Annotated in this window: 60 protein-coding genes and 1 tRNA gene (1 of these 61 only partly in view); 16 read left to right on the top strand and 45 right to left on the bottom strand. The window is 68.1% G+C overall.

The features are described from left to right. Window positions 1-33: 33 nt before the first annotated feature. The 22 genes from ACWEVR_RS06925 to ACWEVR_RS07030 all read right to left on the bottom strand — a co-directional run bounded on the left by ACWEVR_RS06925 (window position 34) and on the right by ACWEVR_RS07030 (window position 20,566). The gene (locus ACWEVR_RS06925; protein WP_452466172.1) at window positions 34-462 is read right to left on the bottom strand and encodes a hypothetical protein; all 429 of its coding nucleotides are present in this window, start codon (window positions 460-462) and stop codon (window positions 34-36) included. After that, window positions 431-1,456, bottom strand: a complete 1,026-nt coding sequence (locus ACWEVR_RS06930) for a hypothetical protein (protein ID WP_280306165.1) — start codon at window positions 1,454-1,456, stop codon at window positions 431-433. The genes ACWEVR_RS06925 and ACWEVR_RS06930 overlap by 32 nt, the downstream gene beginning before the upstream one ends. After that, the gene (locus tag ACWEVR_RS06935; protein WP_452466173.1) at window positions 1,456-1,779 is read right to left on the bottom strand and encodes a hypothetical protein; all 324 of its coding nucleotides are present in this window, start codon (window positions 1,777-1,779) and stop codon (window positions 1,456-1,458) included. The genes ACWEVR_RS06930 and ACWEVR_RS06935 overlap by 1 nt, the downstream gene beginning before the upstream one ends. A 203-nt stretch (window positions 1,780-1,982) precedes the next feature. Continuing rightward, window positions 1,983-2,633, bottom strand: coding sequence for a hypothetical protein (locus tag ACWEVR_RS06940; RefSeq protein ID WP_280306167.1), 651 nt, complete (start codon window positions 2,631-2,633; stop codon window positions 1,983-1,985). Between the two features lie 23 nt (window positions 2,634-2,656). Next, entirely contained in the window at window positions 2,657-3,568 is a 912-nt protein-coding gene (locus tag ACWEVR_RS06945) for a hypothetical protein (protein ID WP_280306168.1), read from the bottom strand. Then, on the bottom strand, window positions 3,561-4,124 hold the full coding sequence (locus ACWEVR_RS06950; RefSeq protein ID WP_280306169.1) for a hypothetical protein: 564 nt from the start codon (window positions 4,122-4,124) through the stop codon (window positions 3,561-3,563). The genes ACWEVR_RS06945 and ACWEVR_RS06950 overlap by 8 nt, the downstream gene beginning before the upstream one ends. Before the next feature lie 7 nt (window positions 4,125-4,131). Then, entirely contained in the window at window positions 4,132-5,778 is a 1,647-nt protein-coding gene (locus ACWEVR_RS06955; RefSeq protein ID WP_280306171.1) for a peptidoglycan DD-metalloendopeptidase family protein, read from the bottom strand. 253 nt (window positions 5,779-6,031) lie between these two features. Then, window positions 6,032-6,616 carry a hypothetical protein gene (locus ACWEVR_RS06960; RefSeq protein WP_280306173.1) on the bottom strand — a complete coding sequence of 195 codons (585 nt, stop codon included), beginning with the start codon at window positions 6,614-6,616 and terminating at the stop codon, window positions 6,032-6,034. Between the two features lie 204 nt (window positions 6,617-6,820). Then, entirely contained in the window at window positions 6,821-8,536 is a 1,716-nt protein-coding gene (locus tag ACWEVR_RS06965; RefSeq protein WP_387702916.1) for a hypothetical protein, read from the bottom strand. Beyond that, on the bottom strand, window positions 8,533-10,005 hold the full coding sequence (locus tag ACWEVR_RS06970) for an SCO6880 family protein (RefSeq protein ID WP_280306175.1): 1,473 nt from the start codon (window positions 10,003-10,005) through the stop codon (window positions 8,533-8,535). Before ACWEVR_RS06970 ends, ACWEVR_RS06965 begins: the two co-directional genes overlap by 4 nt. After that, window positions 10,002-11,435 (bottom strand): hypothetical protein, encoded by a 1,434-nt coding sequence (locus ACWEVR_RS06975; protein WP_280306176.1) that lies wholly within the window; start codon window positions 11,433-11,435, stop codon window positions 10,002-10,004. Before ACWEVR_RS06975 ends, ACWEVR_RS06970 begins: the two co-directional genes overlap by 4 nt. Beyond that, window positions 11,432-12,040, bottom strand: coding sequence for a hypothetical protein (locus ACWEVR_RS06980; protein WP_452466174.1), 609 nt, complete (start codon window positions 12,038-12,040; stop codon window positions 11,432-11,434). Before ACWEVR_RS06980 ends, ACWEVR_RS06975 begins: the two co-directional genes overlap by 4 nt. A 199-nt stretch (window positions 12,041-12,239) precedes the next feature. Continuing rightward, window positions 12,240-12,851: a hypothetical protein gene (locus ACWEVR_RS06985; protein ID WP_387702917.1), complete on the bottom strand. Its 612-nt coding sequence runs from the start codon at window positions 12,849-12,851 to the stop codon at window positions 12,240-12,242. Between the two features lie 49 nt (window positions 12,852-12,900). Next, on the bottom strand, window positions 12,901-13,131 hold the full coding sequence (locus ACWEVR_RS06990) for a hypothetical protein (RefSeq protein ID WP_280306179.1): 231 nt from the start codon (window positions 13,129-13,131) through the stop codon (window positions 12,901-12,903). Continuing rightward, on the bottom strand, window positions 13,128-13,991 hold the full coding sequence (locus ACWEVR_RS06995; protein ID WP_452466175.1) for an alpha/beta fold hydrolase: 864 nt from the start codon (window positions 13,989-13,991) through the stop codon (window positions 13,128-13,130). Before ACWEVR_RS06995 ends, ACWEVR_RS06990 begins: the two co-directional genes overlap by 4 nt. Before the next feature lies 1 nt (window position 13,992). Further along, on the bottom strand, window positions 13,993-14,289 hold the full coding sequence (locus ACWEVR_RS07000) for a hypothetical protein (protein ID WP_067641759.1): 297 nt from the start codon (window positions 14,287-14,289) through the stop codon (window positions 13,993-13,995). A 2-nt stretch (window positions 14,290-14,291) separates the two neighbouring features. Then, window positions 14,292-14,942, bottom strand: coding sequence for a hypothetical protein (locus ACWEVR_RS07005; protein ID WP_387702918.1), 651 nt, complete (start codon window positions 14,940-14,942; stop codon window positions 14,292-14,294). After that, window positions 14,942-15,595 (bottom strand): hypothetical protein, encoded by a 654-nt coding sequence (locus ACWEVR_RS07010; RefSeq protein ID WP_280306182.1) that lies wholly within the window; start codon window positions 15,593-15,595, stop codon window positions 14,942-14,944. Before ACWEVR_RS07010 ends, ACWEVR_RS07005 begins: the two co-directional genes overlap by 1 nt. A 121-nt stretch (window positions 15,596-15,716) precedes the next feature. Continuing rightward, the gene (locus ACWEVR_RS07015; RefSeq protein ID WP_316574263.1) at window positions 15,717-17,225 is read right to left on the bottom strand and encodes a cutinase family protein; all 1,509 of its coding nucleotides are present in this window, start codon (window positions 17,223-17,225) and stop codon (window positions 15,717-15,719) included. Window positions 17,226-17,304: 79 nt separating this feature from the next. After that, window positions 17,305-18,444, bottom strand: coding sequence for a lipase family protein (locus tag ACWEVR_RS07020; RefSeq protein WP_280306185.1), 1,140 nt, complete (start codon window positions 18,442-18,444; stop codon window positions 17,305-17,307). Beyond that, on the bottom strand, window positions 18,441-19,670 hold the full coding sequence (locus tag ACWEVR_RS07025; protein WP_280306187.1) for a cutinase family protein: 1,230 nt from the start codon (window positions 19,668-19,670) through the stop codon (window positions 18,441-18,443). Before ACWEVR_RS07025 ends, ACWEVR_RS07020 begins: the two co-directional genes overlap by 4 nt. Next, window positions 19,667-20,566: a hypothetical protein gene (locus ACWEVR_RS07030; protein WP_280306189.1), complete on the bottom strand. Its 900-nt coding sequence runs from the start codon at window positions 20,564-20,566 to the stop codon at window positions 19,667-19,669. The genes ACWEVR_RS07025 and ACWEVR_RS07030 overlap by 4 nt, the downstream gene beginning before the upstream one ends. Before the next feature lie 609 nt (window positions 20,567-21,175). On the opposite strand from ACWEVR_RS07030, the gene ACWEVR_RS07035 reads away from it, so the two are divergent. Beyond that, window positions 21,176-22,033, top strand: coding sequence for an MmyB family transcriptional regulator (locus ACWEVR_RS07035; protein ID WP_452466176.1), 858 nt, complete (start codon window positions 21,176-21,178; stop codon window positions 22,031-22,033). A gap of 798 nt (window positions 22,034-22,831) precedes the next feature. Beyond that, a complete protein-coding gene (locus ACWEVR_RS07040) occupies window positions 22,832-24,124 on the top strand; it encodes a tyrosine-type recombinase/integrase (RefSeq protein WP_280305906.1) in 1,293 nt (430 codons plus the stop codon). Window position 24,125: 1 nt separating this feature from the next. On the opposite strand, the gene ACWEVR_RS07045 is transcribed toward ACWEVR_RS07040, so the two are convergent. From ACWEVR_RS07045 to ACWEVR_RS07075, 7 genes are all read right to left on the bottom strand, one after another. Next, the gene (locus tag ACWEVR_RS07045) at window positions 24,126-24,854 is read right to left on the bottom strand and encodes an AAA family ATPase (protein ID WP_452466177.1); all 729 of its coding nucleotides are present in this window, start codon (window positions 24,852-24,854) and stop codon (window positions 24,126-24,128) included. A gap of 239 nt (window positions 24,855-25,093) precedes the next feature. Next, a complete protein-coding gene (locus ACWEVR_RS07050) occupies window positions 25,094-26,014 on the bottom strand; it encodes an Abi family protein (protein WP_452466178.1) in 921 nt (306 codons plus the stop codon). A 373-nt stretch (window positions 26,015-26,387) separates the two neighbouring features. Continuing rightward, window positions 26,388-26,460, bottom strand: a tRNA-Ala gene (locus ACWEVR_RS07055). Between the two features lie 87 nt (window positions 26,461-26,547). Further along, the gene (gene sepX / locus ACWEVR_RS07060; RefSeq protein ID WP_452466179.1) at window positions 26,548-27,543 is read right to left on the bottom strand and encodes a divisome protein SepX/GlpR; all 996 of its coding nucleotides are present in this window, start codon (window positions 27,541-27,543) and stop codon (window positions 26,548-26,550) included. A 136-nt stretch (window positions 27,544-27,679) separates the two neighbouring features. Continuing rightward, the gene (locus tag ACWEVR_RS07065; RefSeq protein WP_067485934.1) at window positions 27,680-28,330 is read right to left on the bottom strand and encodes a GNAT family N-acetyltransferase; all 651 of its coding nucleotides are present in this window, start codon (window positions 28,328-28,330) and stop codon (window positions 27,680-27,682) included. 12 nt (window positions 28,331-28,342) lie between these two features. Further along, a complete protein-coding gene (gene glp / locus ACWEVR_RS07070) occupies window positions 28,343-29,602 on the bottom strand; it encodes a molybdotransferase-like divisome protein Glp (RefSeq protein ID WP_067485931.1) in 1,260 nt (419 codons plus the stop codon). 46 nt (window positions 29,603-29,648) lie between these two features. Next, window positions 29,649-30,575: a UTP--glucose-1-phosphate uridylyltransferase gene (locus ACWEVR_RS07075; protein WP_067485930.1), complete on the bottom strand. Its 927-nt coding sequence runs from the start codon at window positions 30,573-30,575 to the stop codon at window positions 29,649-29,651. An 87-nt stretch (window positions 30,576-30,662) separates the two neighbouring features. Between ACWEVR_RS07075 and ACWEVR_RS07080 the strand changes: the two genes are divergently transcribed. The 3 genes from ACWEVR_RS07080 (at window position 30,663) to ACWEVR_RS07090 (ending at window position 32,374) form a co-directional block, all read left to right on the top strand. Further along, complete coding sequence (locus ACWEVR_RS07080) at window positions 30,663-31,250, top strand: 5-formyltetrahydrofolate cyclo-ligase (protein WP_452466521.1); 588 nt, start codon at window positions 30,663-30,665, stop codon at window positions 31,248-31,250. A gap of 81 nt (window positions 31,251-31,331) precedes the next feature. After that, window positions 31,332-31,628, top strand: coding sequence for an FmdB family zinc ribbon protein (locus ACWEVR_RS07085; RefSeq protein WP_067641772.1), 297 nt, complete (start codon window positions 31,332-31,334; stop codon window positions 31,626-31,628). Window positions 31,629-31,714: 86 nt separating this feature from the next. Further along, complete coding sequence (locus ACWEVR_RS07090; protein WP_452466180.1) at window positions 31,715-32,374, top strand: SAF domain-containing protein; 660 nt, start codon at window positions 31,715-31,717, stop codon at window positions 32,372-32,374. A 102-nt stretch (window positions 32,375-32,476) separates the two neighbouring features. Here ACWEVR_RS07090 and ACWEVR_RS07095 read toward each other — a convergent pair whose 3' ends face one another. The 9 genes from ACWEVR_RS07095 to ACWEVR_RS07135 form a co-directional block, all read right to left on the bottom strand. Then, entirely contained in the window at window positions 32,477-33,145 is a 669-nt protein-coding gene (locus tag ACWEVR_RS07095) for an MspA family porin (protein WP_225278649.1), read from the bottom strand. Window positions 33,146-33,207: 62 nt separating this feature from the next. Further along, window positions 33,208-33,876 carry an MspA family porin gene (locus tag ACWEVR_RS07100; RefSeq protein WP_452466181.1) on the bottom strand — a complete coding sequence of 223 codons (669 nt, stop codon included), beginning with the start codon at window positions 33,874-33,876 and terminating at the stop codon, window positions 33,208-33,210. 406 nt (window positions 33,877-34,282) lie between these two features. After that, window positions 34,283-34,942: an MspA family porin gene (locus ACWEVR_RS07105; protein ID WP_452466182.1), complete on the bottom strand. Its 660-nt coding sequence runs from the start codon at window positions 34,940-34,942 to the stop codon at window positions 34,283-34,285. Window positions 34,943-35,008: 66 nt separating this feature from the next. Continuing rightward, complete coding sequence (locus ACWEVR_RS07110; RefSeq protein ID WP_067980018.1) at window positions 35,009-35,686, bottom strand: MspA family porin; 678 nt, start codon at window positions 35,684-35,686, stop codon at window positions 35,009-35,011. Between the two features lie 524 nt (window positions 35,687-36,210). Beyond that, window positions 36,211-36,402: a hypothetical protein gene (locus ACWEVR_RS07115; RefSeq protein WP_452466183.1), complete on the bottom strand. Its 192-nt coding sequence runs from the start codon at window positions 36,400-36,402 to the stop codon at window positions 36,211-36,213. Between the two features lie 4 nt (window positions 36,403-36,406). Continuing rightward, complete coding sequence (locus ACWEVR_RS07120; protein ID WP_181696798.1) at window positions 36,407-36,949, bottom strand: MogA/MoaB family molybdenum cofactor biosynthesis protein; 543 nt, start codon at window positions 36,947-36,949, stop codon at window positions 36,407-36,409. Beyond that, a complete protein-coding gene (locus tag ACWEVR_RS07125; RefSeq protein ID WP_452466184.1) occupies window positions 36,949-38,223 on the bottom strand; it encodes a S1C family serine protease in 1,275 nt (424 codons plus the stop codon). The genes ACWEVR_RS07120 and ACWEVR_RS07125 overlap by 1 nt, the downstream gene beginning before the upstream one ends. 88 nt (window positions 38,224-38,311) lie before the next feature. After that, window positions 38,312-39,769, bottom strand: coding sequence for an ATP-binding protein (locus tag ACWEVR_RS07130; protein WP_452466185.1), 1,458 nt, complete (start codon window positions 39,767-39,769; stop codon window positions 38,312-38,314). A gap of 9 nt (window positions 39,770-39,778) precedes the next feature. Then, window positions 39,779-40,465: a response regulator transcription factor gene (locus tag ACWEVR_RS07135; RefSeq protein WP_067485428.1), complete on the bottom strand. Its 687-nt coding sequence runs from the start codon at window positions 40,463-40,465 to the stop codon at window positions 39,779-39,781. A 235-nt stretch (window positions 40,466-40,700) separates the two neighbouring features. Here ACWEVR_RS07135 and ACWEVR_RS07140 point away from each other — a divergent pair, with 235 nt between their 5' ends. From ACWEVR_RS07140 to ACWEVR_RS07165, 6 genes are all read left to right on the top strand, one after another. Then, window positions 40,701-43,904: an ATP-binding protein gene (locus ACWEVR_RS07140; RefSeq protein ID WP_452466186.1), complete on the top strand. Its 3,204-nt coding sequence runs from the start codon at window positions 40,701-40,703 to the stop codon at window positions 43,902-43,904. Beyond that, window positions 43,901-44,305: a roadblock/LC7 domain-containing protein gene (locus tag ACWEVR_RS07145; RefSeq protein WP_067485424.1), complete on the top strand. Its 405-nt coding sequence runs from the start codon at window positions 43,901-43,903 to the stop codon at window positions 44,303-44,305. The genes ACWEVR_RS07140 and ACWEVR_RS07145 overlap by 4 nt, the downstream gene beginning before the upstream one ends. 6 nt (window positions 44,306-44,311) lie before the next feature. Further along, window positions 44,312-44,683 (top strand): DUF742 domain-containing protein, encoded by a 372-nt coding sequence (locus ACWEVR_RS07150; protein WP_067485423.1) that lies wholly within the window; start codon window positions 44,312-44,314, stop codon window positions 44,681-44,683. Continuing rightward, window positions 44,664-45,290 (top strand): GTP-binding protein, encoded by a 627-nt coding sequence (locus ACWEVR_RS07155; RefSeq protein WP_225278646.1) that lies wholly within the window; start codon window positions 44,664-44,666, stop codon window positions 45,288-45,290. The genes ACWEVR_RS07150 and ACWEVR_RS07155 overlap by 20 nt, the downstream gene beginning before the upstream one ends. After that, window positions 45,283-46,062, top strand: coding sequence for an MHYT domain-containing protein (locus ACWEVR_RS07160; RefSeq protein ID WP_452466187.1), 780 nt, complete (start codon window positions 45,283-45,285; stop codon window positions 46,060-46,062). Before ACWEVR_RS07155 ends, ACWEVR_RS07160 begins: the two co-directional genes overlap by 8 nt. Window positions 46,063-46,558: 496 nt before the next feature. Further along, on the top strand, window positions 46,559-46,783 hold the full coding sequence (locus ACWEVR_RS07165; RefSeq protein WP_067485421.1) for a hypothetical protein: 225 nt from the start codon (window positions 46,559-46,561) through the stop codon (window positions 46,781-46,783). A gap of 240 nt (window positions 46,784-47,023) precedes the next feature. Here ACWEVR_RS07165 and rpmF read toward each other — a convergent pair whose 3' ends face one another. From rpmF to mrf, 3 genes are read right to left on the bottom strand one after another with little or no spacing between them, the layout of a single operon-like run. Continuing rightward, window positions 47,024-47,200: a 50S ribosomal protein L32 gene (rpmF, locus tag ACWEVR_RS07170; protein ID WP_067485420.1), complete on the bottom strand. Its 177-nt coding sequence runs from the start codon at window positions 47,198-47,200 to the stop codon at window positions 47,024-47,026. 3 nt (window positions 47,201-47,203) lie between these two features. Continuing rightward, entirely contained in the window at window positions 47,204-47,470 is a 267-nt protein-coding gene (locus ACWEVR_RS07175; protein ID WP_225278644.1) for a type B 50S ribosomal protein L31, read from the bottom strand. Continuing rightward, window positions 47,467-48,771: a ribosome hibernation factor-recruiting GTPase MRF gene (gene mrf / locus ACWEVR_RS07180; RefSeq protein ID WP_452466188.1), complete on the bottom strand. Its 1,305-nt coding sequence runs from the start codon at window positions 48,769-48,771 to the stop codon at window positions 47,467-47,469. The genes ACWEVR_RS07175 and mrf overlap by 4 nt, the downstream gene beginning before the upstream one ends. A gap of 104 nt (window positions 48,772-48,875) precedes the next feature. On the opposite strand from mrf, the gene rpmB reads away from it, so the two are divergent. The 5 genes from rpmB to ACWEVR_RS07205 all read left to right on the top strand — a co-directional run bounded on the left by rpmB (window position 48,876) and on the right by ACWEVR_RS07205 (window position 50,388). Beyond that, the gene (rpmB, locus tag ACWEVR_RS07185) at window positions 48,876-49,112 is read left to right on the top strand and encodes a 50S ribosomal protein L28 (protein ID WP_067485415.1); all 237 of its coding nucleotides are present in this window, start codon (window positions 48,876-48,878) and stop codon (window positions 49,110-49,112) included. A gap of 8 nt (window positions 49,113-49,120) precedes the next feature. After that, the gene (gene rpmG, locus ACWEVR_RS07190) at window positions 49,121-49,291 is read left to right on the top strand and encodes a 50S ribosomal protein L33 (protein WP_011211511.1); all 171 of its coding nucleotides are present in this window, start codon (window positions 49,121-49,123) and stop codon (window positions 49,289-49,291) included. Then, a complete protein-coding gene (gene rpsN / locus ACWEVR_RS07195) occupies window positions 49,291-49,596 on the top strand; it encodes a 30S ribosomal protein S14 (protein WP_357397390.1) in 306 nt (101 codons plus the stop codon). The genes rpmG and rpsN overlap by 1 nt, the downstream gene beginning before the upstream one ends. A gap of 34 nt (window positions 49,597-49,630) precedes the next feature. After that, window positions 49,631-49,888 (top strand): 30S ribosomal protein S18, encoded by a 258-nt coding sequence (gene rpsR / locus ACWEVR_RS07200; RefSeq protein WP_357397389.1) that lies wholly within the window; start codon window positions 49,631-49,633, stop codon window positions 49,886-49,888. A 68-nt stretch (window positions 49,889-49,956) separates the two neighbouring features. Then, window positions 49,957-50,388, top strand: a complete 432-nt coding sequence (locus tag ACWEVR_RS07205; protein WP_245655437.1) for a hypothetical protein — start codon at window positions 49,957-49,959, stop codon at window positions 50,386-50,388. Between the two features lie 56 nt (window positions 50,389-50,444). Here ACWEVR_RS07205 and purH read toward each other — a convergent pair whose 3' ends face one another. The 4 genes from purH to ACWEVR_RS07225 form a co-directional block, all read right to left on the bottom strand. Further along, complete coding sequence (gene purH, locus ACWEVR_RS07210) at window positions 50,445-52,010, bottom strand: bifunctional phosphoribosylaminoimidazolecarboxamide formyltransferase/IMP cyclohydrolase (protein ID WP_067641783.1); 1,566 nt, start codon at window positions 52,008-52,010, stop codon at window positions 50,445-50,447. Next, entirely contained in the window at window positions 52,007-52,663 is a 657-nt protein-coding gene (purN, locus tag ACWEVR_RS07215) for a phosphoribosylglycinamide formyltransferase (protein ID WP_452466522.1), read from the bottom strand. The genes purH and purN overlap by 4 nt, the downstream gene beginning before the upstream one ends. A gap of 56 nt (window positions 52,664-52,719) precedes the next feature. Continuing rightward, window positions 52,720-54,177, bottom strand: a complete 1,458-nt coding sequence (locus ACWEVR_RS07220) for a cell division protein PerM (RefSeq protein WP_452466189.1) — start codon at window positions 54,175-54,177, stop codon at window positions 52,720-52,722. A 77-nt stretch (window positions 54,178-54,254) separates the two neighbouring features. Further along, window positions 54,255-55,224: the 3' portion of an RNA-guided endonuclease InsQ/TnpB family protein gene (locus ACWEVR_RS07225; RefSeq protein WP_452466190.1), read on the bottom strand. It continues 137 nt past the right edge of the window; 970 of the gene's 1,107 nt are visible here — the last part of the coding sequence; its start codon lies beyond the right edge, outside the window; its stop codon occupies window positions 54,255-54,257.

Raw genomic sequence — 55,224 nt, forward strand, 5'->3', positions numbered from 1 at the left:
TCGCCCCCCCCCGCCCTGGCCGGGGTGTCTGGGTCACCCCCCGCCCCCCCCGCCCCCCCCCCCCCCCGCGGCAGCGGCCCCGACGCCGGCCATCGTCTGTAATTCCGCGACTGCTCGCCGGTGCCCGCGCAGGAGGGTGTCGCGGTCGATGGCTTCGGTGCTCAACAATGGTTGGCCGGGTGCCCAGCGGTGTCCGCGTTCCCCGCAGGCGCGGGTGTAGTCGATCACCGACTTCGGCACCCCGACCGCGGTGGCAATCGCTTCCAGGTTTTCCCGAGTGCGGCGCCCGATATCCAGATGCGCCAGCGCCATCGACGACAGGCCCTCGTTGTCGCCAGTGCGGGATCGGTCGATCAGGTGCTGGTTGTCGCTGGCCAGGTTCTGCACGGCCTTGAGCAGCTTGGCCTGCACCGGATTCGGCTCGAACATCTCACCGGCCCCGTCCCACATCGAGATCGCCACGCCACGCTTCGAGCTCGGTGCCGGTGGCGCGGGCAGGTGTGGGTTCTGCTCCGCCACTGGTCAAGCCAGGATCAGCAGCGGTGGAATCGACGTCGTGAACCGCAGTCGCCGAAACCGCGGCCTCGATCCATTCACCGTCCTCGACGATCTCCGCGTCGATAATCGCCTCAGCGGCCGGGGCGGTGGTCGGAGCGAGATAGCCCGCGAGGTAACCGAACTCGTGGTGCAAGTGCGCGTCCATGGCGAGATCGGCCGCTAGCCCGCCCACGTCGTCGACGCCGCGCGGTCTGCGTCCGGGCTGATTCGCGGCGTTGTCGGTGAAGAAGTCTTCGGGGTCCAGGCCGGTGTCATCGGTGAACCGCTCTTCATAGGCCCGGCGCGCGGCTTCGGCATCCGGAGACAGGTCGCGGGCGGCGTCTGCGGCGGCGAACTGGGCCGCTGCGGCCTTGGCGGCGCCGGTGCGTTCATCGGAGTGGTGCAGGGTGTCGGTGAATCCGGCCGCGCGGCGACGGATCTCGATCATCAGCTCCTTGAGCTCGACATCGAGCTCGTGCAACGTCACCTCGCGGGCTTCGCGGTTGGTGTAGCCGGCGATACGTGCGGCATGGACCTCGCTGCTCTGCTGCCGGGACAGCTCACCGTCGAGGTCACGGCGCGCCAAATCTGCTTCAGCCCTGACGATCTGGCCTTCTTTGTGGCGGAGGTCGACCTCGGTGATCTTGGCGGCGTTGTCGATGCGGGCACGGACTTCAGCGATCTTGACCATTGCCAGTTGTTGCTCGGTCCCGAGATTGCCGAGGCGGGCCTGGTGCTCGATCCACGACCGTTGGTTCTTGGCCGCTTCGTTCGCGAGTCTCTGCTCGGACTCCGCACGTGAGCGCGATTCCCCGCCCCTGCTGCGGAACAACGCGTTGGTGGTGTGCGCGGTCTGCAACGCCTGCAGAAACCCCTGCCGGACCGCTTGCCCGCCTTCTTCGACCGGATCCCCGTTCATCACAACACCCGCATTTCGGTGACCAACCATGCACGTTCGGCCCCCGCGCGAGTCGCCCGCGCGGACACCGAAAACTCGATCGGTGTCCTGGCGGCCGGGGTGAGGGCGACAGTGAAGACCCGGCTCGACGAGGTCGCAGTATCAGGCGCCGGGGTATCGCCGGTCACAGCGACCTCGGTGCGCAGCGGCACCCTGGAATCGACCCAGTCCCCCCACGCCTCGGGGGTGATCGGCGCCCACAGCGAGACCCCGATCCGGGCGTCTGTCGCATACGTGGCCCACATCAGCGCTCGCGCGGCCTCGAACGCCGACCGTGCGTCCACCCCAGCAACCGGATCAAGCCGATACAGCATCGTCACCGCGGCTCGGAGAACCGCAGGTGCCGAACAGGGCGCGACCTCAGTGTGTGGTGGTGGGAACGCCTCGGCGCGACAGCCCGGTTCGACCACCGGCACCTGAGCGGACGAACACCCACTCACCGCCGCCAGCACGATAAAGGCGACGCTGGTAAACGCGACGGGTTTCATCACGCTGCGTCCCAGAGTTCGTGCAGGTCGACGGTGCGCCACCGGACTTCGTCGGGCCAAGTGCATCGCTCGGCGGCGGGGTTGCGCACCGGGACGGTCGCGATGTCGAGGACCATGCTCGCGGTGGTAGCGATGCTGTGGAGCCGCGCAAAGTCCAGGCCGCGACTGCGCGCCAGATTCAGCCGCAAGACACCTGCGTCGCCACCCCACTCGGCCAGGGCGTGCGCGGCCAACTCGATCGCCTTCTCCGCCGAGATGGTGGCAGCCTCGACACCATCGACTATGTCGAAGCCGAAGGTTTCGTGCCAGATCATGCGCCCGGAGGCCCCGCACACGGTGAACGCGTCCAGGGTCGCCGCCGACCACACCGTCAGCGCCGGTCCGGTCGCGGCCTTGCGCACGAGGTTGGCACCTGATGTGGCCCAGAGGATTTCGGACTGGCGCAGACCGTCGTAATCGATCCCGGCGACATCGAGCAAGGCTTGGGTGTATCGGTCCGACAAGTCATTGGTGGTGAAGCCGTATTCGGCTGCGAGGCTGTCGAATTCGCTGGTAGTGGCGAAGGTCTGTAGTTCAGCTGTCCGGGCGCGGACCATGTCTTCGGGGGCGATCGGTGTGGCCGGGGCACTGGTACGGGGGTGGGTGGTCATCGCGTTTCCTTCGGAGCGATCGGTCAGAAATCTGGTTCGAGCTGGGGGTGCGCGACCTCGCCGGGCGGCGGAAGGTCGAACAGGTCGCCGTCTGCGATGCCGTGGCCGTCCTCGATGCCGGTGGCGGCGATGGCGGCACCGATCCCGGCACCATCCCCCGGTTCCGGATAGGCGGTGTGCCAGGCCGTTTCGGCGGCGGCTTCGAGCAGGTGCGGGGCAGGAGGCAGTTGATGGGGTGCGCTGTCGGCGAGGTCGATGCCAACCATGCGCATCACCGCGACGCGGACCCTCCCTTCGCGTACCCGGCCGACGTGGGTGAGTTCGCGCCATTGACGCCCCCGATCGGGTGGCGACTGCTGCGAGATCTGGTCCAGGCGTGATCGCCAGTCGGCCACCTCAGGGGACCACCAACCGCTGGTTTCGGCTTCGGTGACGTTGAGGGTGGTGGCGACCATCGCGACCCGCATCCACTGCAACCGCAGATGCTCGGCGAGCTTGTCCGCTGTCTGCGCGGTCACCGCGGCGTGGTCGCGGCGGACGGGTCTCACTGCGGCCAGGGTCGATAGCGTGTCGGCCTGGTGGTGGAGTTGGGCGATCAGCAGCGGCCGTGCGACCGGACGCCGCGGTGGCAGCAAAGCGTCTCCGGTAGCTTTGCGGCCTTCCTGGCCGGCCTGGCGCGCGTAGGCGATCCAGTTGGCGGGCACGCCGATCGCCACCGCTTGTTCATGCACGACGCGACCGACGACCGACAGATCCCGGAAGGTCTGGATGCGGCTGTGTGGTTCCCGCGCCAGCTGCATCAGATCGACAGTGACGTTCTGCAGGACCGCAGCCATCCGCCGATGCACCACCGTCGTACCGGCCTCGACGACCGTGTGAGGTGTCGCGGTCAGTGCCGGGCCGGTGGTTCCGGGTGATGCTGTGTGCTCAACCATGGCCGGTCACCGAGTCGATGCGATAACTCGACATCCGCCACCCCTGCGGGGTTTCGGCCGCTGTGACGGTCACCTGCATCCGCCGGTAGACGGTGGTGGACCCGTCTTGGTGGAGAACCTGTTGGATTACCGTCGCCGCGACCGTCGCCGCGGGCCCGCCGGTTGTGGCCTGCTCCGTGTCGATCAAGGCGGTGACGATGTCGTTGCTGTCGCGCCAGCCCGGCCATTCCGGTAACGGAGCCAGCCCGCTCGCCGGGCCGCTGCTGGCCGAAGCGGCCAGTTCGCCGGTCAGCCACGGTGCTGCGCGAACCAACCCGGCACCGGGCCCGGGGTCGGTACGAGGTTGCCAGGAGAACATGGCAGCCAAACCCATCTGGATCGCGGTCACCGCGTCAGCACCCTCCGGCTCGGGCCCCTCCACATGCGCGGCACCAGGGGTGTGCGTGCCGGACGCGGGCCTCGGGTCCTCGGCGCAACCCACCAGTACCGTGGTGAGCGCTATCAGGACGGCCGCGACACCGAAGGTCACAGCGGCCAGAGACAGACGGTTGACCATGGTGTCCTCAGCTCAGCGTCGTCGACATCTGGATGGCCATCGCGAGGATGTTGGCCACGTACGGGCGGGTCTGGACTTCGTAATCGGGTGAGCCGGTGGGGAATCCGCCCGAGCGCAGCACCGCGTGTTCGCCGGCGTTGTAGCCGGCGAGGTAGAGCTCGGCGGGCCCGTTCGGGGCCACGACCTTGCCCTCACGAATCCAGGTGTCGACGTTGTCGGCGATGTCGCACAGGTAGCGGGCTTGGCCGATGATCGCGTCGCCGTCGTCCCACACCGAGGCGACACCGTTGCCGTCGGCGTCGATCACATACGGTTGCCCGTCGGAGGCGGTCGCGGTCGCGGTGCCGGGCAGGAACTGGGCCAATCCTTGCGCCCCCGCCGATGAGGTCAGCCCGCGTTGAAATCCGGATTCTTGTTTGCCTTGAGCCGCCAGCAGCGGGGCACCGATCTGCGGGCACACCGTGCCGCCCAGGCGGTACCACATCGCGAGCTCGGCCGGGACCGTGCCGGGTTCCAGATCGGTGTCACCGACTGTCGGCCCACACGTCGTGGCGGTCACGGCCTCGGCAGGGTTCGTGGTGACCGGGCCGATCGGTGACCCGTCGGGGTATCCGCCACCCAGCGTGGTGACGTGCACGTGATCGAAATGGTTCGCCGTCGCCCCACCCCGGTCTTCCATCACGTTGGATTCGCCGGTGGCCGAGCGGTAGGTCTGGCGCCAGATGAGGTAGTCGATGCGCAGAGCGGAAGCGTTGGTGAGTACGAATTCGGCGATCCGGTCGCCGAGGGCTTTGCCGTCCCCGGAGGTCGGGTCGGGGATGATGATGTCGATCGCCCGGCCACTCGGGTGATCCGGCAACGGGTCCTCACGATGACCGCCGATCTCTCGCACCTGCGGGAACTGCTGGACGATGGTGCGCGCCAACCGGATCGTGTCGACCTGCAATCCGTTCTCGGAGCCGATCGCCGCAGGCATCGCGGGCAGCTCGGCCCCTGCCGCTGTCCCGGCCTCGATCACCGTGCTCCCGCTCGGGACCGGCGTCGTCGAGGGCGCGGGGACGGTCGATTCGACCGGGCTGCTCGGTGCCGACCCACCTCGCAGCCACGGCATCGGGTCGATCGCGGTGCCGCCGCCGAACCTTCCTCCGCCCGTCCAGATTTCGAGATGCAGATGTGCACCGTCCGGTCCTGCCGGGACCGTCTGGCCGTTGTATCCGACGCCCGCGATCAGTTGTGCGATGCCCACGCGCTGGCCTTGTTCGACGTAGACGTCGTCGGCGAACATGTGCCCGTAGACCGAGGACACGATCTGCCCGTCGATGTTGTGATCGATGACCACCCAGATCCCGAACCCGCTCGCCTCGCCCACCCGCACCACGACACCGTCAGCGACCGCATAGATCGGGGTCTTGGGTGCTGCTGCGAAGTCTTGGCCTTGATGCTGTGTGCCCCAACGCATTCCGAAACCCGAGGTCAGAGTGTAAGTGCCCTCGGCCATCGGCATCGTTCTTGCACTACGGGTGGCGGGGGCTTGGTCCGGCGCCGTCGACGATGCGCAGCCGCGTTCCTGTGCGGTGCCGGCGAAGAACAGCAGCACGACCACCAGCAGGACCGCACTGGTCACCGCGGCCGCTGCCCGTACGGCGCCACTCATCGCCCCACCAGATGAGTGCGCGTGGCGCAGGTGCAGGCGGCCGGGGTGCGGTTTCGGCGTGAACCACGTTCAACGGTGCTCATCACGGATTCTGCCGACTTCGCCCGCAAAGGAATGTTCCGCACTGTGTCTCGTGCGCGAGCAATGTATTTCTCGCTGATGTATCGAATTCGGTTTCCATTGATCTCTCGCATTTCACTGAGGGTGTGCGCGCATTACTCGTCTGCGGTGGCGAAGTGCCAATTGGTTTCCGCTAGCCGAAATCCGGGCCGATTGCCGTGTCGTGGACATGTCCAGGCGGTGCCGTGTCGGCCTCAGGGTGATCGGGGGACTCGACGCCTGTGCCACCGTCGCCGAGTGCGGCATTCACGGCCTGCGCGATCCCCGCTTGCGGTTCGATAACCTCAGCTGCGTCGGCTGGCCGGTCGCGCGCACTCACCACGATCCTCGTGTGAGCCTTCACGGTAGGACTCGTCGTCGAGACGTTGGCGTAGGTGACCACCCCACCGGCAGTGTTGACCACCTCGTCCACCAGCTCGCGCACGTCGGCTGCGAATGGTGCGGCAGTGTCGAATGGTTCGGGGCGTATCGTCAGGGCGATCGGCCCGGTCCAGCCCGCCGGATCCCAGTAGCCCAGGCGGGTCAGGATCTGCTCACTGAGGGGGTTCGGCCCGACAGTGTCCGGGACGTACCAGACCTGGACCCGATCGGCGGCCGGGGACATTCGCATGCGCAGCCGGTCGACCTCGAGCACATCCATCATGTCCTCGACATCACCTCGCCCGTAGACGGCTGTGCGGTCCATCTGTAGCACGACGAAATCAGCTGGCTTGTTCATCGAATTTCCTCTTCTTCAGTCGGGTCCGTGTTGTGTTCGATGTGTGGGCGATACAATGTGTCCTGCAGTGGTTGCGATCTGTGGCGAACCGATTTCGAGGCGCTGATATGCCAATTCGGACTCGTACCGAATTGGCGGGGGAAGAAGTGGGCGGCAAGGAATTGTGGGGCGGCGAGAATCGTCGGACCGGTAGTCATCTCGGGCTCACCGACCTGCCGGGGTTTGGCCGAGGTTGTCGAAGCGGCGGTTGGTGTTGTGGATCTCGGAGTTGCGTTCGGTGGGGGTGAACACCATCCGGAACGGGATGCCGGGCTGGTCGGCTTCGCCGGTCTTGAGCAGGTAACACCCGGTGCCAGGCGGAGTTTCGCGTCGTGTGGTGTCCAGATCGTCGTCGCTGGGTGGGCGTGGCGCCGCCCAGGAGGTGACCAGCAGTTTCTCGGTGTCGGTCATCCCCGCGACCGCGGCGATGCGGTGGGCTTCTTCGGGTCCGACCGGGCCGATGATCTTCGCCCGGGCTCGTTCGAAGAAGCCGAGCGCTTTGGCTTGTGCGGCGGGGGAATCGAAGGCGGCGAGGTCTTTGATGGTGTGCGAGCACATGATCAGCCCTGTGGCCAGGCCGCGGTTGAGCCGGGTGAGTGCGTCGACGCGGTCGACCATGAATTCCCCGACGCCGAGCACCCGCCAGATCTCGTCCATCACGACCTCGAAGGTTCGTGCGGGTGCCAGCCCGGCGTCGGCGAGGGCGTGGGCGGCGGCGACCGCGCCGAAACCGTCTGACCAGCAGGTCATCAGGACCGCGGCCAGCAGTTTGGTGTCGCCTTCGGGGATGCGGGAGATGTCGATGCAGATCGCGGGGCTCGACAGGTCCAGGCGGGTCGTGGTGGGTCCGTTGAAGATCGCCCCGAACGGGCCTTCGACCAAGGCACGCATCGACCGGCGCAACGGTTTTGTGGCGGCCCGGTAGGCGAGTTCGTCGTCTTCTTCGGCGAATGCGCGCAGCCGCTCCCCGCCGGCCGAGATCACCGCGAGCAGGTCTTCCAGCAGCGGTGGGTTCTGGTGGGTGAACCCGCCTGCGGGGCTGTAGAGCTCGCGTAGACCGGCGGCGAGCAGCACTTCCTCGTAGTCTTCGACTCGGGCGCCGCGCACGAGCTCGATCAGCCCGGCGACGATGTTGATCTGCCCGGCTTCGACCCGCGCCATGACCTGGCGGCGTTGATCGGCATCGGGTAGTGCGGCGATGACGGCGCCGAGGGCGCCGACGTCGAGGGGGTTGATGGTGCCGTGGCCGTAGCCGACGTCGACGACTTGTCCGTCGAGGCGTTCGACGAGGTCGCGGTACTCGCCTTTGGTGTCGCCCATGCACAGCACGGTCTCCCCCGCCGCGACCGCGCCGGTCATGATGCGCCGGATTAGCGAGGACTTGCCGAACCCGTTGAGCGCCAACACGAACGCGATCGGCGCGGTGATGAACCCGCGTAGAAACCATGACATCGGGTCGAAATGCACCGGGGCACCGGTGATGTAGTGACTGCCGACCGGCACCCCCGCGGTCGGCGCGCTGGCCCCGACACAGAACGGCCACAACCCGGCCACCTGCACAGTTGTGGCACGCCACTCCGGTGTGCGCGGCACCACCGAGGCCCGCCCACCTCCTGGCCCGCCGTAGCCGCGGTCGGTCAACACTGGCGCGTTCAGATCGAACCCGTCCCCGGCGCGACCGTCGCGACGCCGTGCCGCGGTTGCGCGGCGATGATCGTCACTGGAGAGCAGCATCCGTGCCCGCCGACCCCGCAGCCCGGCCTGTGTGGCCGCGAGCTCGACTTCTGCACGGCGGGTTTTGCTCAGAACCCGGATGCCCTCGATGATTTCGGTTTTCGCGGGCTGGCCTCGGTCGGGCGCGCTGTTCGTGTACCCGTTCATCCCGAGACCCGTTCGGAGATGGAGGCGTGCTCGGGCAGGATCAGCCCGATGCCGAGGGAGGCGGCGAAGCCGGCGGCTTGGTAGCCGTAGCAGCGGCGCACCGTCAACCGTGACGCCGCCGCCATTCCTTTGACCGAGGCCTCGATGCCGGGCAGGTCCGCGTCGAGGTGATCGGTCACTGTCACCAGCACCCCGAACCGGGTCAACCCGGCCCCGCGGGCTTGCTCCTCACGGGCGGCGGAGGTGTTGCCGACCCGGATACGGGCCGCGGCTGAGGAGATGCCGCGTTCGGTCTGTTCGGCGGCGACCGCGTCGCGGAAGTCCGAATCGACCAGGGAGGTCGCTTCCGCGGCCGAATGCAGGCGGTAGACGATCGCGACCCGTTTACGTGGCGCGTCCGGGCGCGGCCGGAGCAGTTCCTCGAGGACGGTTTCCATCACCGCGCCGCGGGGTGCGCCGTCCATTTCCCAGGTGATCGAACGGGCCCCGTCGTGAACGTAGTGATCCCACCGGTCCTGATGGGCCAGCGGGCCGACAGAGTCCCACGACTGCGACTCCACGATCCGCTCCCCGGCCGCCTCCACATCACGCTGGGAAGCGAGGTCGAATCGGCCGCGCACCAATCCCAGCACCTCCCACGCTTGCAGGGGTGTGGCGGGCAGGCCGGCGCGGGCGAGCTGGGACAACACCGATTGCAGGCGTTGCCCGATCTCACGGGCCTGCTCGGCCTGATCACGGCGGATACGGCCTTTGCCGATTGCTCGGTAGGTGATCGCGATGCGTGCTTCGATCCGCACCCCGACCCCGCCGCTGTCGGCGGCGGCTTCGGTCATCACCGCCTTGGCGAAATCGGGGGCGTTCGGGCGGACCAGGCGCGCGACTTCCCGGGTTTGCTTCAACCGGGTTTCCACGACGTTGTCCAGCACCGCGGTCACCGCGACCACTTCCCCACCCCGGCTTTGCGAGGCCAGGAACTGGCCGTATCCCTCGACCCAGGAATCGATCTGGGCCTGGTCGACGAGTTCCTTGCCGCGCGGGATCACCCGCACGATCACCGTGTAGTGATCGCTGCGCCGGATATGCAGCATCGCGAACCGCTTCCCACCGGGCGTCTCGTACTCGGTCAAACGCGAATCAGCCAGCAGGCCAGGCAGTTTCGCTAGCCCCGGCAGGCGGAAGAATCGTCCGGATCGGTAGGTCAGCTCACCGCGAGACCGCGCACGCGCGAACTGTGCTCGCAACAGCAACAGCTCCCACCCCGTGCGCCCGTTGCGGGTTACCACCAGCGGGACGAACACCACCGCCGACCCCACCAGGACCGCCCCGGCGAATCCGAGGGAGCGGGTGATCATGAACGACACCATCACCGTGATCACCAGGCCGAGTCCGAGAAGCGAAACGCCCCAGGTCAATCCGAAGAACCCGGCCGAGCGTGGCTGCTCCCAGCGCCCATACATTCGTGTGCTCATCGGCGGACCTCCCCGGGACCGAGCGAGTCCGGATCCAGCTGGCCCGACGATTCCGGGACAGCGCGTTGAGCGGTGGACGCGATGCCTTGCAGCGCACCGACAGCGAGTTGGGCACCCAACATCGCCGCACCCGCAGGTCCTGCACCCATCGCGCCGGTGGCCACGGCACTGCCCGACCCACCGGCGCCAGCGGCTGAGGCCCGGCCCGCGCTCGAACCACCTGCGCTCGAACCACCTCCACCGGCCCGCGCGGACCTGGGCGCGCCACCGCCCGATGCGGGGGGTGACCCTCCGGGTGGCGAGCCTGAATTCGCCGCCATCGGTCTCGCCCCACCGGTGCCGCCCGGCGGAGAGGACGGCCCGCTCGGGCTCGATGACCCTAGCGACGAGCCAGACCTTTCGGCCTCCGAGACCTTTCTGGCTTGGGATCCCCGGCTGCCGACCGCCGACATCGCGATCCCTGCCCCGGCGCCGGCCAGCGCTGATGCCGCGCCGCCGCCACCGCCGAGGGTGGCCACTGCGGGTGCGATCAAGCGGATCAGCGCGGGCAGCACGACTACGCTCATCAACATCAAGATCATCCCGAGCAGGACTAACTGAGTATCTGGTTCGTCGTCAGTGCCGGTGGCCGTGAACGCGATGGCATAAACCAGGGCCCCGACCGGCTTCCACAACACGAAGGCCAGTGACCACGCCACCAGCCGTTTGTAGGCTTGTGAACCGGGACCGGTGCCCGATGCCGCGGCCGCCATCGGAATCACCGCGACAACGACAACGAGAAGGGCCTGTCGAATCACCAGCATGACGAGCTGAACTAGCAGGCTGATCAAACCCAATATGCCGAGCACGAGCAGGACTCCTGGCCCTAAATTTCCGGTGATTCGGGGGTCCGCGATGCGGCCGACAGCGGTATCGAGGTCTCCGCGGGCGGCGTCGAAGACCACCCAGGAGGCGAATTCGTCTCCGGCAGTGGTCGCGACGGTGATGAGCGCGCCGAAGGTCATCGCCCCGAACGTCGCCCGTGCCAGCATGAGGAAGCTCTCTTGTGCTTCCCCTGCGGCGGCGCCCCGCTTGGCCAGTGCCAGTCTCGCGGCGGCGAACATGATCCCGGCGGTGAGCAGGACCACTTGCAACCCGCTGGTGTAGTCACGAATCTGTCCGAGCACTGGCGCGGGCTGTCCTTGGGAGGTCGTCAGTTCCGGTGACGGGAAGCTAGTCCACCAGGCCATCACCAGCCGCAACATGATCACCAGGCTGTCGATGAGATCGGCGGCGATGCTGCCGATCACCGAGTCGCTCGCCACCTCAGCCGCCTCGCCGGCCAGATCGGCGAGCTGGCACGCTTCCTGGACTCCGGGCACCGCGAGACAGGCGAGATCGGGAATGATCTGGGCATGAACACCGTTGCCCGGTGCAGCGAGGGTGCTCACGGCTGCCTCCAGCGGTCGAACCCCGCGGTCGAGGCGACGGGTGTGGCTGGACGCCAGAGCGTCTCAATGATTTCAGGCGTGCGGATGCGCCAATCGCCGTCGACCCAGACCATCGGCCAGGTCGCGATCGCGTACCCGGTCGTCGAACGGATCGCGAGCTGAACGACAGCGAGGTCGTCGCGGTAGCCGGGTTCAATCCGCACACCTTCAGGGACGGTGACGTAACGTGCCATTCCTGGGGTGCTGGTTCGGGAGCGGGCGAACTGGTCGATCAAGGTGTCACCGCCTCCGTAGAAGCGCTCGCGTACCACTTCTCGCCATATCGGTTCCGGCGCGGCATAGGCTCGCCCGATCGCGTCCATCGCCGCCAACGCGGCACCTTGCGGCGTGCGCGCGAACCCTTCCGCTACACCGGCATCGATGCGGGCGGGGCCGTCGCTACCCGAGACCGGCACCGCCGCGCCGCCCCAGATGCGCTGCCACTGCAACCGCGCAGGTGGTGCTCTCAAGTAGTCCGGCCGCGCCGGGTCGACACCGTCCTGGGCGCTTTGCGGCAAGACCGAACCGGCTTCCTCCGCTGGGACTTCGAGGCGGTTGCCGAACATGTCGACCGTCGGCGGACGTGCTGCTGACGATGCCGTCGATGACACAGCGGTCGTCGGGCCATCTCCGCTCTGGGCGGGGGGTTGGGTGGTGGCGGTCTGGTCGTCGCCGGTGACGGTCAGGACGAATACGGTGATCACTACGGCAGCGATGATGCTGAGTAGCAGGACGAGGGTTCGAGTGGCACGCATCAGTTGGTCCTCAGGGTCTCGGCAGGGCGACCATGTCGGCGGGGACGGAATCGACTGCGGTGACCGGGCTTTCGGTCACTGTGTCGGGCAGGCGTAGTCGCCACCCGTCGGTCGCCCAGATGACGGTGGCGGTGTTGCGAGTGGTCGAGTTGTCCGGATACAGGGAGTAGGTCTGGATCTGGGCTTCGGTGTCGGTGTAGGTGGTGACGAGGTAGCCGAGGATGGTGGGTGTCGTGTCGGTGGCTGGGGTGGTGATCGAGACCTGGGCGCGTGCTGTGGCCCAGGCATCGCGGCCTCGGGTGGGGGCGATCATGCGCTGCCCGACCGCGGCCCATTGGTTGTCGGGTGCGACCGACATGCGCACGGTCGTGTGGATCGCGGCCAGCGCGGCCCCGGCCGGGGACCGGTCGAAGTCGGTGGCGGTCGCGCTGTCGATCACGCGTGGGCCTTGGACCGCCACTGGCAGATCGATGCCCTGGTACGGGCGCCAGCTCAGCCCTGTGGGAAGCAGTTGTTCTGCTGTGGTGCTCGCCGGTGGACGCTGGTCCTCGCCGGGGTCGGTGCCGCCACAGCCTGTGGCGGTGATGCCGGTGATGACGAGGGCGAGCCAAGCAGTGATCATCGGGTTGGTGTGTGCCGAAAGTTTGTGTTGCATAGGGTGTCCTGTGGTGTCAGGTGGGCAGGATGGCGATGGCCAGGGCGCTGGCCATGCCGAGGAGTGCGGCGGCGACCAGGGATCCGATGAACCCTTCGATCGCTTCTTCGCGGTAGATCCGAACGGCGAGTTGGCCGCCGACGAAGGTCGCGCGCGCCACGCACAGCAGCAGCACGAACCAGGCCAGCCAGTTCAACAGCTGTGTCAGCGGCGCCAAGACCTGCGCGGGCAGCGGTGCGGCGATCACCAGTGGCCTCCGAACCGGTCAGCGTCTCGCGCCACGCGGATCGCGGAAGACACCGCTGCGGCCGGCAACCAGGGAAAAGTTCGGGCCAGGTCATGACCCCCGTCGCGCAGGCTGCTCAGTTCAGCCCACACCGTCTCCGCGAGTTCGGTGACCCGCCCGTAGCGCGCGACTGGGTCTGCGTGCCCGGCCACGATCCAGGTGGGTGTCGCGCGCAGCAGGTCTTCGACCACCGCTAGGTCGGCCCCGCAGCGCCGGTACGCACGCAGGGTGTGGAGGGCGGCCTCGAGTTCGGCGTCGGTGTGCAGGCGGTGCTCGCCCAGGGCGGTAGAGAGTTCGTGGATGAGACGTCGACCGGCCCGGCGGGCCGAACCGGTCGGGTGTTCGGTGAGGGCTTTGTCGTGATCGGGTAGCTCTGTCACCGGTGTGATCGCGACGATCGCGTCGACGCGGGCGGGGTCGCGTCGGTGGTGGAACAGCCATTCCTGCGCGACGATCGCGGCCAGCGAATGCACGACCAGCACCACGCGACCGTCAGCATGGGAGATGACGGTGTCCAGGTCCTCGACGAGTTGTGCCATCCCGGCGGGTCCGGGGTGCAGCGGAAGGCCGTTGCCGTGGCCACGCTGCTCGTACACGAGCTGGGCGACCTCGGCGCGGAAATGCCGGTCCAGCAGCGTGATCATCGGCGCGAAATGCGTTGCATCGGCCAGCGGTCCGGGCAGGTAGACCACGGTCAGCGCGGCGTCGGGCATTCCGAACCGGGATCCCGTCAGCGCTGCGCCGTCGGCGGCGGTGATGGCCACAGCGTGTGAATCCGTTGTGGTACCGCGGGTTTCGTGGCGGTACTCCGGCGCCTGCATGTCAGGACCCTCCGGTGACGGCGGCGTTCATGATGGCGCCGGCGGAGGTGGCGATGATGCCGCCGACCATGGCCGCGAACACGATCTTGGGTGATTCGACCGCGCCGCCGTGCCAGCGTTCCCACCCGAACTTGCCCCCGGCATAGATCAGCGCGGCTACCCCGGCCAGGATGACCAGCCAGGACAGGTAGCCGACCAGGTTGGTCAGCTTGTCCCCGCCCGGCGGGACGGTCGGGTTGATCTTGATTTCTTGGGCCAGCACCGTCACGCTGTCGCCCACGACGGAAAGAACCGACATCGCTATTTCTCCGAATCGTGTTGGTCGATAGGGTTTTTGGTTGTGCGGGCGAGGGCGTCGATGAGCTCGCTGCCGACGTGATGGACATCCAGCGGCACCGCTTCGGTCAGGCGGGCGCGGCGTTGTGGGGCGGGGTCGAAGGGGCTGAACTCGGCGAGTTCGCTGAGTTCGCGTTCGATGAGCTCGTCATGCCAGCCGATCTCCCACACGTGCTCGGTCAGGTCTTTGACCACGGCGCGGTAGCGGCGCACCGGTGCCGGCACCCGGCCCGGGCGGGCGGCGCTGAGCACGACACCGACGACCTCGACACCTTCGGGTGCTGCTCCGGCGTGCCATTCCCGCAGTCGGTCCGCGCAAGCGATCAGCCCTGGCAGGCACAACCGTGCCGCCACAACGACACGTTGGGTGGTCTGTGGCGAGCCCGGCCAGGACTGTTCGCAGTCCGCAGCGGGCGCCCACCACCGCGCCAGCGTCGAGGTTCCTGCTCCCCCGTGGGCGCCGACGATCGCGACCGCCGGTGGGTGCGCTCGGGTAGTCGGCAGCGGTTCTACGCGGATACCGGCCGCGCGGCGTGGCAGGGTCACCGTCACCGGGTCCAACCGGCGGCCCCCGATCACGGCGAGGGGATGCTGCTGAAGGGTCGATGCGGGCATCAGCTGCCTCGCTTCTGGATGTTGGTGATAACCAACCCGGCTGGCGGTGCGGCGGCGACGTTGATGACCTGCAGGTAGTCGAAACGGCGGCCGTCGGGGTGCAGTTCCACCAGGTGGACCTCGGCGGTGTTCTCCGCGATGGGGGTGATGCCGACGCAGTGGGTGGTGCCGGCCGGTAACGCGGTGATCGCGGCGGTCAGCGGTTCGAGCGTGATTCCGGCCTGCGGGGTCACCAATCGCAGCGCGTCCTCAGCGCTGCGTGTGACGTAGTAGGCGTATTCGAACGCCGCGATCACACCGGCAAGGGTCGTGGTGTCCCCGGCGCCCGCTGTCATCGTTTGCGCGGTGAGCCCGGCACAGGCCCGCTCGGTGGCGGCGACAGTAGAGGCAGGAGTAAGCGAGGTCGTCGTTGTCGCGGAGGCCACGGTGGTGGTGCGGTCGTTGCCAGCCATGTCCACCGCGACCGCAGCGACCGCTCCGGTGAGGATGCCGGCGGCGGCGCTGAACGCGACGAGCCGTGACCCGCGTGGCGGTGTGGCTCGGCGGTGGACGTGCTCGCCGAGCCGCCGTGGCTCCTCTGGATCGGGTTGTGGAGTTACTGGTTTGTTGAGCCAGTCGAGGCCGTGGCTGCGGCTCAGGTCATCGGTGGGCATGGTGTTCACCTCCTCGCTCGGTCGGGTGGTTCGGTTGAGGGTCGGGCCCTTCGGAGCACGCCGCTGGGAAGAGCCACTGATCAGGGGGAAGGAACCAGGGCCCGTCGTGCTCCGAAGGGGTCTAGGGGTGCGCCATCGGTGGACTGGTCGTCGCCGATAGCGAACCGGTCTGTGTGACAGTCGGTTTCGCAGTGGTGGACGAGTGCGTCGGTTGTTCCGTTGGAGACGGCGTCGCGGCGCTGAGGTCGCGGGCGATCGCGGTGAACCACGCCGTCGTCGCGGCCAGCGGGGTGTCCCCGCTCGCGGTCACCGAGACCGTGCTGTAGCTGCTACGGCGGCCGGAGGCGTCGCTGTATTGGGCGGTCGCCGAGGTGGTGTAGAGGTCTTGGGGTTCGGTGATGGTGGAGGTGATGGCCTCGAACGCGTCGTTGACCCAAGTACTGATCGACTGCGGGGGCACCAGATCCACCACGGCATCGGCGACTTTCGTACCGAGCACCGCGACCGCGGCGGCCGGGTTCGACAACCCCACGGCGGCGAGCTCGGCGATGGTCGTGGCAGTGAATACCTTCTGGGCCACCGAGACCACGGCGTTCAACCCGATCGTGCCGATCTTGAACAACGCCGAGAGTGCGTCGGACTCGGTCGGTGTGGTCGCTGTCGGTGAGGACGCGGCGGCGATGCGCTGACCGAGAGTCTGGGTGGGGGTGTAGGACAGCTGGTCCAAGCTGGTGCCGGAGATGTCGTCGTTGACGACGCCGACCGCCGTGCTGAACGCGGTGGAAGCCAGGGCTTGGGCAACCGTGGCGATCGCGGCAACCGGGTCCTTGCCCTCGGTCTGGGCGGTGATGTTGGTGACCGCGGTCAACAACGGGCTCCCGGACTGAACATCACACGTCGCGTCCCCGGCCACACACAGATCAGCCACCCGCCCGACCAGCGACCCGTAGTTCGCCGGGGCCGCACTGGCGGCGATTCCGGCCCCGGACAGCCCCACGTTGGCCAGCTCGATCTTGGCCACCTCAGCTCCGGCAGTGCCGGGCGCCGCGGCCGGGACCACAGCGTTGGCAGTACCGGGGAGGGCACCGGTCGCTGCTCGGCGCGCCGGGTTGGCCAGCAGCGCCACCGCGGCGACCTTGTCGGCCGGGACCCGCGACTGACCGTTCCCAGCCTTCTCCGCGAAAGTTGTTGCTGCGGCGGCGCCTTGGGCGTATCCGGCGACCGCGATCTGAGTCGTGGGGCATCGGTCGATGACCTCGGTGGCGCGTTGTTCGATCTGCTCGGCCGCGGCGGTGACCGCGGCGGGATAGTTCGTGGTGTTCACCTCGGCGCCGACGACGATGTAGGACCGCTCGATCTGCGCGCCCACGGCGGCACCCAACCGGCCGAACGCCTGACCCAGCACCCCGGTGTCACCGGTGTCGACAGAGGTGGCGGCACCTTCCTCGCCGCTCTGGACACCCAGCACGTACAACACCGGGCAGGCAGCGGCCGCGGGCTCGCGCGAGGACGTCGTCGGTGCCGGTGTGCTGGTGGTTTCGGCCACTGCAGGGGTGGTTCCGATGACGGTCACTGTCAGCCAGGTGGCCGCGATCGCGAGGGCTCGGCGCCCAATAGTGGTGTGGTTCATCGGTTTCGGCTTCCGGTCGATAGCGAGTGGGGGTGCCTGCCCGCACCGGAGGGGGTGGTGCGGGCAGGCGGTCAGATGGTCAGTTGGTCGGGTTCAGGCCTTGATGGCGCGGCGGGCGGGCGAATCCGGTGCGCAGGGCGGTGAGGACGTCGGGGACGCCGAGGTCGGCCGCGCCGAGATGGGTGACGTCGAATTCCGACCAGGACACCGCCACGTCGCGGGAGCTGTACTCGGCGAACAAGGCGCGGCCGGACTCGATCGGCACCAGCCCGTCGAGCAACCCGTGATACAGGTGAATCGGAACCAACGGTGTTGAGGTGCCGAGGTTTTCGTGGGTGAGGATGTAATGCCAGACCGGGTCGTTCCAGGGGTCCGGGCGCTCGCACCAGGCCGCCAGCGGCGAGAGGAACTCCACCAGCAACGCGTCCAGGTCGGCCTCCGACGCCGCCCGGACCGCCCGGACACCGACATCGGTGAGCAAGTGATCGACCGGCAGATGCGCATACGCGCGCGCCAACCCGACCATGCCCGCGAACGCCAGCCCCGACCACGGGCCCCCGTCGAGGGTGTTGATCAACGCGCCGGGATCGCCGATCACCGCACCGGCCGCGACAGCGCGCAGATCGAGCTCGGGAGCGTAGCCGGGCTGGTACTCCGCGGCCGCGGCAGCGACACGGCCACCGTCGGCGTAACCCCACACCGCGACCGGCGCCTCGAGTCGCGCGCCGTCAGGGTCAGCGATGACCGCGCGCGCCAGGTCCAGCGCTGCATGGGCCCCGGCCTTCTTCGCCAGCCAATGGTGCGGCCCGGCGCCGTGGATGCCCAGGCCTATGCCGTCGGGGACCGCGACCCGCCAGCCCTGGACGAGGGCGGCGGCGATGCTGCTGGTGTCGGGGTCGTTCCCGTCGACCAACAGCTGCGAGGGCGCGCAACGCCCACCCAAGCCGTGAAAGGTCGGGCAATACACCACCACCGGCGTCCCAGCGATCGCGCTGTCGGTCGCGGCGGTCGGTTCCAGCACGATGCCCGAGGCGGGAACGGCGATACCGAAGGTGGTCTTGGTCGTGTAGATCACCTGCCAGGCACGGCTCAGACCCGCGATGTGGGGCACCATGACCTCGCGAGTACGCAGGACCTGGCCGGGACGGTCGAACCCGATCGCGGTGTTCGCACGAAACGGGTCCGCTCCGGCGCCGCCGGTCAACGATGTGCCGGTCATGACCGCGATCCCGCGATGTCGTGGGCCAACGCGGTCATCCAGGCGATACCCGAGTTCAACTGTCCGGTCAGCGCGTAGCCGTTGTGGCGTCCGACCGTGTCGGCGAACCGCAACCACGTCACCGGGTTGATCAGCTCGGTGTTCTCGGCCGCGAGCTCGCCCCACGCGCCAGACAGTTGGGCGAGCAGACGCGGCAACAACACCAGCGGGTTCGCGACGACCGTCGCGACGATCTCGTTCCACCGTGCCGCGGCGGCACCGGGATCCGGGACCGGTGTGCGGGGGTCACCGGCATCGACGAGCCGCTGCCCCAAACCCGTCTGGGGCGCGTAGTCGACAGTGCCTTCGCCGAGGTGGAAGTCGTGGACGATCACGGAGTTCCACGCCTCGCCAAGCGCCGAGGAGAACGCGTTGCCCAGCGTGGACAGGGCCGCGACGGGGTTGGTCAGGTCCGCTTGGGCGAAGAGCTGGGCACCCAACCGCAGAACCGAGGCCTGGCCGGGTGCCGAGCAGGCGAGGTCGCCATCGCTGCAGATATCGGCAACCCGACCCTCGAGGGCCCCGTAGCCGTCGCCGGTGGTCGCGATACCCGCCCCGCCCGCCGGGGCCGCGAGGACCTGCACGGCCGAGACCTCCGCACCGGAAGTACCGGGTGCGGGATCGGGCACGGTTTGCCCCGGCCGACCGGGGAAGACCGGTTCGAGTTCGCCACGATCCGGGTTGGCATACAACGCGATCCCCGCCACACGATCGGCCGGGACAGGGCCGTATCCGGCGCCGACATCGCGGGCGAAGCTGGCCATCGCTTGGGCGCCCTGGCTGTAACCGACGCCAGCGAGCATCGTGTTCGGGCACGCCTCGATGACTTGTTGTGCCGCGGCGTCGAGGTTGGCCCGGGCACCCGAGACCGAGGCGACGTAGGGGTCGGAGCCCCCACCGGGGACGATGCCGCCGAATCCCGCGGCGTATCCGATGTAGGCGCGCTGTACGAGGGCAGGCACCGCACTCACGACCGGCCCGATCAACGATCCGACGACGCCGGTGTCGGCAAGCGGGTCGGCGGTCGGTGAGGATTGCCCGGTGCCATGAACGCCGAGGATGAACAGGGCCGGGCACCCGTTGATCGGCACCGCGACCGCGGGAGGCGCCGGTGCGACCGTGGTGAACAGCGCTGCCCCCACCGTCGCGGCAGCAACGACCGCGACACGTCGTGTGCTGCCGATCATTGGCCGACTCCGACGCCTGCACCGAATCCCGCACCGATCGTTCCGCCGACCGCCGCGCCCACGGCACCGGCCGGTACTCCGAGGATCGCCGCGCCGGCGGCAGCTCCGGCAGCGGCGCCCAGGGCGGTACCCGCCACTCCGCTGGTGACTTGCCCGATGATGGGAACCGGGATGACGATGCCGACGGCGGCCCCAGCTATTCCACCGACTGTGCCACCGATCAGCCCTCCGGCTACGGCGCCCACCGCAGCCGCGGGGGCGCCGAGCACGGTCGCACCGGCCGCACCGCCTACAGCGGCGCCACCCAGGGTCGCGCCGCTGACGCGATCGGAGCGCCCGGCCGGGATACCGACCGAGTCCAGTGCTGTCGCGATCTGCGCCTCGGCACCGGCGGCGGTGGTGTTGATGGTGTCGCGGACTTCCACCGGCAACCAGTCCGGGCTCGGAGTCTGCCACTCCCCTACCCGGACCGTGTTCTCCGGCGGCACGATCGGCGCGACCGACTCCACCGAAACGGGCAGATGCAGTTCCTCGATCCGCACCGGCTCCACCGGCTCATCGACCTCGGGGGCAGGACGGGCCAGTCCGGTGCGAATCTGTTGGGGCTGTTCGTAATACACCGGCGGCGACGGCTCCGGCGCCGGTTCGGGGGCCGGTTCGACGGGAGGCGGCGGCGGAGCGGGCGTTTCGGTGCCGGGTTGGGCCGGGCTGGTGACACCGCCCTGGTCGGCCACAGCAGCCGCAGGTGCACTCGCATGGGCCGTGGCCGGAGCTGCCACGGCAATCGCGACAGGAATGGCGGCGGCCAGCAGCAACGTGCTACCGCGGCGAGTCAACAGGGCGCCGAGGTGACGTAGTTCGGCGTTCGAGTAGGTGGTCGAGGGGGATTCAGGCATGACGGATAGACCCTTTCTCGATGAAGGGTTGAGATGCAGGAAGTGCCGCTGACGTTGCGCGGCAAACGAATTTGAGCCGCCCGCTGGGAGAGGCCCGGCCGGGCGGGCTGCCGCCCGGCCGGGGTACCTCTACGGGGCGGGTCTCACAGCAGGTGCAGGGCCAGGTTGAGCACGTTGCCGGCCAGTGCCAGGCCGTTGCTGAGCAGCGCCAGCCCGGCGTTGATGTAGCTGGCGATCATGATGGGATCCACAGGAAATCCTTTCTCGAAATGCATGGAGTGGCTTGCACTTTCCATCCAAACCACGAAATCCCTTGGGACGCTAGGTTCTTAACTGATCGAGTTTTGATAGATCACAAAATGATCAGTTAAGGAAGAGCGGCCTGTGCAGCAGATTCGCTTTGACGCATCAAGAAATGTTTCTTACCGCGCAATAGAATTCGCCTTCCGCAGCGGTCCCATCGTCACCGGGTAGCCTTACCTATGAGGTTGTCATGAACATGCCTGTCCACGATTCGGGCAGCTGCGGGCTAACTTGCCGCCCGAAACGCCCTCTGGTAGACCTGGTCTCGTCACGAAGTCGAAATACTCCGTTCAAACCACTCAATCTGTGACTTCCGTCACTACCTCCCGGGGGGGAGATGCAATGAACGACCGAATTTCACGACCCCGCAAGGGACGTCAACGTCGACGTGCCCCCAACCGACCACAGGTCTCGATCCCCGACCTCGGTACCACCATCGGATGGATTCGAGACGATCTCGGGCTCACCCAGGCCCAGGCAGCCGCAGAGCTCAACCTCAGCGCCGTTCACCTGGGGCGTTTCGAACGCGGCGATTCCAAGCCGCCTTCCGACACGCTCGAGAAGATCATTATCGGCTTGCGCGTGGACAGAGCCATGGCTTCACACCTTCGTGAGCTCGCCGCCCCCGCGATCACGCTGGCGCCACCCGATGCCTTGCGCAGGTATGTCCGAGCCGAGAAGTCGCTCATGCTCAACCTCGACCTGTTCCAATCCCGCGCCATACCAGCGGCCTTCATCGACCCGTTCTGGAATGTGCTGGCGCGCAACGACTTGTTCGCCGAGGTCTTTCCCGGCATCGACGACACCAGCTCGATCGCGGTGTGGATGTTGAGTGAGCAGGGCAAGAGCGTGGTCGTCGACTCCGAATCCGAAGGCTCCTGGACGGTTGCGATGCTGAAATCCGCCCTGGGCCGTCACCGGAGCTCAGCTCAGGCCGCAGAGCTCGTTTCCGTTCTGACACCGATCAGCGACGCCCGGCGACTGTGGGCAGCCAGCGTGAGCGTCTCCTATGGTCGCGATTCACGGTGCCTGTTGCACGCCTACGATGCCGACCGCAAGCCGGTGTCCTACCTGCTGTCAATGACCGACGGGATGCTCGCCCACCACGTCCAGCTCATCACAGTCACGCCTGAAGTGGCGTGTCCGCGGCCCGAACTCAACTAGCCACCAGCAACATCCGCCTGGTGCAGCGGCGACACTACCGCCGCTGCACCAGGCGGATCTTGTGATCGGTCACAGAGGCGAAGTCGTCGGGCTGTGCGCGAGAGTCGGCACCAATTTCTCAGCGCTAGCAGAAAATTGGTGGCGAACTTCCACATTTTCAGGTTTCCTGGAGACGGGAAGAGTCATTGATCGGGCCGAAAGGTGCCCGATGCAATTTCACGAAAGCACTACCCATCTCCCTCTGCTCCCTCTGTGCGAGCGATTTCTCGCGGTGTTATCGGGAGTCATCGCAGCCCCTCACCGCGGGCAGTTTCGGCCCACGGATAGGTGCGCACATGACCGCGATTCGAGCACCCTCCCAACCGATCTACACAGCCTTCGGGACTGCGCGTTCCACCGCCTCCCGAAGAGGAATGCGAGTTTTCTCCGCGATTGCCCCGCACCTCTGAGGTACGGCGGCCTGCACCGCGCACCGCTGATCGATGTCCACTACGACCAGCGACGCACCGATGCGTGACGATCCTTCGACCCCGAACCCGACCCCGGCGCCGCTGCGTCGGTGGGTCAACACGAGAACTGCCGCCGAGCACCTCGGCGTCCACCCAGAAGTGCTGCGGCGCTGGGCCCGCCATCCAGGCCAGCACACCTGGCTACCCAAACCTATCCGAGTTGGGAGGGAATTCCGTTGGGACATAGACGAACTCGAATCCGCCCTGGCGAACTCGGGCGACGAGCCACCCGAGCACGACGGTGAGCCGGGGTAGACCACCTAGGCCTCTCGGGGTACCCGGCAAGCCGATGCTCACCGAGATAGCCCCCGGCCATTGGAAGGCACGCATCTATATTCGTGACACCTCGGGCCGCCGCCGCGAGGTCGTCCGATTCTCCCCGATCAAGCTCAGCGCTCAAGGCCGACCGCTACCCGACCGCACCGGCCAGCGCGCTCTCGACGCGGTGATGGCCGCCGCCGTCGACATCCGTGTCGATCTCGATGACGAGCTGTCGGACTCGATCACCGTCAAGCAGCTGTGGGACCACTACCGCGACCACCTGGTTTCCCTCGGTCGCGCTGAGGGCACCCTCAGCCGCTACGACGAGGCCGCCAAGACCTTCGACAGTGCCTTCGGCGGCAGACGACTCTTCGAGGTCAACACCGCGACGGTGGAAGCCTTCCTCAAGGACGTTGGCCACGCCCGAGGCCCGTCGAACATGCGCACCGCACGCAACGTGCTCTCCGGCATGTTCCGGTTCGCGTGCGCAAGGACAGCCCTCGCTGTGAACCCGGTGCGCGAAGCTCGGATGGCCGAGAACGTCGAAGCCAAGGGCCGCACCGGCGGCGCGGGTGATCTCACCGTCGACGAGCTGCGCTTCATCCTGTCCTCGGTGCGCACCTCGCAGATCCCGTGTCCGCGCAAGCTGTCCAAGGCCGAACGCGAGCGGGGCACACCGGTCAAGGCCTACACCCCGCCCACGGTCGCCGCCTACTGCGAAGGCGCCGACCTCGCCGACGTCATCACCCTCTACGCCGCGACCGGGCTACGGCGCTCCCAGATGCTCGGGCTGCTCTGGTCCGACATCGACCTCGACGAAGCAACATTGCACCCCGTCGGCAAAGTCGTCCGGGTCGCCGGCAAGGGACTCGTCCGGGTCGCCGACGACGATGACCCGAAAAACCACACCGGGATCATGGCCTTGCCAGAGTTCGCCGTGGCGATGCTCAAACAGCGCAAAGACGCGATGGCAGCCAGGCGCAAATCATCGCCGCCGAAGCCCGGGGTCGAGGACCTGGATCTGGTGTTTGCCTCGGCGGTGTGGACCCTGCGTGACCCCCAGAACGTCGGTCATGCGTGGCAGCGTGTCCGGGAAGCACTGGGTTTCGCCGAGGACATCACCCCGCACAGCTTCCGGCACGCCGTGGCCACGATCCTCGACGACGCGGGCCTGTCCGCGCGAGTCACCGCCGATGTCCTCGGCCATGTCGACGTGGCGATGACCCAGCGGTACTACATGGCGCGAGGACGCCCACACCGGACCGCGGCGAACGTCCTCGACCGTGCCATCGGCAGCACACCCGTGGATCTTGACGCCTGACCTACTCCGCTTCGGTGACGGTCACGCGCCGAGGCGTCGCCGAGGCCGGCGGGGAGGTTCCACCCGTCGCGCCTTGGCATCGCGCAGCTTGTTGATCGAAAAGGCCTGCGGCACAGATGTCGCCGACGATCTGATCAACGACTGTCTCGAGCTGCCAACTCGCATCGATACGGACCTCGTCGACGAACGCCAACGGTTGCCAGCCGTGGTACCACTGCCCCATCTGGGTCGGCGAGAATTCCTGTGCTTGGGGCCTGCTCGCGTGCCGCCGGACGGTCTCCGCGAAGGACAGGTCGAAGCTGTAGAACATCGCTGATCCCGCTGACATCGAGAGTCGTTCGAGCATCTCGCCGTACCGGTCCGCGTCGAGGATGCCTTCCACGATCACGATCAGTCCGCGAGCCAGCCCGAACGCCGCGACATGCTCGATGAGGTCGATGTTCACCGCACCGGGGGCATCGGTCTCACGAAGCATCGTCCGCCGGACCACATCCTGCGCGACCACCAGGCAGCTGGCGCGCGCAAATCGTTGCTGCACTGCACGAGCCACGGTCGTTTTGCCAGAACCCGAGTTACCACGAAGTCCGACCAACACGCCCCCTGCGCCGCTGGGGTTGACGCTCCGCGCGACCACTCCTAGCTCCTTCTCGCCACTTCTCACTTCGGATTTCTGCAACGGGCCGAGCACAGTACCCGTCAGCTTTCTCGGTAGACATCTACGCCGATGCATGTGGGGCCGATGCGGGGGTCGTCACTGTGAGCGGAGACACCGGTAAGCCATACCAGCGCGTCATGCCAGTCTGCGCACCTCGCCGCACGCGTCGTGCAATCGAACAGGTCGGAGTCGAAAGTGATCTTCTCCTGCCCTGACCGGCTAAGCACCAATTCCTGAGGAACTTGCCGTTGAGTGACTTCACCACGGCATCACCGCCGTGGACGATGCTCGATCGCAAGCACCATGCGAGCCGATCACTCTGCCAGGTGCCGACTCCAGAAGCCGTCGTCGGCCCAATCCGCGGGGACACCCATCCCGGACAGGTTCATCCGCGGACGGGTGCTGAGAAGTTCGTGAAGCCGTCGGGTCCAGCTGCTGCGCGGCGACACGGAGTCGAGCACCGACTGCAGGGACACGAGAACAGGATAGAGCCGCTGCCTCGATCGCTCGGGCAGCGCTCCCTTTCCTTCCAGCCAAGGGATCGTGGGGGTTGTCGGGATCGCCGGGTTGACGCCGAGGCCGACGTTCCACAGCCGTCCGTGATGGGCGCAGATGTTGCGCACGCGCACATAGGTCTTCAGCCAGGACTCGAGCACCGTGGCAGTCAGGCCGATGCTCGCCGCGATCGCCGTCCGATCGGCGCGCCGACGAAGATTGCAGTATGTACTGGTTAGCTGTCCGATGGCCAAGGTCTCCACCATCAGCCAGGAGGGCGGCAGCTCTGGGGCGCCGTAGGTCATGAGGTAGTGCTCGAGTGCCGAGCGATGGACCAGCGGGCCGAGTCCGGCATCCGGCTTTCCGCACAGTCTCTCGTCACAGCGTTCGCGGACGATTTTGAGGAGCCCGGAGTGTTTGCCCGTCTTGTCGAAGTGCCGGGCGTCGGTGTACCAGTGAGAATCGTCGTAGTTCGTCGACATGTGGTCGGTCAGTGCCGCACGCACGGCGACCTCGACGCGTTCGAGAGCGTCCATGACCAGCAGTCGCAGCGCACGGTCGAAGACGTAGAGGTCGACCACGTCGTCGAACGCCGTGCCCGGCCGGAAGGCGTGGTCGGGCTGGCCTTGTTGGAAGGGGATCGTGTAGGGCGAGAGACGGTAGTAGCCGATGTGGCGCAGGTAGCGCCGCGCCTTCTCATCATCCGGGATGCTCAGACCGCGATCGGTCAGGCGGCCCACAAGGTCGTCGAGGCTCAGCGGAGGCTTGTCGTAGTCGAGCGAGCCCCGCGAACGTGGTGGAGGCGGCGTCCAGGAGGTGCGCTTGGAAGTGGGCATGCGCGCTCCTCTTGCCTGGGCAAAGAAAATCCCCCAAGTGCGCTTCTACGAGAGGCGTGGGGGATGTAGTGCCAACAGGTTAGCACGGAAGCTGTGCTCGCGGAAAGGAACCACAGACACCGTCTGCGCGGCGTTCATCTCGCCCCCGGGTTCCTGTCGGCGCGCCCCGCACCCGTCCGAGCCAGTCCTCACGAGAATTAGTGGGGAATTAGTGGGGAGAACGAGTCAGGCCGGGCTCCGATGATTTTTCGGAACCCGGCCTGACCTGCACTTGTTGTGGAGCTAAGGGGAATCGAACCCCTGACCTTCTCGATGCGAACGAGACGCGCTACCAACTGCGCTATAGCCCCGTGCGGCTCTGGCGAACCGCGCTGTGACACTGTATCAGGCGGTGCGGCCGGATACCGAATCGGTGTGCTGACCTGCTGTTTTGCCGGTTATTCGCCGACGGCTCGACCGAGGTCGGAGACCCGGTGGCGTAGGGCCCGGGCGGTGGCGGGGTCGAAGGTTTCGAGGTGTTCGAACATCGGGTCCTCGTCGTCGGTGTCGAGCAGGGTGGAGCGGCGGCGCAGGGCGCGGGCGGTGTCGCGGTCCATGGTGCGTCGCGTGGTGGCCGCCTCGGGGGTGGCGGTGGTGGTTTCGCGGGTGCGGCCGCGCGCGAGGCGGGCCATGCGGCGGCGCCGGATCTCCTCCTCGACGTGCACCTGCTTGCGCAGGTACGCCAGGTAGCCGGCGAGCACGGCGGCGGACAGGCCGCAGGCCCACCAGAACATCGAGTTCAGCAGCAGACCGAAGGCCGCGAACAGGATGACGGCGACGATGAGGCCGAGCACCGCGCGCTGGCGGAAGCTGTAGCGGGCGGCGCGGGCGATGGCGTCGGCCTCGGGGTCGTAGCCGCCGCGGCCGCGCCGCGACGGCACGAAGTCCTCGTCGTCGTCGACGGCGGCGGGTTCGGGCAGGTCGTCGAGGCGGGCGGGTGGTGCGGGTGGGATGCGCGCCGAGACCGGCGGCTCCTCCACTACGGCCTCGCCCGAATCCGGTTCGGCCGCTGCGTCATCGGCCTCGGTGGCGGCGAGTTCGGCGTCGTTGTCGGGTTCTTCGTGGGGGCCGTGCTCGATGTCGTCGAGTTCTGCTGTGACGGTTGGCTTTTCGTCATCGCCTTCGGTGACGGGCTCATCGGTCGTCATCCGATCCTCCGAATCGGTACGGTGGGGGCGCTTGGTCAGCACACGGGGGCGATAGTCGGGGTCACTCTCGTGTCCGCCCGCCGCCCCGATGCGAATCCGTCGTTCGGCCCCGCCACGGTGCAGCACGCGCGTGGCGAGTGCGGCGTCGGTGGTGCGGCGGATCCGGGGATGCCGGTCCGCGAGGATCGGGAACAGGACGAATACCCACAGAACGACCAGTCCGATCCACAGGATCGAATTAGGCATCGCGGTCATCACCTCCCGTCCCCGCCAACGTGTTGTCCATCCGTGGACGCACTACCGACGTCCGTAGGTTAATTCGGGCACGCGCGCCCGTGTGGCAGGCGCGCCGTGCACACCTGCCACATGAGTAACAGAATTTTCACGGCAGCGCCGCTCGACCCTCCCTGACCAGGCGATCTACGACGGTGCCCATGACCTCTTCGACAGTCAAGCCCACCAGCAGGTGATCACGCCAGGCGCCGTCGACGTCGAGGTAACGACGCAGCAAACCCTCTTCCCGGAACCCGACATTGCGCAGAACGGCTTGGCTGGCAAGGTTTTCCGGCCGCACGGTGGCTTCCACCCGGTGCAGGCCGACCGGCCCGAAGCAGTGGTCGAGCCCGAGCCCAAGTGCCGCCGTCGCCACCCCTTGACCGCCCAGATCCTTGGCCACCCAATACCCGATCCAGGCCGATCGCAGCGCCCCGCGCACGATATTGCCGATGGTGAGCTGCCCGCTGAACTGCCCGTCGACCTCGATGACCAGCGGAATCATCGCCCCGCGCCGCGCCTCGGCCTTCAGGCTCGTCCACAGCGACGGCCAATTGGAGGCGTGGTTGCGCGCTTCCCAGCTGCCGCGGCCGGTCGGTTCCCACGGTTCGAGGTGGTCGCGGTCGCGCAGCCGGATCCGGCTCCAGGCGGCGGCGTCGCGAAAACGCACCGGCCGCAAGGTGACCTGGCCGCCCGCCACGATCACCGGACCGAGACGAGCAGGCCACCCGGGATGCTGTCCGGCCCGGAAGACGTTCATGGACTCCACTTCTCAGCCGCGCTGCGCCAGGAACGCGACCCGCACCTCGTCGCCGGTGCGGAAATCGGTGTCGTCGGGTTCCACCACGATCAGGCTGTTGGCCTCGGCCAGCGTCGCGAGCAGGTGCGAGGAGCCGCCGTTGCCGTTGCCGAGCGGCTGCACCAGGTAGTCACCGGTGGCCTCGTCGCGCAGTAGCTGGGCGCGCAGGTAGCCCTTGCGGCCCGGCATCGAGGTGATGGGAGTGATGGTGCGCGCGTTGACGATCCGGCGCATCGGCTGCCGCCGCCCGAGTGCGATGCGGATCAGCGGCCGCACCATCACCTCGAACACCACGAGCGCGCTCACCGGGTTCGACGGCAGCAGGAAGGTGGGCACCTCATCGCGCCCGAGCCGGCCGAAGCCCTGGACGGACCCCGGGTGCATGGCCACCCGGTCCACTTCGAGCTCGCCGAGTCCGTCGAGCGCCTCGCGCACCTGCTCCGAGGCCCAACCGCCGACCGCGCCCGCGATCACCACGACCTCCGAGCGCACCAGCTGACCTTCGACCACATCGCGCAGGCGGCGCGGGTCGGCGCTGACGATGCCGACCCGGTTCACGTCGGCGCCCGCGTCACGTGCGGCTGCGGCCAGCGCGTAGGAGTTCACGTCGTAGACCTGGCCGGGGCCGGGTGTGCGGTCGATATCGATCAGTTCGCCACCGATGGAGATCACCGACAGCCGGGGGCGCGGATGCACAAGCACCTTGTCCTGGCCGACGGCGGCGAGCAGGCCCACCTGGGCCGCGCCGATGATGGTTCCGGCCCGAACCGCCACATCACCGGGCTGTACGTCGTCGCCCACGCGGCGCACGTAGTCGCCGGAGCGGACCGGTTCGAACACCTTGATCCTGGCCCGGCCACCGTCGGTGAAGTCGACGGGGAGCACCGCGTCGGCCAGCGTCGGCATGGGCGCGCCGGTGTCGACGCGCACCGTCTGCCTCGGTTGCAGACGGATCGGCTGACGCGAACCCGCGACCACCTCGCCGACCACCGGCAGGGTGAGATCGATGAGCTCGCCCTCTTCGTCGCGCACCTCGGCACCGGCGGCGCTCACATCGACACTGCGCACCGCGTAGCCGTCGATGGCGGCCTGGTCGAAGCCGGGCAGCGGCCGCTCGGTGACCACGTCCTCGGCGCACAGCAAACCCTGGGCCTCGGAAATCGCCACCCGGACCGGCCGGGGCGCGACCGCTGCCGCGGTGACCTTGATCAGCTGATCCTCAACCGAGCGCATCGAGCTCCTGTGTGTATCGGCGACGGCTTCGCCGGTTCCCATCGTTTTACGCGACCGGCGCTTGCGGGTCCCATTCCGGGCTGAGCCGGAACTTCAGCCACTCGCGCAGTTGCGGCCCGTATTCGTCCCGCTCGAGGGCGAAATCGACGGCAGCTCGAAGATAACCGCCCGGGTTGCCCAAATCGTGGCGCGACCCACGATGGACGACCACATGGACCGGGTGATCCTCGGCGATGAGCAGGGCGATGGCGTCGGTGAGCTGCAACTCGCCGCCCGCGCCCGGCTCGATGCGGCGCAGGGCGTCGAAGATCGCGCGGTCGAGCAGGTAGCGACCGGCGGCGGCCAACGTCGACGGCGCGTCGGCCAGGTCGGGCTTCTCGACCATGCCGCGCACCCGGAGCACATCGGCCTCCGCGCCCTCTGCCAGGTCTTCCACGTCGAACACGCCGTAGGCGCTGACCTGCGACTTCGGCACGTCGATCGCGCACAGCACGGTGCCGCCGCGCTCGCGACGGACCCGGCTCATCGTCTCGAGCACACCGCACGGCAGCACGAGGTCGTCGGGCAGCAGCACCGCGATCGCGTCCTCGTCGGCGTCGAGGACGGGCTCGGCCTGGGCGACGGCATGACCGAGACCGAGCGGCTCCTCCTGCACGACGGAGGTGACGTCGAGCAGACCCGGCGCCTTGCGTACCTTCTCGAGCAGCGCGAACTTGCCGCGCTCGGCGAGGGTGCTCTCCAGGACGAGGTCCTCGACGAAGTGGGCGACCACGCCGTCCTTGCCCGGCGAGGTGACGATCACGAGGCGGTCGGCACCGGAATCCGCGGCCTCGGCGGCGACCAGTTCGATGCCGGGCGTGTCGACTACCGGCAGCAGTTCCTTGGGCACCGTTTTGGTCGCAGGCAGAAACCGCGTTCCGAGTCCGGCCGCGGGGACAACCGCAGTGCGGAAACCGGAAGTCTTGTCTGTCATGCGCATACCCTATCCATTCAGCGTGCCGTCCGATCGCCCGTCGCGACGATCCGGCGTCGGCAAGAGCTTAGGGTGGTCGCTGTGGAGATGCCCGGTGAGCGCACGAAATATGCGTGGCGACGTGAGATCCTGGCCACCCGGGCCGCCGTGGGACCCGCCGAACACGCCCGTGAGGCGAGTGCCCTCGCGGCCACCGCGGCCCTGCTGGCCGGGGCCGATGAGGTGGTGTGCGCCTACGTGCCGACGAAGACCGAGCCGGGTGATCTGCGCATGCTCGACGCGCTGCGCGAGCGCGGCGCCACAGTGTTGCTGCCCGTCACCGGAGCGCCGGGACCGCTGAGCTGGGCGCGCTACGCGGGCGCCGATTCGCTGCGTCCCGCGCGCTACGGCCTGCTCGAACCGACCACCGAGACCTTGCCGCCACCGGTGGTCGCCGAGGCCGCCACGATCCTCGTCCCGGCGCTCGCGGTCGACCGGCGTGGCGTGCGTCTCGGCCGCGGCGCCGGGTACTACGACCGCACCCTCGGCGTGGCGAGTGCGGGTGCCCGGTTGATCGCGGTGGTCCGGGACGTGGAGCTGGTTGTCGAGTTGCCCGAGGAACCGCACGACCATCGGATGGGCTGGGCGTTGACGCCCGAGGCGGGCTTGAGCGAGCTGGGTGATCCCCGCGCGTGAGCGGCGGAATGAAAAGGCGATTGGCGAGGTTGGCAGTGTCGGCGGTAGAGTGCTAGATCGACGAGACTTGCGGAGGATCCTGTGCCAACTTATTCGTACGCGTGCACCGAGTGTGACAACCGCTTCGACATCGTTCAGTCCTTCTCCGAGGATTCACTGACGGAATGCCCGCAGTGCACGGGGAAGCTGCGGAAGCTGTTCAACTCGGTCGGGATTGTGTTCAAGGGCAGCGGTTTCTACCGCACCGACAGCCGTGGTGGCGCGTCAACCGCGAGCGAGCCGGCGAAGTCCTCGGACGGTAACGGCAGCTCCTCGTCCAGCGGGTCGTCCGCGAGCGGGTCGACGTCGAGCGCCGCCGCTCCCGCCGCCGCGAGCTGAGCGAAGAGTTCTCCACACCCCCGAGTTGTCCACAGGCGGGCTTTTCGCCGTTGTCGGTGCTGTCGCCACGTTCCTAGGCTTCGGGCATGACTCGCAGCCTTGCCGACCTGGGACGTGGCAGCTCCTGGCGGTTCGCCCTCGGTAATCGCCCGGCCTGGGCCGATGCCCTGCTGGCGCGGCGCATCGTGGCCGCCGCGCTCGCCGTTGTCGCCGTCGTCCTGTTCGTGCGTGGCGACCCGGGTGGGGCACGGCAACCGGTGGTGGTCGCAGCCCACGACCTGTCGCCGGGCCGGGTGCTCACCGCCGAGGACGTGCGGGTCGATCAGCACGAAACCCGAACTCTGCCCACCGGTTTCGCCACCGATACCACTCCCCTGCTCGGTGCGACCCTGACCGGGGCGATGCGCGCGGGTGAGACATTCACCGATCTCCGGGTGGTCGGGCCACGATTGGCGGCGGCCGCGGCGGGTACCGAGGATGCGCGGATCGTGCCGATCCGATTGGCCGATTCGGCGGTGGCCGAGGTGCTGCGCGCGGGCGACCGGGTGGACGTGGTCGGCGTGGAGGACACGGGTGACTCGGCTGCCCGAGCACGCACTCTCGCCACGGATGCGGCCGTCGTGCTGGTCACCGCGTCAGCCGATCGGCGAGCCGAGCGAGTTGTGCTCGTAGCGCTGGCTACCGAGCACGCGACCACTGTGGCCGGTGCGTCGCTACGCACGGCACTGACGGTGGTTTTCCATTGATGCCGCTCGGTGACCCGGTTCGGTTCGCGGAAACGAGGTTTCGAGGTCGCGCACACAGCACGACCCCGAAACCCCGGTAGCGCCAACTGTTCAGATGCGCGATCAGCCGAGGCTGAAAGGCTGACCCCACAGCGTCACCCAGCTGATGACATTGTCGGTCTCGACCTCCACACTCACGAACGAGCGCGCCTGCGCGTACCCGCCGCAACCGGACAGGCCGATGGTTTCGTCGGCCCAGGTCACCGAGCCGTTGGAACCCTTGAATTTGTTGTTCTTGGAATGCGATTCGTTGCCGTAGTCGTCGGCCTTCTCGAGATCGAGCACGTAGAACGACTTCGCCTGGCCCGGTCCGAGCGACAGTTCGCCACCGGTGCCGATGCCGGCGGAGGGCTCGCCCGCATCATCGACCGCGCCCTCGCCCTCGCCGCTCACACCACCACCGGCGATGTTCACCTGGCAGCCGACGGTGTAACCGGGGTAGATCTTGCCGCCCGACGCGTCACCACCACCGGACACCGACACCTGGGCACTGCCCGACACCCACGCGTTGCGGTGCACCGGAGTCGAACCCATCGACGGACTGATGGTGGCCGATTCGCCGACCATCTTGATGTTCACGACGGTGCCGTCCGACAGCGTCTTGGTGATCTCGCCGCCGGGCAGCGGCACGAAGGTGTCGGCATGGGCGGCGCCGACGGAGAACAGCCCGATGGTGCAGGACACGGCGGCAGCCACGCCCGCCGCCCGCGTCATACTCTTGCGATTGATCATCTCAGTAGACCCCTCGAGGGTGAATTCGATCGAGCTGGCAGGATTTTCGGCGGTCGTCCGGCTCAGCCGATGCTGAACGGCATGCCGTAGAGCGTGGTCTTGGAGTAGTGGTCGCCGATGATCTCGACCACCGTGTACGCGCGGGCCTGGGCGTAACCGCCGCAGCCTTGCACCTGGATCTCGGCGTCCTGGTAGTCGATGGCGTAGACGCCGGGCTTGGTGATGTCCTTAGAACTGATCTGCGCGAACGCCACTTCACCCGGGCCGAGGTTGAGCCCGATCGAACCACCGGCGCTGACGCCACCGGTGCTCACGCCACCGGACACCCCGGCACCGATCGCGTCGTCGGCGATGCTCACCTGGCAACCGATGATGTAGCCGGTATTGAGCTGCGAAGTGCCGTGTGTGGACGAATTATTGGAGCCGGGACGACCGGACGGACCGTTCCACGGCCCGGGCTCACCCTCCGGTGTCTGCTGGACATCGGCCACGACGCTGCCGCTCACCCAGGCCACCCGGCCCGCGCCGTTGGCGGCGAGCGAGGGCGAGATGGTCGCCTTCTCGCCGACCCGGGTGATGCTCAGGCCGGGACCGGCCTTGTGCCCGTCGGGCAGCGGGACGAAGGTATCGGCGTTGGCGGCACCGGCCGAGAGCAGGCCGATCGCCACCGCCACCGCGGCACCGGCGCCACAGGCGCCCCGGCGCACACGGTTGGTGCGGTTCTCGCTCATTGTTCCCCTCGAGGTGTACGCAAGATCGACCTCGACCGTCGAGGTCGATATCTGTGGTGCGCCCGGCCATTCGGGACCGTCGGCCCTGCCGGGAGTGGATCGAGAAGCTGGCGATCACCGAATCGGCGCGAGCTCAGCCGATCGGTGAACGAAACGCAGACGAATCCGACCGCGAGCGCGGCCGATTCGCAACAAACATAATGAGAGCACTTCGCTATGTCCAGTGAACGCCGAAAGGGCCCGTGCACACGCACGGGCCCTTTCGCTTACCGATCAACTGATCTCGCACCGACATGGGTAACTCGCCGGGGACGGGCTGACCCCGCCACCATGCTGGTCCGGCCGCCGACGCAAGCCTCCCCGCGCCCAGGTCTGGCCTGAATTCGCGGGGAGGCGGGTCAACAGATCAGCCGAGGCTGAAGGGCTGGCCCCACAGGGTGACCCAGCTGATCACATTGTCGGTCTCGACCTCGACGCTCACGAAGGCACGAGCCTGCGCGTAGCCGGCGCAGCCGGACAGGCCGATGGTGGTGTCCGACCAGGTCACCGAGCCGCTGCCGTTCTTGAACTTGTTGTTCTTGCCGTGCGATTCGTTGCCGTAGTCGTCGGCCTTCTCGATGTCGAGAACGTAGAACGACTTCGCCTGGCCGGGGCCGAGCGAGAGCTCGCCGCCGGTGCCGATGCCACCGGAGGCGTTGCCTTCCCAGTCGGATTCGACCGAGCCGTCGCCGGACACGCCGCCGCCGGCGATGTTGACCTGGCAACCGACGGTGTAGCCCGGGTAGATCTTGCCGGAGCCACCGTCGGAGACGGAGACCTGAGCACTACCGGAGACCCACGCGTTGCGGTGGACCGGGGTGGAACCCATCGACGGGCTGATGAGGGCGGACTCGCCGACCAGGCTGATGTCGACGACGGTGCCGTCGGACAGCGTCTTGGTGATGTGGCCACCCGGCAGCGGCACGAAGGTATCGGCGTTGGCCGCGCCCGTGGAGAACAGGCCGACAGCCACGGTGGCCGCGGCGCCGACGCCCGCCATCCGCGCCATGAACTTACGGTTGATCATAGGATTTGTCCCTCGAGGAGTGAGATCGCCGTAGCGAGAAGAGGATTCGTACAGGCTCGAGCGATGTCAGCCGATGCTGAACGGCGCGCCGTACAGGGTGGTCTTCGAGTAGTGGTCGCCGATGATCTCGACCACGGTGTAGGCCCGGGCCTGCGCGTAGCCGGCGCAGCCCTGGATCTCGATTTCCGCGTCCTGGTAATCGATCGCGTAGACGCCCGCCTTGAGGATGTCCTTCGAGCTGATCTGCACGAACTTGACCTCACCCGGGCCGAGGTTCACGCCGATCGAACCGCCGGCGCTGACGCCACCGGTGCTCACGCCACCGGACACACCGGCGCCGATCGCGTCGTCGGCGATGCTCACCTGGCAACCGACGATGTAGCCGGTGTTCAGCTGGGAGGTGCCGTGGGTGGAGGAGTTGTTGGAGCCGTCGCGGCCGCTCGGGCCGTTCCAGGGGCCTGCCTCGCCCTCGGGGGTCGCGGTGACGTCGGCGATGGCCGAGCCCGAGACCCACACGACGCGACCTGCGCCGTTGGCCGCCAGCGACGGCGAAATCAGGGCGTGCTCGCCGGTACGGGTGATGGTCACCCCGGGGCCTGCCTTCTGACCGTCCGGCAACGGCACGAAGGTATCTGCGTTGGCGGCACCGGTCGACAGCAGGCCGATGGCCATGGCGGCCGCGGCAGCGCCGACGCCCGCGGCACGGGCGCCGCGGCGCACACCGGTGGTGCGGTTCTCGCTCATACTTCCCCTCATCAGTGTTCTCTAACAGCCGGTCTCGACTTTCGTGACCGGACGGGTGGACCTCACAGGCCCAGCTCAGTGTGTCGCCCCTTTGTTGCCGTTACGTAACCGACTGTTATTTCGGCGATACGGCCGGGGTCGGCGGAGCTACCCGAGGGTAGGGCTGCACCGGATGTTCAACGCACAGAAGTTGAGTACTGCGGGGACCGATTGTGGTGGGTCTGGATGGCGAACATTAAACGCTGCGTTCTAGTTCCAGCAACCGTAGAGTTCGTAAATTTCACTGTGACACCCCACACAAGTTCATACATCGCCACATGCCTTGACATGCATAAATGCCCTGAGCTTCGGGTTTGTCAAGTGGGATGAACAGCTCCGCTTGCCGAACCGCAAACCGTCGCTTATACGACAAAGGACCACACATGAAGTGTGGTCCTCGGAAAATGTAGCCGCTTCGCAATGGGTTAATACTGGATTAACCGCAGTTGGCTATCACGTAGCGGGAAAGGCAGATAACGGGACGGTCACCCGTGGTGCGGCGGTATTTGCGAACGCAGCCACTCGTCGTCGTCGGAACCGCGCGAACCGTCCCCGCGCTCGTCAGCGGTGGTTTCGGGCAGCACATCGCCGAAGATCCGCGCGAGCCGGGCCGCTTCGGCGGCCTTGCGCCGCGCGGCCTCGCGCTCGGAGGGCGATGTGCTGTCCGACGCGTTCATCGAATCACTCGTCCAGACCGGAGAGTTCACCGATCACCCGGCTCGCCAGCGGGCCGAGGGTGGCCATGCCGTCGCGCACCGCGGAACGGGTGCCCGGCAGGTTCACCACCAGGGTGCTGCCGGAAATGCCGGAGACCCCACGCGACAGACCCGCGTCGAGCGACCCGGCCACGCGGCCCGACGCGCGCAGCGCCTCGGTGATGCCGGGCAGTTCCCGGTCGAGCACCTGGGCGGTGGCCTCGGGGGTGACATCACGCGGCGACATACCCGTGCCGCCGACCGAGATCACCAGGTCCACACCGCCGATGACGGCGGTGTTGAGCGCGTTGCGGATCTCGACCTCGTCGGCCTGCACGGTCACCGAGGCGTCCACCAGGAAGCCCGCTTCGTTGAGCAATTCGGTGACGAGCGGGCCGAGCGAGTCGACGCCGCCGTGCGCCGTCCGGTCGTCGACGACCACTACAAGTGCCCGCCCTGCCACGGGAGCATCGATGTCCATGGTCATCACCGTAGCGCCTACGCACGACAGTGCCGCGTTCGATCGCATCATCGGCCGCTCTCCGCCGCGGCGGCCGTGAGCGTGACGTCCACGGTCTTGGTGTTTCCGCCCTGCTCGTCGGTGTAGGTGATCTTCACGGTGTCTCCTGGCTGGCGGGAACGGACGGCGGCGATCAGCGCGTCGCCGGAATCGATGGGCCGATCGTCGAGGCGGGTGATGATCGAGCCCGCCGGGATGCCCGCCTTGGCGGCGGGCCCGTCCGGGGTCGCCTCGAGCACCCGGGCGGCCGTGTCGAGCGGACGCAGTTTGATCCCGATCTGGGCGTAGGTGGCCTTGCCGGTCTTGATGAGTTCGTCGGCCACGCGGCGAGCCTGGTCGACCGGGATGGCGAAGCCGAGGCCGATGGATCCGCTCTGCGCCCCCGTCATCTCGCCGCCGAGGCTGGCGATGGCGGTGTTGATGCCGATGAGCTTGCCCTGACCGTCGACGAGGGCGCCGCCGGAGTTGCCCGGGTTGATCGCGGCGTCGGTCTGGATCGCGTCGATGACCGGGTTCACCTGACTCGGTGTGCCCTCACCGCTGGTCGAGACGGGCCGGTTGAGCGCCGAGACGATGCCCGTGGTGACGGTGCCTGCCAGGCCGAGCGGCGAACCGATCGCGATCACCGGCTGGCCGACCGCGAGTCCGTCGGAGGTGCCGAGTTCGATCGGCGTGAGGCCGGTCTTGTCGGCCTTGATGACGGCCAGATCGGACACCGGGTCGGCGCCGATCATGGTGGCGGGCGCGGTGCTGCCGTCGCTGAACACCACCTCCATCTTCGCCCCCGATCCGGCACCCGCGGCGACGTGGTTGTTGGTCAGGATCAGCCCGTCCGAGGACAGCACGACCCCCGATCCCTCACCGGACGCGCGAGTGCCCGCGACCTTGATCATCACCACGCTGGGCAGCACCCGCTGCGCGACCGCCTGGGTCGACCCGGCGGGTGCGTTGGCGGCGTTGTTCACCTCGGGTCGTGGGGCCTCGAGCGCGTTGGTCACCGGCGCCGGATCGGAGTCGGCGGCGAGCACGCCCACCACGCCGCCGACGCCGCCGCTCACCAGCGCGAGCGCGGTGGCTCCGGCGATCAAGCCGAGCCGCAACGGCTTTCGCGGGGCCGCGGGCGGGGCGGTGTAGGGCTGCTGGGGGTACGGCTGGGGTCCGTAGCCGTGCTGCGCGGGCCCATACGGGTGGCTACCCGGCACGGTGGCGGGGTGATCCGCCTGTCCCGGGCCGTGGCCGCCGAGGGGGTGGTCGGCGGGCCGCTGCTGGGGATCGTCGTTCATGGTCACCTTCTCTCACGCTTGCCGACAAGCTTGGCGACGGCTACTGAGAAGCGCCTGAGACCGGCCCGTCAGTTGCCCGAGACTCGGTTCACGGCGCCTCGTCCGGTTCCACTGCCACGGGCGCCGCCTCACCGGGCAGGACGATGCGGACCAGGGCGCCGCCCCGGTCGGAGGTGTCGATGGCGATGGTTCCGCCGTGCTTGGTCACCACCTGTTTCACGATCGCGAGCCCGAGCCCGGAACCGGGCATCGACCTGGACGCGGTGGTCCGGTAGAAGCGTTCGAACACCAGCTCCCGTTCGCCCGGCGGAATGCCGGGGCCCGCGTCGGCGACGGCCAGTTCCAGCAGTCCCGGGCCCGCGGGGCGCATGGTGATCCGCACGACCGCGTCGGGCGGGCTCCACTTGGCCGCGTTGTCGAGCACATTGAGCACCGCGCGTTCCAAGCCTGCCTCGTGGCCGTAGACGAACCACGGGCGCAGGTCGGCGACGAAGGTGATCCCCGCGCGACGCCGCCGCGCGCGTTCCAGCGCCCGCTCGGCCACTTCGCCGAGATCCACCCGCTCGTAGACGGTTTCCGGGGCGTCCTCGCGGGCCAGGTCGACGAGGTCGCCGACGAGCGTCGACAGCTCCTCGATCTGGGCGACCACGTCGGCTCGCAGCTCCACCATGTCCTCGTCGGGCACCCGTGGCGCACCCGGCCTGCTCGAGGCGATGAGCAGTTCCATATTGGTGCGCAGCGAGGTGAGCGGGGTGCGCAGCTCGTGTCCGGCGTCGGCGACGAGACGGCGCTGGCGGTCACGGGACTCGGCCAGAGCGCGCAGCATGGTGTTGAAACTCTCGGTGAGCCTTGCCAATTCGTCGTCGCCGGTGACCGGGATCGGGGTGAGGTCGTCGGTGCGCGCGACCCGCTCGGTCGCGGCGGTCAGGCGCGCGATCGGGCGAAGACCGGTGCGGCCGACGGCGGTACCGGCCGCGGCGGCGAGCACCACACCGCAGGCGCCGACGACGAACAGCAGCCAGGCCAGCCGGTCGAGCACCTCGCGGGTGCGGTAGAGCTTCTGGGAGATGATGAGGGTGGCGCCGCTGTGCGTGCGTGCTGCGAGGACGCGCTGGTCACCGACCGTGCGCAGCGAAGAGTTGAGCTTGCCGTCGGCCACCGCCAGTTCCTGGGCGCCGACCGGCGGAATCGTCTGCTGCGGCGGCATATACGGCTTGTGATCGGCATAGATCAGCGCGACGCCGACCTCGTTGGAGTACAACCCGGCGAGCACGATCGACTGGAACCCGATCGACTCGAAATTGTTGTTGATCATGGTCGCCGCCCGCGCCTCGAGCTGCGCGTCGACGTCGGCGTAGAGGGCGCGCGCGACCATGGCGTAGGCCGCGATCGAGGTGACGGCCACCGCGATCAGCACCACCGAGGCGGCCAGCAGGGTGACCCGCCAGCGCAGCGACACCGAGCGCGTGAGCGGCATCGGTGGGCGCATCTCGCCGGGGTCGAGTGGACGGCCGAGCCCGGCGACCACCGGTTCCTTGTGTGCCATGCCCGCGGCCTAGGGAGGCGTCTCGCGCAGCACGTACCCGACGCCGCGCACGGTGTGGATCAAGCGTTCCTCGCCGTCGGCCTCGGTTTTGCGCCGCAAATAGCCGATGTAGACCTCGAGCGCGTTGCCGGAGGTGGGAAAGTCGTAACCCCACACCTCTTCCAGGATCCGCCCCCGGGTGAGCACCCGGCGGGGATTGGCCATCAACATCTCCAGCAGCGAGAACTCGGTACGAGTCAAGCTGATCGAACGTTCGCCGCGCGAAACTTCGCGAGTGACCGGGTCCAGCGACAGATCAGCGAACACCATCGCTTCGGATGCTTCGCCGAGATCGGGCGCCCGCCTGCGCAGCAAAGCGCGTAAACGCGCGAGCAATTCCTCCAGCGCGAAAGGCTTCGGCAAATAATCGTCGGCGCCCGCATCGAGCCCGGCCACGCGTTCGGAGACCGAATCGCGCGCGGTCAAAACGAGAATCGGCAGATCATCGCCCGTACTGCGCAGCCGGCGGCACACTTCAAGGCCGTCCAGACGGGGCATCATCACATCGAGAACGAGCGCATCGGGCCTGGCTGTTGTGACTTTCTCCAAAGCGTCCATGCCGTCGACGGCCAGGTCGACGGTGTAGCCGTTGAAGCTCAGTGATCGGCGCAGTGATTCCCGCACCGCACGATCGTCGTCGACAACCAGAATGCGCATGTGCTCAGTTTGCCGTCAGTGACTGAGAACGTACTGAGAGGGTGGCGGTGGTCGGCGTTGCGTCAGCACATATTCGGCGATTTCGGGCTGTCCTGCCCGGATTGCCGTTGACCACCCGGCACGGTATCTTTCCTGCGATAAAAGAAGACCTTCAGTTGGTTCTGCGCTCGCATCGGTCCGCGACCTCCCCCGCGCGGGCCGGGGTCACACGTGGAAGCAGAGGCAACGCACGCGGATGGAACCTGCATCGCGCTCCTGGCAATTCAGCCTGTCGAACTGGTCGGTAACGCGCAAGGTCGGTGTGGTTCTCGTGCTGCCGGTGATGCTCGCGACCACGTTCGCCGTGCTGCGCATCAATGCCGAACTCGAGACCATGACCCAACTCGGTGCGGCGACCGAACAGGCCGACGTCATCCGGCCCGTCGTCAAATTCGCCACCGCCACCGAACAACTCGCCGTCGCCGCGACCGCCAACTGGGGTGCGATCGCCGACCCACAGACCGACGCCGCGCTCACCACCTACGACCAAGCCCTCGCCGAAGTCCAGAGCGCGCTGCGCATGGCAAGCATCGACCGGGCCGTCGCCGACGAACTCACCGCCGCGACCACCACCGGCGCCACGCTGCGCAATACGGTGCGCAGCGGCTCGCCCGCGATGGTCGGCGAACAGACCGACGAGATCGGTGAACGCATCGGCAATGCCCTCGCCAAGACCCCGGTGGTCGAGGACTACGTCGTGCAGCGCTACTTCCTGCAGCTCACCGCGCTGCACCAGGCGCGTCGGGTGCTCACCCGGGAACGCACCCTCGTCGTGTCGCCGGACGCGGGAACGAGCCAGAGCGCTCGCGCGCGGATGCTGGTCGAGCTCGGTTCCGAGCAGACCATGATCAAGACCTACGCGATGATCCTGCCCGGCAACGCGGGCAGCATGGCCTCGCTGCTCGACGCGGTCCAGACCAGGATCAGCGTGTTCAGCCAGAACAACGGCGACCCGACGACCAACGCGGCGGTGCTCAACACCCTGCAGGTCAGCGCCGACACCTACGCGGCGACCATCTCCGGTCTGCTCGACGAGATCGACAAGACCCTCGACCTCAACACCTCGACCGCCCAGACCGCCGCGCTGCGTGAGGCCACCCTGGTGCTCGGCATGCTGCTCTCCGGTCTGGCGCTGGCGCTCGCGGTGGCGCGCACGCTGGTCGTCCCGGTGCGCAGGCTGCGCCGCGACGCGCTCGAGGTGGCGCACGTGAAACTGCCCGACGAGCTCGCCGTGGTGCGCAGCGGCGGCGCGACCCCCGAGATCGCGCCGGTGGGCGTGCACTCCACCGACGAGATCGGTCAGCTCGCCCGCGCCGTCGACGAGATGCACGAGCAGGCCCTCAACCTGGCCGCCGACCAGGCGCGACTGCGCCTGCAGATCGGCAACATGTTCGAGACGCTGTCGCGGCGCAGCCAGTCGCTGGTCGAGCAGCAGCTCGCGCTCATCGAGGAACTCGAGCACGACGAGGACAACCCCTCGCGCCTGCAGACCCTGTTCCGCCTCGACCACCTCGCCACCCGCATGCGCCGCAACGGCGACAACCTGCTCGTGCTCGCCGGTACCGCCCTGCGCCGTGGTCATCTGCCGCCGGTGCCGCTGTCGGACATGCTCTGGAGCGCGGTGTCGCAGGTGGAGGACTACCAGCGGGTCGAGATCGGGAATGTGCCCGACGGCGTGGTCGCCGGTGAGTCGGCCGTCGACATCGAGCACCTGCTCGCCGAGCTCATCGACAACGCCCTGCGCTACTCGCCGCCGAGTACCTCGGTGGCGGTGATCGTGGGCCGGGCCGTCGACGGCGGGTACCTGATCGAGATCACCGACCGCGGCCTCGGCATGTCGGCCGAGGATCTGCGCACCACCAACGAGCGACTCGCCTCCGGTGGTGAGGTGACCATCGAAACCGCCCGCCGGATGGGTCTTTTCGTGGTCGGCAGGCTCGCCAAGCGGCACACCATCACCGTGAGCCTGCGCCGCACCAACGGCTCGGCGCCGCAGCCGGGAATCACCGCGAGCGTGCATCTGCCCAGTGCGCTCGTCGCTCCCCCGCCGCCCTCGTCGGGTCCGGCCACCGGGCCCAATCCGCTGGTGTCGACCGGACCGAATCCGCTTGTCCCGTCGGGCCTCACGGCCGCCGACATCACCGGACCCAATCCGATCATGCCGGTCGGCACACCGAACCCGCTGATCCCGGTGGCGAACCCGCTGGTGCCGCCGCAATACGGTTCGACAACCGGCGCCTACGACGCCAGCGAATACCGTGCGCCGCTCACCAAGGCGGGTCTGCCGCAACGGGTTCCGTCGGCAACGCCGGAATCCGAGCCGGTCGAGGAGACGCCGAGCGGGCTGTGGGCCGAACACCCGGTCGAGGACCTACCGGAGCCGAAGACCGAGTCCACCGGGCTTCCCCAGCGCACCCCGTCCGCGTCCTGGCAGGTACCGCCGCCCGTCCGGCCGACCACGGGTCAGCCAACGGCCGCCTGGCCCCTACCGACCCGCAACCGCTCCGACGAAGCACCCCAGCACGATTCGAACGGGCGTCAGGCACAGAGCCCGGCCGCTCCCGTGCGCCTGCAACCGTTCGGCGGCGCTCGCATCGATTCGGCCGACCCGCGCTCGCTCGACAGCGGTCCGGCCTCGCCCGACCCGCGACCTGCCGAGGGTCGCCGCGACCCGGCCGACGCGACACCGTCGGCCCTCCCGCAACGATCGGGCGGCAGCCGCGCCGACACCGACGACGCGACACAGCGATCCCACTCGGGTTCACTCGACGATCGCCGCGATCCGGCGCCCTCGGCCGATCTCCACCGGCTCGACAGCGGCTCGAGCTCCGACCCGGACACGGCCCTGCCGACCGGCCTCCACTCGCTCGACGGCACCGACTCGGACGCCGACCGGCCCGAGGAGAACCCGTCCGCCGTCGTGCAACCGGTCGACGAGCAGCGCCAGGATTCCTCCGCGCGCCTGCAACCGCTCGACGAAGCACCACCCGAGCCCGTCGAGGACACCGCTGCTGACCCCGTGCCCACCTCCTCGACCAGGTTGCAGCCGGTCAACGGTGAGGCGCCGACGCCGATCTATCAGCGCATGGTTTCCGAGTGGCTCGTCGAACCTTCCACAGCCGCAAGCGAATCCGCGTCGAACGGGGCATCATGGAGCTCCCCCGGCGACGCGGGATGGACGGCGGCGGCCAGTGCGGACAAGCCACCGACCTCCGCACGCACCTCCGGTGGACTGCCGATCCGTAAACCGGGCGCACAGCTGGTGCCCGGCGGACTGGCACCGGCCGAGGAAGCGGGCGCCCGCGATCCCGAGGAGATCCGCAACAACTTGACCCGACATCTCAGCGGCGTCCGCAGTGGCCGTGCCGAGATCCAGTACAACGACGGAGGCCTCGAATGAGCAACGCGCACCCCACAGACGAGAATCTGAACTGGCTGGTCGCCCGCTTCACCCGGGACGTGCCCGGCGTCTCGCACGCGGTGCTGGTCTCGGCCGACGGGTTGCTGCAGGCGACCAGCCCGCATCTACCCGCGGACCGCGCCGAACAACTCGCGGCGGTGACCGCGGGCCTGGCGAGCCTGTCCACCGGTGCGGCGCAGCTGTTCGACGGCGGCAAGGTGATGCAGTCGATCGTCGAGATGCAGCGCGGCTACCTGCTGGTGATGAGCGTCGGAAACGGTTCGCACCTGGCGGTTCTGGCCAACAAGAGCCATGACATCGGCCGTATCGGCTACGAGATGGCACTGCTCGTCGACCGGGTGGGCTCGGCGGTCACCGCCACCGCCCGCTCCGCCGGCTGAGGTGAGATGTCGAGCCCGTACGGATCCGAAATCCGGCCGACCACACGCGTCAGGCCCTATGCCCTGACCGCAGGCCGCACCGAACCCGCGATCGCGCTGCCCTTGGAGGCGGTCGTGGAGACGGTTTCCTATACCGCACACCTGGAATGGCCCGCAGGCGATCTACGAAGTGAGATAGTGCGCCTGGCCACACATCGCCTCTCGGTAGCCGAGATCGCGGCATACCTGTCACGCCCACTGGGTATGGTCCGGGTGATGATCGGCGATCTCGTTGTGGGCGGGATACTTCGAGTGCACTCGACGCTGACCGAGCAGGCGAGCTACGACGAACGCCGATCACTGATGGAGAGGACTTTGCGTGGACTCCGTGGCCTCTGAGGGCGCACCGCGCCAGCAGGCACCCGAGCAACGGGTCGCCTCGACGAAGATCGTGGTGGCGGGCGGTTTCGGCGCCGGGAAGACGACCTTCGTCGGCTCGGTGTCGGAGATCGTTCCGCTGCGCACCGAAGCGATGGTGACCCATTTCTCCGACGGCATCGACGATCTCGCCGAGACGCCGGAGAAGGAGACCACCACCGTCGCGATGGACTTCGGCCGCATCGTGCTGCCGGGCAACCTGGTGCTGTACCTGTTCGGCACGCCCGGCCAGAAGCGGTTCTGGTTCATGTGGGACGACCTGATCCGCGGCGCCATCGGCGCGGTGGTGCTGATCGACACCCGCAGGCTGGAAGACAGCTTCGCCGCCGTCGACTTCTTCGAGGCGCGCGGGCTGCCGTTCCTGATCGCGGTGAACCGTTTCCCGAACGCCCCGCGTTTCCCGATCGCCGAACTGCGCGAAGCGCTGTCGGTGCGCGAGGGCATCCCGATCGTCGACATCGACGCTCGCAACGCCGTCGAGGTGCGTCAGGCGCTGGCGGCGGTGACCGAATACGCCATCGCCCAGCTCGAGCCGCAGCAATTCGAGGGAGCTGGCAGGCGTGGTTGATCTGCTCGCGACCGGAGCGGAGGTGTTCGGTCGCGGTACGGGCGTGGCGTGGCTGGCTTTCGATCTGTCGGCCGTCGGCGCGGTCGTGGCGTTCGCGTGTGTGCGTCATGCCAAGTACTCGGTGCGGTTCCGCATCGTGTGGCTCACGATGGCCGCCGTTTCGCTCGGTGGTGTCGGCCTGTGGCTGGCGAATTCGGTCGCGCTGCTCGGCATTCACGTCGAGGGCAGCGCGGTGCGCTACAACCTGGCCCTCGGCACGGCCTCGGCCGCCATCGCGGTGATCGCCGTGTTCGCCGGATTCCTGATCGGCGGGCGCAGGCTGGATCTGCCTCGGCTCGTGATCGGCGGGCTGACGATGGGGCTGGGTGTCGGTCTGTCGACCTATCTCACCCTGGACGCGCTCGCGGTGCAGGGCACCGTGAAGGAGTCGCTCGGCCTCATCGGGCTCGTACTGCTGATGTCGATGGCATTGTGCACGGGCGTGCTGTGGGCCGGTCAGACGGTGCGGTTGATCGCGCTGCGCGTGGTGCTGTCATTGCTGTTCGCTGTCGGTGTCGCGGCGTTGTACTACACGGCGGTCGGCGCGCTGGAATTCGACGCGAACCCCGGCGCTCGCACACCCGACGGGCTGCAGCTGTTCGACCTGGTGTTCCCGATGTTCGTGCTCGGTTCGCTCGGCCTCACGGTGCCCATCACGGCGATCCTGGTCGCACCCGATCGGCGCGAGGCCATCGAGGCCGCCGAGAAGGCCGAAACCGTCGGTGCGCGATAACTGGCTAACGTCCGGTTTGCCGGAATCTTTACCGTCTTCCGCCCCGCTGCCCGAATGCGGCCCGGCGGTGGTGGATTCGGGCGAAAACCGCCCCTGAAGTGGCGATGAGCGGGTTCTCCTTGATAGGAGAACCCGCCCTCCCGCACGAGAGTACATACCCGTGCAGGACTACGCATCAGTGATTCAGGAATTTTCCTGTGCCGAAAAACAAACCCCGAGTTGGTATCTGGGCACTCAGCAATCGTTCGGCAAGCTTTCTCGAGCGGCAAGTCCACGTGGCATGCGTCACAACGGTAACCGGGCGATTGCCCCCACCTCCTGGACAAGCCTCTGACCAGGCATTACAAGCGCCCAGTAAGCCCCCTGGACACCAGGCTTCCCAGCTCACACGGCAGACGGTGCGTTAGGCCCACATCCGGGCCTCGCGCGGGTTATCGTCCCCGCAGGGCGCTTTCGTCTCGCCCGGCACATCCAAGGTTCGTTCGAAGGAGTTCGCATGGCCGTCAACGTGGTGCTCGACAAAGTTCTCGACAAGGAATACGAGAACAAGACGCTGAAGGAAATCCTGTCCGCGCCGCCGTCGGCCCTCGCCGGGCTCGCCGCAGGCGTCGATCAGCAGCTGCTCGATGCGCTGAAGATCAAGACCATCGCCGACCTCGGCACCAACAAGTACATCAAGCTCGCCGTCGCACTGGTCGCCCTCGCCGAGCAAGAAGGCTGAAATATCGGCGGCTGGCGCCGCGGGGTTTGCGGCCCCAAGGGGCCTCGCGTCCGAGGGGCGATACTTCGGCTTCGCCGTTACGTCTCGCCCCTCGGACGCGAGGCGGGCCGCAAACCCCTTGGGTGTCGGTCGTGTGACAACGGCCTGCCCTGGTTCGTCCCTGGGCAGGCCGTTGCATTCTGTCCGATACCCCGCTTCGGGTTGTCCCCTCCGAACCGGCTCTCGAACACCTCGGAAAGGTCAGGAGATCCGCGCGGGATCGATCAGGCCCTTCCGTACGGCACCAACGATACGACGTGGCACCCGATATTCGACACCCGCCACGGTCACCGGGACGAGTTGCGGCGCCTCGGCCTTCCACTGCGAACGCCTGCTCCTGGTGTTCGAGCGCGACATCCTGCGCTTGGGAACCGCCATTTCTCAGCCCTCCTTGCCCGGGCGCGAACGCTTGCCGTAGCGGCGCTCGAACTTCTCCACCCGGCCCTGGGTGTCGAGATTGCGGGCGGTGCCGGTCCAGAACGGGTGCGAATCCGAGGTCACGTCGACGGTGAGCAGCGGGTAGGTGTTCCCGTCCTCCCAGTCGACGGTCCGGTCACTGGTGGCCGTGGACCTCGTCAGGAACTTCTTGCCGGTGTTCGCGTCCTCGAACACGACCGGGTGGTAGTCGGGGTGGATGCCCGCTTTCATGCCGTTTCTCCTCTCGGGTTGGTGTGCTCGCTCGCCGCGGCCGGAGCCTCGGCGGGGTCGGCGCACGGGTCTTCGTGCCATTCGCCGAAGGGGTCCTCCCACCGCGCGACTCGCTCGGGGGCGCGATCGACGAGCAGCAGTTCGTCGTCCTCCACCAGCGCCCAGTGCAGGGCGTGCCGGATCTCGGCGGGGTCGGCGTCGTGGGCCAGGATCACCAGCGACACATCGCGGTCGCCGAACCGGTCGTCCCAGCCGAGCGCCGCCATCGCGCGCCGCGCCGGATCGACCTCGGCCTGCTCCTCGGGCGTCATCGCGGCCAGCCACTTGCCCGCCCCGCCGACGCGCAGCCCACCGCCGGCCGACTCGAGCCACACCACCTGGTCGGGCTGGGTGGCCAGCCAGATCCGGCCGCGTGCGGTGACCACACCGTCGAACAGCACGTCGAGGGCTTCGTGCAGCCGGGCCGGATGGAACGGCCTGCGGGCGGCGAACTCGATGATCGACACACCACAGTCGGTGCTCAGCGGCGGCTGACCGCGCAGCAGCGGTGCGTGGGCGTCGAAGATGCGTCCGCGCCGGGCATCGTCGGGCACGCGGGTGAGCAGCGCACCCACTTCCACGGCGTCGAAGCCGGACAGGTCGGGAAGCCAGGCGGTCGGTGCGCCGGGCGCGAGCCGGGTGAGCACCGCGTCGAGGCGTTCGCGGTCGAGGGGCTCCACGCCGTCGGCGAGCACCACGAGCGCGTCGGCGAAGTCGACCTGGCCGACGGCCACCTGAGCGACGGTTCGTTCGTCGTCGGCCGAGGCGAGACCACGGTCGGCCAGCGCCTCGTCACCCGTGGCGTCGGCGAGCCACTGGTTGCCGTCGACGCAGGTCAGCACGGCCTCGATGCGCACATTCCGGCCGGCGGGGCCGTCGACCCGGTCGGCGACACCGGTCACCTCGACGGTCTCGATCGCGTGGCACAGCGCCTCGGCCTCGATGGCCGGGTCGAGGGCCAGCACGATGCGCCGCACCGGCTCGCGGGCGGCGAGGGTGCACAGCATCGGCAGTAGATCGGCGCGCAGCGTGCACGACACACAGCCGTGGGCCAATTCGAGGACCGTGGTCGTCACGTTGCCCGCGGTGCGCACCGTGCGCCGGACCACGCCCTCGCGCAGTTCGGCGAGGTCGTGGTGCACGACGACCGTGCCCGCGTCCTCGCTCAGCACCGCCGCGATGTGCTCGACGCCGGTCATGGCGGGTCCGGCGAAACCGGCCAGCAGCACCACGGGTGTTCTCCGGTCGGACTGGTCAAGCACCCGGTACCCCTTTCGATAACGATTTTCATTTACTTCGAGGGCAACGGTACAGTGCGGAATAAGCATTGTCGAAAATGGTTGTCATAACCGTGGAGGGAGGTCGCATGTCGGCCCACTGCCAGGTCACCGGACGCAAGCCCGGCTTCGGAAAAGCCGTCTCGCATTCGCACCGGCGCACGAACCGCCGCTGGAACCCCAACATCCAGCGCAAGACCTACTACCTGCCCAGCGAGGGCCGCCGCGTCACGCTGACGGTCTCCGCCAAGGGCATCAAGACCATCGACCGCGACGGGATCGAGGCCGTGGTGGCCCGCATCCGCGCTCGCGGCGACAAGATCTAGGAGCACCCATGGCCTCGAAATCGACCGAACTGCGGCCGATCGTCAAACTCAAGTCCACCGCGGGCACCGGCTACACCTACGTCACCCGCAAGAACCGCCGCAACGACCCCGACCGGATGGTCCTGCGCAAGTACGACCCCGTCGTGCGCAAGCACGTCGACTTCCGCGAGGAGCGCTGATGGCGAAGAAGTCGAAGATCGCCCGTAACGAGCAGCGGCGCGTGATCGTCGAGCGCTACGCCGCGCGGCGTGCCGAGCTCAAGGAGATCATCCGCAAGCCGAGCACCGGCGACGACGAGCGCGCGGCGGCCCAGGCCGAACTGCGCGCCCAGCCCCGCGATGCCAGTCCGGTACGATTGCGCAATCGGGATGCAGCCGATGGCCGGCCACGCGGCCATCTCAGGAAGTTCGGGCTCTCCCGGGTACGTGTGCGCGAGATGGCCCACCGGGGCGAGCTCCCTGGGGTCCACAAATCGAGCTGGTAGAGACACCCACTGATCTCGTGAGAAGGAATATCCCATGGCAGTGAAGCGAGCACCGTCCAAGAAGGCACGCGCCGAGCAGGGCCGCAAGCCGAAGAAGAACCCGCTGATCGCCGCGGGCATCGAGCACGTCGACTACAAAGACGTCAACCTGCTGCGCACCTTCATCTCCGATCGCGGCAAGATCCGTAGCCGCCGCGTCACCGGCCTGACCCCGCGCCAGCAGCGTCAGGTCGCCGTCGCGGTGAAGAACGCGCGCGAGATGGCGTTGCTGCCGTTCACGACAACCAAGTGAGCTCGTGACAGACGGCCCCGGAGCTGGTGCTCCGGGGCCGTTTTCGTGCCGTGGTTAGGGTGGACGCCATGACACCGCTGTCGCGCCGCTTCGCCCTCGTCGCGAGCCTGGCCGTGCTCTTCGCACCGGCATGCGCGAGTTCCGGGGACACCACACCCACCTCGGCACCGACGAACACCCGCCCGGAAAGCACCGGTCCCGGAGTCGGCCGGCCGTTCACCGCCGACCCGAACCTGGTCGACCCGCATCCGCTGCCGTTCACCGCGTGGCGCCGGGTGGGCGAGGCCACCATCGCGGTCGACTTCCAGACCGGCAATCCCCAGTGCAACGGCGTCGACGCCACCGTCACCGAAACGGCCGACACGGTCACCGTCGCACTGCGTGCCGGTACCCCCGCCGACGCCGTGGGGCGGATGTGTACGATGGAGGCCGTCCTCGGCACGCTGGAGATCACCCTCGACGCGCCGCTCGGCTCCCGGCAGGTCCTCGACGCGGCCTGAAACGGCAACGGGTGCCGCACCGTGACGGCGCGGCACCCGTTGCGGGGCAAGCGAACTCAGTGCGCGAAGTGGCGCGCCCCGGTGAGGTACAGGGTGACGCCCGCTTCCTTGCACAGTTCAACGGTGTCCTTGTCGCGGATCGAACCACCCGGGTGGACGATGGCGCGCACGCCCGCGGCGACCAGGATCTGCGGCCCGTCGGAGAACGGGAAGAAGGCATCCGAGGCGGCGACCGAACCCTTGGCCCGCTCCCCCGCGCGTTCCACAGCGAGCTTGCAGGAGTCGACCCGGTTCACCTGGCCCATGCCGACGCCGACAGCGGCACCGTCGTCGGCCAGCAGGATCGCGTTCGACTTCACGGCACGGCAAGCGCGCCAAGCGAATTCGAGGTCGGCCAGCGTGGTGGCGTCGGCGGGATCACCGGCGGCGAGAGTCCAGTTGGCCGGGTCGTCGCCCGCGGCGTCGAGCACGTCGCGGTCCTGCAGCAGCGCACCGCCGCTGATCGGACGCAGCTCCACACCCTTGCGGCGCGGCGGCTCGGCGACCAGCACACGCACGTTCTTCTTGCGCTGCAACACCTCGACGGCACCCGGCGCGTAACCGGGGGCCACGATCACCTCGGTGAAGATCTCGGCGACCTGCTCGGCCATCTCGACGCTCACCTCACGGTTGGCGGCGATCACGCCACCGTAGGCGCTCACCGGATCGGTGGCGTGCGCCTTGCGGTGGGCCTCGGCGATATCGGCGCCGACGGCGATGCCACACGGGTTGGCGTGCTTGATGACCGCCACGGCGGGCTCGTCGAAGTCGAACGCGGCGCGCCAGGCGGCGTCACCGTCGGTGTAGTTGTTGTACGACATCTCCTTGCCGTGCAACTGCTGCGCCTGCGCGATGCCGACGGTGCCGTCGTTGCTGGTGTACAGCGCGGCGGCCTGGTGCGGGTTCTCGCCGTAGCGCAGCACCGCGGCCCGCTCCCACGAACCGGCGACCCAGCTCGGGAACTGCTCGGTCTCGGGCTGCACGGCGGGCACGGCGACCGAACCCATCCAGCTCGCCACGGCCACGTCGTAGTTCGCGGTGTGCTGGAAAGCCTTGGCGGCCAACGCGGTTCGCTCGGCGAGGGTGAAGCCGCCCGACTTCACGGCCGCGAGCACGTCGTCGTAGTCGGTGACGTCGACGACCACGCCCACCGACGGGTGGTTCTTGGCGGCGGCACGCACCATCGACGGACCGCCGATGTCGATCTGCTCCACGCACTCGTCCACACCGGCGCCGCTGGCCACGGTCTGGGTGAACGGGTAGAGGTTGACCACCACGAGTTCGAACGCCTCGACACCGAGCTCGGTGAGCTGGTCGAGGTGCTCGGCGCGGCGGGTGTCGGCCAGGATGCCGGCGTGCACGCGCGGGTGCAGCGTCTTCACGCGACCGTCGAGGGTCTCCGGGAAACCGGTCAGGTCCTCGACCCGGGTGACCGGAATGCCCGCCTCGGCGATCTTGCCCGCGGTCGAACCGGTCGACACCAGCTCCACGCCCGCGGCGTGCAGTCCGGTGGCCAGCTCGACGAGCCCGGTCTTGTCGTAGACGCTCACCAGCGCCCTGCGGATCGCCTTACGTTCACTCACCGGTGTGCTCGCTCATCTGGTATCTCTGCCTTTCGTCCGTCGGAGACAATGCCTCGCGTCGCGACGGCGGCGATGACCTGCGCCAGCAACCGTCGCTCGACAACCTTGATGCGCTCGTGCAGCGCGGCCTCGTCGTCGCCGGGCAGCACGTCGACCGCCTCCTGTGCGAGGATCGGGCCCGTATCGACCCCGCCGTCGACCAGGTGCACCGTGCAGCCGGTGACCTTGGCGCCGTAGGCCAGCGCGTCACGCACACCGTGCGCGCCGGGGAACGACGGCAGCAGCGCGGGATGGGTATTGATCAACCGGCCGCCGAAGCGTTCCAGGAACGCGGGGCCGACGATCTTCATGAAACCTGCCGAGACGACCAGGTCGGGCTCGAACGCGGCGACCGCGTCGGTGAGCGCGCGGTCCCAGGCGGCTCGGTCGTCGAAATCCTTGACCGCGACCCGGAAGTGGTCGATGCCCGCGGCCTCGGCGTGTTCGGTGGCCTGGCATATCCGGTCGACACCCACGGCGACGATCTTCGCCGGGTAACCGGGTTCGCGGGCGGCGGCCAGCAGTGCGTTGAGCAGCGAGCCGGTGCCCGAGGCGAGGACGACGACGGTGGCCGGGGTCCGTGCGGGCTTCCACTGGGCAAACGAGGACGTCAGCGCTCTACTCCTGCGTGTGGTCGGGTGGCGGCGATCGACAATGCGCCGGGTCGAGCTTAACGACCGGTGTCCCCGTCACCCTCCGGCAGGTCCGGCTCCACCACCTCGGCGTCGACGATGTCGTCGGTCGGTGGGGTCGTCGAGCCGGGGGCGGCGATGCTCACCTCGGGTTCGTCGTCGATGTCCTCGACGAGTTCGGCGTCGACCTCCACGGCCGGGTCGGCGGGGTATTCGTGGTCGTCGTCGGCGTAGTCGTCGTCCTCGTCTTCGTCGTCTTCGTAGTAGTAGTCGTCGTCCTCGTCGTAGGAGTAGTCGTCGTATTCGACGGCCGGTGCGAGGAAGCGGCGGGCGAAGACCATGCCGACGAAGCCGCCGAAACCGAACCAGGTGACCATCAGCACGACCAGCATCAACAGATCGGGCCCCACCCAACCGACGGCGCCGAGCTGACCGCTGCTCAGGATCGCCAGGACCAGGAAGGTGAGCGTCGACAGGCCGGCACAGGTGAGCGTCGCCCACGGCGCACCGGGGCGATCGTCACTCGTGCGACCGAGTTCCACACCGCCGAGCACGCCGACGGCCAGCGGCACGAGCAGCAGCACCGGCCACCACGCGGCGGCGGGACCGGTGGGCAACGGGATCAACGCGGGGACCGGTGGCACCTGCCCGGCGCTCACACCGAACAATCCCACCGATCCGATCCCGAACTGCACCGCGGCACCGCTGAGCATCCCGGCGGCGCCGACGATCACGTTCGGCAGGTAGAGCAGCGAGAGCAGGGTCATGCCGAGCACATCGGTCACATCGTGTGCCTGCTGATAGGTCTCGCCGACGCGGGACAGGTGCGTGCCGAACGAGATCACCGTCGCCAGCGCCGCGCAGCCGAGCATGCGCAGCACGGTGCGGCGGGCGGCGCGCGCACCGAGTACCGCCCACTCCGGGATTTCCACGGGGAGCAGCGCACACAGCGAATCCCAGGCGCGGGCACAGATCCCGGCGGCAGCCGCGGCCAGGTACAGCACCAGCACCCAGCCGAAAGCGGTGACGACACCGGGCGGTTCGAGTGGCGTGACGCCCGCGGCATCACCGACAACGGCCAGGCACACCGAGGTCATGACGAGCGGCCCGGCGAGGACGGCGGCGGTGAGCCAGCCCAGGTCGACCGGCGTCGGCCGGTTCGGCACGGCCCGTGCGCATTCGCGGGCGGCCAGCCACACCAGCACGACGGTCGGCACCAGCGGCAGCAGACCGAGGGTGGTCCGGCCGACGGTGAGCGGAATCTGATGAGCCGCAAGCCAGGTCGCCGCGACCGCGCCCGGCGCACTGGTGAGTTCGGTGCCCGAGGTGAGCATCACCAGCAGCACCACGACGATCATGGCGGTCAGCGCGCAGATCGTCGGCCGGGCGGCGACGAGCAGCAGGGCCCGCGCCCGGTCCGGTGGCAGCGACCACCAGGGCGGCTCGACCCCGGGGGAGGCGTTACGGGAGCTCTTGGCATCCTCCCTGCCGTACACGGCGGGAATTCCTGCATCACCATCGGCCGCCGGTCGGGAGAACTCCCGACCGGACTTATACCGACTCCGCAGGCGTTTCACCTCTCTGCCAGCCCGGCAGCGAGGATGTTACGAGCCGCGTTCACATCCCGATCATGGACGGCGCCACAGCGGCAAGTCCACTCGCGAACGTCCAGCGGCAGCCTGGCGTGCAATGCACCGCAATGCGAGCACACCCGGGTCGACGGGTACCAGCGATCCACCACCAACACCTCGCGGCCGTACCAGTCCGCTTTGTACTCCAGCATCGAACGCAGCTGCCGCCAGCTCGCGTCCGAAATCGCACGGGCCAGGGCGTGGTTGGCGACCATGTTGCGCACTGTCAAGTCCTCGATGGCGACCGCTTGGTTCTCGCGAATCAGTCTCGTGGACAACTTGTGCAGGAAATCGGTACGCCGGTCGGTGATCCGGGCATGAATACGCGCCACCTTTCGGCGGGCCTTCTCCCGATTGTTCGACCCCTTCATCTTCCGGGCCAGGTCGCGTTGTGCCTTCGCCAGCCTGCGCCGGTCGGCACGCTCGTGACGAGGATTGACGATCTTCTCCCCCGTTGACAGGACAGCCAAACAGGTCAACCCTACGTCGACGCCGACTGTCTGCGGTGTGGATGGCAGCGCGGCGACGGTCTCCTCTACCAACAAGGACACGAACCACCGACCCGCGCTGTCACACGAAACGGTGACTGTCGACGGCACTGCCCCGTCTGGCATCTGCCGGGACCACCGAATATCGAGCGGTTCGGCCATCTTCGCGAGAGTCAGTTCCCTGCCGCGCCACCGGAAACCCGATCGGGTGTACTCGGCGGACGCACGCGAACGCTTTCGCGACTTGAATCTCGGGTAGCGGGCGCGCTTGGCGTAGAACGCCGCGAAGGCCGCCTGCTGATGCCGGAGCACTTGCTGGAGCGGAACCGAGGAGACCTCGTTGAGGAATGCCAACTCCGGCAAGCTCTTCCACTTGGTCAGTTCAGCGGACGCTTGCACATAAGTGGTCGACTTCGACTCCGTC

It is taken from the genome of Nocardia sp. NPDC003979 (assembly GCF_053605015.1).

Coding starts and splice junctions, on each gene's coding strand:
- ACWEVR_RS06930 (WP_280306165.1), bottom strand. CDS start 1,456: ATGAACGGGGATCCGGTCGAAGAAGGCGGGCAAGCGGTCCGGCAGGGG.
- ACWEVR_RS06940 (WP_280306167.1), bottom strand. CDS start 2,633: ATGACCACCCACCCCCGTACCAGTGCCCCGGCCACACCGATCGCCCCC.
- ACWEVR_RS06945 (WP_280306168.1), bottom strand. CDS start 3,568: ATGGTTGAGCACACAGCATCACCCGGAACCACCGGCCCGGCACTGACC.
- ACWEVR_RS06950 (WP_280306169.1), bottom strand. CDS start 4,124: ATGGTCAACCGTCTGTCTCTGGCCGCTGTGACCTTCGGTGTCGCGGCC.
- ACWEVR_RS06955 (WP_280306171.1), bottom strand. CDS start 5,778: ATGAGTGGCGCCGTACGGGCAGCGGCCGCGGTGACCAGTGCGGTCCTG.
- ACWEVR_RS06960 (WP_280306173.1), bottom strand. CDS start 6,616: ATGAACAAGCCAGCTGATTTCGTCGTGCTACAGATGGACCGCACAGCC.
- ACWEVR_RS06965 (WP_387702916.1), bottom strand. CDS start 8,536: ATGAACGGGTACACGAACAGCGCGCCCGACCGAGGCCAGCCCGCGAAA.
- ACWEVR_RS06970 (WP_280306175.1), bottom strand. CDS start 10,005: ATGAGCACACGAATGTATGGGCGCTGGGAGCAGCCACGCTCGGCCGGG.
- ACWEVR_RS06980 (WP_452466174.1), bottom strand. CDS start 12,040: ATGTTCGGCAACCGCCTCGAAGTCCCAGCGGAGGAAGCCGGTTCGGTC.
- ACWEVR_RS06985 (WP_387702917.1), bottom strand. CDS start 12,851: ATGATCACTGCTTGGCTCGCCCTCGTCATCACCGGCATCACCGCCACA.
- ACWEVR_RS06995 (WP_452466175.1), bottom strand. CDS start 13,991: ATGCAGGCGCCGGAGTACCGCCACGAAACCCGCGGTACCACAACGGAT.
- ACWEVR_RS07000 (WP_067641759.1), bottom strand. CDS start 14,289: ATGTCGGTTCTTTCCGTCGTGGGCGACAGCGTGACGGTGCTGGCCCAA.
- ACWEVR_RS07005 (WP_387702918.1), bottom strand. CDS start 14,942: ATGCCCGCATCGACCCTTCAGCAGCATCCCCTCGCCGTGATCGGGGGC.
- ACWEVR_RS07010 (WP_280306182.1), bottom strand. CDS start 15,595: ATGCCCACCGATGACCTGAGCCGCAGCCACGGCCTCGACTGGCTCAAC.
- ACWEVR_RS07015 (WP_316574263.1), bottom strand. CDS start 17,225: ATGAACCACACCACTATTGGGCGCCGAGCCCTCGCGATCGCGGCCACC.
- ACWEVR_RS07020 (WP_280306185.1), bottom strand. CDS start 18,444: ATGACCGGCACATCGTTGACCGGCGGCGCCGGAGCGGACCCGTTTCGT.
- ACWEVR_RS07025 (WP_280306187.1), bottom strand. CDS start 19,670: ATGATCGGCAGCACACGACGTGTCGCGGTCGTTGCTGCCGCGACGGTG.
- ACWEVR_RS07030 (WP_280306189.1), bottom strand. CDS start 20,566: ATGCCTGAATCCCCCTCGACCACCTACTCGAACGCCGAACTACGTCAC.
- ACWEVR_RS07040 (WP_280305906.1), top strand. CDS start 22,832: ATGCTCACCGAGATAGCCCCCGGCCATTGGAAGGCACGCATCTATATT.
- ACWEVR_RS07045 (WP_452466177.1), bottom strand. CDS start 24,854: ATGCATCGGCGTAGATGTCTACCGAGAAAGCTGACGGGTACTGTGCTC.
- sepX (WP_452466179.1), bottom strand. CDS start 27,543: ATGCCTAATTCGATCCTGTGGATCGGACTGGTCGTTCTGTGGGTATTC.
- ACWEVR_RS07065 (WP_067485934.1), bottom strand. CDS start 28,330: ATGAACGTCTTCCGGGCCGGACAGCATCCCGGGTGGCCTGCTCGTCTC.
- glp (WP_067485931.1), bottom strand. CDS start 29,602: ATGCGCTCGGTTGAGGATCAGCTGATCAAGGTCACCGCGGCAGCGGTC.
- ACWEVR_RS07075 (WP_067485930.1), bottom strand. CDS start 30,575: ATGACAGACAAGACTTCCGGTTTCCGCACTGCGGTTGTCCCCGCGGCC.
- ACWEVR_RS07080 (WP_452466521.1), top strand. CDS start 30,663: ATGCCCGGTGAGCGCACGAAATATGCGTGGCGACGTGAGATCCTGGCC.
- ACWEVR_RS07090 (WP_452466180.1), top strand. CDS start 31,715: ATGACTCGCAGCCTTGCCGACCTGGGACGTGGCAGCTCCTGGCGGTTC.
- ACWEVR_RS07095 (WP_225278649.1), bottom strand. CDS start 33,145: ATGATCAATCGCAAGAGTATGACGCGGGCGGCGGGCGTGGCTGCCGCC.
- ACWEVR_RS07100 (WP_452466181.1), bottom strand. CDS start 33,876: ATGAGCGAGAACCGCACCAACCGTGTGCGCCGGGGCGCCTGTGGCGCC.
- ACWEVR_RS07105 (WP_452466182.1), bottom strand. CDS start 34,942: ATGATCAACCGTAAGTTCATGGCGCGGATGGCGGGCGTCGGCGCCGCG.
- ACWEVR_RS07110 (WP_067980018.1), bottom strand. CDS start 35,686: ATGAGCGAGAACCGCACCACCGGTGTGCGCCGCGGCGCCCGTGCCGCG.
- ACWEVR_RS07115 (WP_452466183.1), bottom strand. CDS start 36,402: ATGAACGCGTCGGACAGCACATCGCCCTCCGAGCGCGAGGCCGCGCGG.
- ACWEVR_RS07120 (WP_181696798.1), bottom strand. CDS start 36,949: ATGCGATCGAACGCGGCACTGTCGTGCGTAGGCGCTACGGTGATGACC.
- ACWEVR_RS07125 (WP_452466184.1), bottom strand. CDS start 38,223: ATGAACGACGATCCCCAGCAGCGGCCCGCCGACCACCCCCTCGGCGGC.
- ACWEVR_RS07130 (WP_452466185.1), bottom strand. CDS start 39,769: ATGGCACACAAGGAACCGGTGGTCGCCGGGCTCGGCCGTCCACTCGAC.
- ACWEVR_RS07135 (WP_067485428.1), bottom strand. CDS start 40,465: ATGCGCATTCTGGTTGTCGACGACGATCGTGCGGTGCGGGAATCACTG.
- ACWEVR_RS07140 (WP_452466186.1), top strand. CDS start 40,701: ATGGAACCTGCATCGCGCTCCTGGCAATTCAGCCTGTCGAACTGGTCG.
- ACWEVR_RS07145 (WP_067485424.1), top strand. CDS start 43,901: ATGAGCAACGCGCACCCCACAGACGAGAATCTGAACTGGCTGGTCGCC.
- ACWEVR_RS07150 (WP_067485423.1), top strand. CDS start 44,312: ATGTCGAGCCCGTACGGATCCGAAATCCGGCCGACCACACGCGTCAGG.
- ACWEVR_RS07165 (WP_067485421.1), top strand. CDS start 46,559: ATGGCCGTCAACGTGGTGCTCGACAAAGTTCTCGACAAGGAATACGAG.
- rpmF (WP_067485420.1), bottom strand. CDS start 47,200: ATGGCGGTTCCCAAGCGCAGGATGTCGCGCTCGAACACCAGGAGCAGG.
- ACWEVR_RS07175 (WP_225278644.1), bottom strand. CDS start 47,470: ATGAAAGCGGGCATCCACCCCGACTACCACCCGGTCGTGTTCGAGGAC.
- rpmB (WP_067485415.1), top strand. CDS start 48,876: ATGTCGGCCCACTGCCAGGTCACCGGACGCAAGCCCGGCTTCGGAAAA.
- rpmG (WP_011211511.1), top strand. CDS start 49,121: ATGGCCTCGAAATCGACCGAACTGCGGCCGATCGTCAAACTCAAGTCC.
- rpsN (WP_357397390.1), top strand. CDS start 49,291: ATGGCGAAGAAGTCGAAGATCGCCCGTAACGAGCAGCGGCGCGTGATC.
- rpsR (WP_357397389.1), top strand. CDS start 49,631: ATGGCAGTGAAGCGAGCACCGTCCAAGAAGGCACGCGCCGAGCAGGGC.
- ACWEVR_RS07205 (WP_245655437.1), top strand. CDS start 49,957: ATGACACCGCTGTCGCGCCGCTTCGCCCTCGTCGCGAGCCTGGCCGTG.